This window comes from Nonomuraea sp. B10E15 (genome assembly GCF_039871615.1).
Classification (GTDB): Bacteria; Actinomycetota; Actinomycetes; order Streptosporangiales; family Streptosporangiaceae; genus Nonomuraea.
Map to the genome: position 1 here is coordinate 1 of NZ_JBDPMB010000041.1, position 43,403 is coordinate 43,403.

General features: G+C 69.9%; 42 protein-coding genes and 1 pseudogene. 22 read left to right on the plus strand and 21 right to left on the minus strand.

Annotation, left to right across the window (positions count from 1 at the left end; all coding sequences use genetic code 11):
• The first annotated feature begins 141 nt into the window (after window positions 1-141).
• The 7 genes and pseudogenes from ABGB14_RS48495 to ABGB14_RS48525 all read left to right on the plus strand — a co-directional run bounded on the left by ABGB14_RS48495 (window position 142) and on the right by ABGB14_RS48525 (window position 6,821).
• Entirely contained in the window at window positions 142-864 is a 723-nt protein-coding gene (locus tag ABGB14_RS48495) for a class I SAM-dependent methyltransferase (RefSeq protein ID WP_347650664.1), read from the plus strand.
• A 39-nt stretch (window positions 865-903) separates the two neighbouring features.
• A complete protein-coding gene (locus tag ABGB14_RS48500) occupies window positions 904-1,986 on the plus strand; it encodes a dihydrodipicolinate reductase (protein ID WP_347650665.1) in 1,083 nt (360 codons plus the stop codon).
• Complete coding sequence (locus tag ABGB14_RS48505) at window positions 1,983-2,477, plus strand: carboxymuconolactone decarboxylase family protein (protein ID WP_347650666.1); 495 nt, start codon at window positions 1,983-1,985, stop codon at window positions 2,475-2,477. Before ABGB14_RS48500 ends, ABGB14_RS48505 begins: the two co-directional genes overlap by 4 nt.
• A gap of 96 nt (window positions 2,478-2,573) precedes the next feature.
• Complete coding sequence (locus tag ABGB14_RS48510; RefSeq protein WP_347650667.1) at window positions 2,574-4,193, plus strand: GMC oxidoreductase; 1,620 nt, start codon at window positions 2,574-2,576, stop codon at window positions 4,191-4,193.
• Window positions 4,194-4,354: 161 nt separating this feature from the next.
• Window positions 4,355-5,026 (plus strand): hypothetical protein, encoded by a 672-nt coding sequence (locus tag ABGB14_RS48515; protein ID WP_347650668.1) that lies wholly within the window; start codon window positions 4,355-4,357, stop codon window positions 5,024-5,026.
• A gap of 346 nt (window positions 5,027-5,372) precedes the next feature.
• A pseudogene (locus tag ABGB14_RS48520) lies at window positions 5,373-6,551 on the plus strand (RNA-guided endonuclease TnpB family protein); the annotation flags it as partial.
• Between the two features lie 60 nt (window positions 6,552-6,611).
• Window positions 6,612-6,821, plus strand: coding sequence for a hypothetical protein (locus ABGB14_RS48525; RefSeq protein ID WP_347650705.1), 210 nt, complete (start codon window positions 6,612-6,614; stop codon window positions 6,819-6,821).
• A 421-nt stretch (window positions 6,822-7,242) separates the two neighbouring features.
• On the opposite strand, the gene ABGB14_RS48530 is transcribed toward ABGB14_RS48525, so the two are convergent.
• The 9 genes from ABGB14_RS48530 to ABGB14_RS48570 form a co-directional block, all read right to left on the minus strand.
• Complete coding sequence (locus tag ABGB14_RS48530; RefSeq protein ID WP_347650669.1) at window positions 7,243-7,896, minus strand: HNH endonuclease family protein; 654 nt, start codon at window positions 7,894-7,896, stop codon at window positions 7,243-7,245.
• A 133-nt stretch (window positions 7,897-8,029) separates the two neighbouring features.
• Window positions 8,030-8,458, minus strand: coding sequence for a hypothetical protein (locus ABGB14_RS48535; protein ID WP_347650670.1), 429 nt, complete (start codon window positions 8,456-8,458; stop codon window positions 8,030-8,032).
• A gap of 283 nt (window positions 8,459-8,741) precedes the next feature.
• Entirely contained in the window at window positions 8,742-9,989 is a 1,248-nt protein-coding gene (gene fmdA, locus ABGB14_RS48540; protein ID WP_347650671.1) for a formamidase, read from the minus strand.
• An 80-nt stretch (window positions 9,990-10,069) separates the two neighbouring features.
• Window positions 10,070-10,738: an AmiS/UreI family transporter gene (locus ABGB14_RS48545; RefSeq protein ID WP_347650672.1), complete on the minus strand. Its 669-nt coding sequence runs from the start codon at window positions 10,736-10,738 to the stop codon at window positions 10,070-10,072.
• A 590-nt stretch (window positions 10,739-11,328) separates the two neighbouring features.
• A complete protein-coding gene (gene bla, locus ABGB14_RS48550) occupies window positions 11,329-12,297 on the minus strand; it encodes a class A beta-lactamase (protein ID WP_347650673.1) in 969 nt (322 codons plus the stop codon).
• Window positions 12,298-12,411: 114 nt separating this feature from the next.
• Window positions 12,412-13,176, minus strand: a complete 765-nt coding sequence (locus ABGB14_RS48555) for an amino acid ABC transporter ATP-binding protein (protein ID WP_347650703.1) — start codon at window positions 13,174-13,176, stop codon at window positions 12,412-12,414.
• A 41-nt stretch (window positions 13,177-13,217) separates the two neighbouring features.
• Window positions 13,218-14,132, minus strand: coding sequence for an amino acid ABC transporter permease (locus ABGB14_RS48560; RefSeq protein ID WP_347650674.1), 915 nt, complete (start codon window positions 14,130-14,132; stop codon window positions 13,218-13,220).
• Window positions 14,129-15,079: an ABC transporter substrate-binding protein gene (locus ABGB14_RS48565; protein ID WP_347650675.1), complete on the minus strand. Its 951-nt coding sequence runs from the start codon at window positions 15,077-15,079 to the stop codon at window positions 14,129-14,131. The genes ABGB14_RS48560 and ABGB14_RS48565 overlap by 4 nt, the downstream gene beginning before the upstream one ends.
• 14 nt (window positions 15,080-15,093) lie before the next feature.
• Window positions 15,094-16,662, minus strand: coding sequence for an amidohydrolase (locus ABGB14_RS48570; protein ID WP_347650676.1), 1,569 nt, complete (start codon window positions 16,660-16,662; stop codon window positions 15,094-15,096).
• 110 nt (window positions 16,663-16,772) lie between these two features.
• Between ABGB14_RS48570 and ABGB14_RS48575 the strand changes: the two genes are divergently transcribed.
• Both ABGB14_RS48575 and ABGB14_RS48580 read left to right on the plus strand, forming a co-directional pair.
• A complete protein-coding gene (locus tag ABGB14_RS48575; RefSeq protein WP_347650677.1) occupies window positions 16,773-17,648 on the plus strand; it encodes a LysR family transcriptional regulator in 876 nt (291 codons plus the stop codon).
• 123 nt (window positions 17,649-17,771) lie between these two features.
• Window positions 17,772-18,320 (plus strand): hypothetical protein, encoded by a 549-nt coding sequence (locus ABGB14_RS48580; RefSeq protein WP_347650678.1) that lies wholly within the window; start codon window positions 17,772-17,774, stop codon window positions 18,318-18,320.
• Between the two features lie 57 nt (window positions 18,321-18,377).
• Here the strand turns inward: ABGB14_RS48580 and ABGB14_RS48585 are convergent, their stop codons facing one another.
• Window positions 18,378-19,037 (minus strand): class I SAM-dependent methyltransferase, encoded by a 660-nt coding sequence (locus ABGB14_RS48585; RefSeq protein ID WP_347650679.1) that lies wholly within the window; start codon window positions 19,035-19,037, stop codon window positions 18,378-18,380.
• 87 nt (window positions 19,038-19,124) lie between these two features.
• On the minus strand, window positions 19,125-20,693 hold the full coding sequence (locus ABGB14_RS48590) for an MDR family MFS transporter (RefSeq protein ID WP_347650680.1): 1,569 nt from the start codon (window positions 20,691-20,693) through the stop codon (window positions 19,125-19,127).
• A 216-nt stretch (window positions 20,694-20,909) separates the two neighbouring features.
• Between ABGB14_RS48590 and ABGB14_RS48595 the strand changes: the two genes are divergently transcribed.
• On the plus strand, window positions 20,910-21,896 hold the full coding sequence (locus ABGB14_RS48595) for an aminoglycoside phosphotransferase family protein (RefSeq protein WP_347650681.1): 987 nt from the start codon (window positions 20,910-20,912) through the stop codon (window positions 21,894-21,896).
• Between the two features lie 40 nt (window positions 21,897-21,936).
• Here the strand turns inward: ABGB14_RS48595 and ABGB14_RS48600 are convergent, their stop codons facing one another.
• Window positions 21,937-22,809, minus strand: a complete 873-nt coding sequence (locus ABGB14_RS48600) for an SDR family oxidoreductase (protein ID WP_347650682.1) — start codon at window positions 22,807-22,809, stop codon at window positions 21,937-21,939.
• Window positions 22,810-22,925: 116 nt separating this feature from the next.
• Here ABGB14_RS48600 and ABGB14_RS48605 point away from each other — a divergent pair, with 116 nt between their 5' ends.
• The 6 genes from ABGB14_RS48605 to ABGB14_RS48630 all read left to right on the plus strand — a co-directional run bounded on the left by ABGB14_RS48605 (window position 22,926) and on the right by ABGB14_RS48630 (window position 28,978).
• A complete protein-coding gene (locus ABGB14_RS48605; RefSeq protein ID WP_347650683.1) occupies window positions 22,926-23,423 on the plus strand; it encodes a MarR family transcriptional regulator in 498 nt (165 codons plus the stop codon).
• Window positions 23,424-23,559: 136 nt separating this feature from the next.
• Entirely contained in the window at window positions 23,560-24,699 is a 1,140-nt protein-coding gene (locus ABGB14_RS48610; RefSeq protein ID WP_347650684.1) for a Gfo/Idh/MocA family oxidoreductase, read from the plus strand.
• Window positions 24,662-25,099: a VOC family protein gene (locus ABGB14_RS48615; protein WP_347650685.1), complete on the plus strand. Its 438-nt coding sequence runs from the start codon at window positions 24,662-24,664 to the stop codon at window positions 25,097-25,099. Before ABGB14_RS48610 ends, ABGB14_RS48615 begins: the two co-directional genes overlap by 38 nt.
• A gap of 1 nt (window position 25,100) precedes the next feature.
• Entirely contained in the window at window positions 25,101-27,428 is a 2,328-nt protein-coding gene (locus tag ABGB14_RS48620; RefSeq protein WP_347650686.1) for a metallophosphoesterase, read from the plus strand.
• Between the two features lie 13 nt (window positions 27,429-27,441).
• Window positions 27,442-28,014: an SLATT domain-containing protein gene (locus tag ABGB14_RS48625; protein ID WP_347650687.1), complete on the plus strand. Its 573-nt coding sequence runs from the start codon at window positions 27,442-27,444 to the stop codon at window positions 28,012-28,014.
• A 118-nt stretch (window positions 28,015-28,132) separates the two neighbouring features.
• Entirely contained in the window at window positions 28,133-28,978 is an 846-nt protein-coding gene (locus tag ABGB14_RS48630; protein ID WP_347650688.1) for a PHP domain-containing protein, read from the plus strand.
• A 19-nt stretch (window positions 28,979-28,997) separates the two neighbouring features.
• Here ABGB14_RS48630 and ABGB14_RS48635 read toward each other — a convergent pair whose 3' ends face one another.
• The gene (locus ABGB14_RS48635; protein WP_347650689.1) at window positions 28,998-30,050 is read right to left on the minus strand and encodes an ABC transporter substrate-binding protein; all 1,053 of its coding nucleotides are present in this window, start codon (window positions 30,048-30,050) and stop codon (window positions 28,998-29,000) included.
• Window positions 30,047-30,577, minus strand: a complete 531-nt coding sequence (locus ABGB14_RS48640; protein WP_347650690.1) for a SigE family RNA polymerase sigma factor — start codon at window positions 30,575-30,577, stop codon at window positions 30,047-30,049. Before ABGB14_RS48640 ends, ABGB14_RS48635 begins: the two co-directional genes overlap by 4 nt.
• A 164-nt stretch (window positions 30,578-30,741) precedes the next feature.
• Here ABGB14_RS48640 and ABGB14_RS48645 point away from each other — a divergent pair, with 164 nt between their 5' ends.
• The 3 genes from ABGB14_RS48645 (at window position 30,742) to ABGB14_RS48655 (ending at window position 32,382) form a co-directional block, all read left to right on the plus strand.
• Window positions 30,742-31,170, plus strand: coding sequence for a pyridoxamine 5'-phosphate oxidase family protein (locus tag ABGB14_RS48645; RefSeq protein ID WP_347650691.1), 429 nt, complete (start codon window positions 30,742-30,744; stop codon window positions 31,168-31,170).
• A 16-nt stretch (window positions 31,171-31,186) separates the two neighbouring features.
• Entirely contained in the window at window positions 31,187-31,708 is a 522-nt protein-coding gene (locus ABGB14_RS48650; RefSeq protein WP_347650692.1) for a histidine phosphatase family protein, read from the plus strand.
• A gap of 242 nt (window positions 31,709-31,950) precedes the next feature.
• Window positions 31,951-32,382, plus strand: a complete 432-nt coding sequence (locus ABGB14_RS48655; protein WP_347650693.1) for a hypothetical protein — start codon at window positions 31,951-31,953, stop codon at window positions 32,380-32,382.
• 33 nt (window positions 32,383-32,415) lie between these two features.
• Here the strand turns inward: ABGB14_RS48655 and ABGB14_RS48660 are convergent, their stop codons facing one another.
• Complete coding sequence (locus tag ABGB14_RS48660) at window positions 32,416-33,630, minus strand: MFS transporter (RefSeq protein WP_347650694.1); 1,215 nt, start codon at window positions 33,628-33,630, stop codon at window positions 32,416-32,418.
• Window positions 33,627-34,715, minus strand: a complete 1,089-nt coding sequence (locus ABGB14_RS48665) for an alkene reductase (RefSeq protein WP_347650695.1) — start codon at window positions 34,713-34,715, stop codon at window positions 33,627-33,629. The genes ABGB14_RS48660 and ABGB14_RS48665 overlap by 4 nt, the downstream gene beginning before the upstream one ends.
• A 99-nt stretch (window positions 34,716-34,814) precedes the next feature.
• Here ABGB14_RS48665 and ABGB14_RS48670 point away from each other — a divergent pair, with 99 nt between their 5' ends.
• On the plus strand, window positions 34,815-37,517 hold the full coding sequence (locus ABGB14_RS48670) for a LuxR C-terminal-related transcriptional regulator (protein WP_347650704.1): 2,703 nt from the start codon (window positions 34,815-34,817) through the stop codon (window positions 37,515-37,517).
• 102 nt (window positions 37,518-37,619) lie between these two features.
• Here ABGB14_RS48670 and ABGB14_RS48675 read toward each other — a convergent pair whose 3' ends face one another.
• The 3 genes from ABGB14_RS48675 to ABGB14_RS48685 form a co-directional block, all read right to left on the minus strand.
• Window positions 37,620-38,540 (minus strand): hypothetical protein, encoded by a 921-nt coding sequence (locus tag ABGB14_RS48675; protein ID WP_347650696.1) that lies wholly within the window; start codon window positions 38,538-38,540, stop codon window positions 37,620-37,622.
• A 126-nt stretch (window positions 38,541-38,666) separates the two neighbouring features.
• A complete protein-coding gene (locus ABGB14_RS48680) occupies window positions 38,667-39,245 on the minus strand; it encodes a TetR/AcrR family transcriptional regulator (protein ID WP_347650697.1) in 579 nt (192 codons plus the stop codon).
• Between the two features lie 64 nt (window positions 39,246-39,309).
• The gene (locus tag ABGB14_RS48685) at window positions 39,310-40,272 is read right to left on the minus strand and encodes a zinc-binding dehydrogenase (RefSeq protein WP_347650698.1); all 963 of its coding nucleotides are present in this window, start codon (window positions 40,270-40,272) and stop codon (window positions 39,310-39,312) included.
• Window positions 40,273-40,345: 73 nt separating this feature from the next.
• On the opposite strand from ABGB14_RS48685, the gene ABGB14_RS48690 reads away from it, so the two are divergent.
• Window positions 40,346-41,041 carry a helix-turn-helix domain-containing protein gene (locus ABGB14_RS48690; RefSeq protein WP_347650699.1) on the plus strand — a complete coding sequence of 232 codons (696 nt, stop codon included), beginning with the start codon at window positions 40,346-40,348 and terminating at the stop codon, window positions 41,039-41,041.
• 216 nt (window positions 41,042-41,257) lie between these two features.
• Here the strand turns inward: ABGB14_RS48690 and ABGB14_RS48695 are convergent, their stop codons facing one another.
• Both ABGB14_RS48695 and ABGB14_RS48700 read right to left on the minus strand, forming a co-directional pair.
• On the minus strand, window positions 41,258-41,764 hold the full coding sequence (locus ABGB14_RS48695; RefSeq protein WP_347650700.1) for a hypothetical protein: 507 nt from the start codon (window positions 41,762-41,764) through the stop codon (window positions 41,258-41,260).
• A gap of 152 nt (window positions 41,765-41,916) precedes the next feature.
• A complete protein-coding gene (locus ABGB14_RS48700; RefSeq protein ID WP_347650701.1) occupies window positions 41,917-42,462 on the minus strand; it encodes a GNAT family N-acetyltransferase in 546 nt (181 codons plus the stop codon).
• 17 nt (window positions 42,463-42,479) lie between these two features.
• Here ABGB14_RS48700 and ABGB14_RS48705 point away from each other — a divergent pair, with 17 nt between their 5' ends.
• A complete protein-coding gene (locus tag ABGB14_RS48705; RefSeq protein ID WP_347650702.1) occupies window positions 42,480-42,647 on the plus strand; it encodes a hypothetical protein in 168 nt (55 codons plus the stop codon).
• Window positions 42,648-43,403 lie beyond the last annotated feature (756 nt).

A 43,403-nucleotide genomic window follows, 5' to 3' on the forward strand; every position in this document is an offset into this window, starting at 1 on the left:
CTCGCCGTCGGCCTGACCCGCCTCATCGGCTGGACCAACATCACCGCCGCCACCGACCACTACCGCAGCCACCCTGCCGACGGTCTTCAACTACTCGGTCTCACCACGTGAGAACGCTTCAGCCCTGTCTACATAAGAGACATGCCACGAAATGACACTCGCCGCCCTCGCCCCGCCTGGTGGTTCCCCGAGTACGCACCCGTCGGCGTCGATCTCGGCAGCCCGGCCGCCGTCGCCGCGTACGACAGGAACCAGGGCACCGACTCCGCCGCCGACGACGCCCTGCTCGACCGGCTGGGCGTCACGGAGGGCACCCGCCTGGTCGATCTGGCGTGCGGGACCGGCTCGCTCGTCGTGCAGGCGGCCCGGCGCGGGGCGGAGGCGCACGGCGTCGACGTCTCCGAGGAGATGCTGAAGTACGCCCAGGCGCGCGCCGAGCGGTGCGAGGTCGAGCCCCACTGGCACCAGGCGGGCTTCCTCGACTACGCGCACCCGCACGACGCCCCCGCCGACGTGGTCACCACCGGATCGGCGCTCCACCAGCTGCCGGACTTCTGGAAGCAGCAGGCCCTGCGCAACGCGGCCGCGATGCTCCGGCCCGGCGGCACCTTCTACCTGCGGGACGTCATCTTCAGCTTCCCGCCAGAGGCCGCCGACACGCATCTGGGCCGCTGGATCGAGAGTGCGGGGCGCGCCGAGGGCGAGGGGTTCACCAGGGCGGACTTCGAGGCACACGTACGCGAGGAGTTCTCCACGTACACCTGGATCATGGAGGGCCTGCTGGAGCGGGCCGGCTTCGCGATCGTCAGCCACGACTCCGTCAGCCCCACCCACGCGGAGTACCTCTGCCGCGTGGCGAAGTGAGCCCTATACACTTAACCAAGCGCTTGCTACGCTCCGCCCATGACGTCCACGATCGTCTGGGGCACCGGCAACATCGGCCGCGCCGCCATCCGGGCCGTCGAGGCCCACCCGACGCTCAAGCTCGCGGCCGTGCTCGTCCACGACCCCGCCAAAATCGGCCGCGACGCGGGCGACCTCGCCGGACTCGGCCACGATCTGGGCGTCACGGCGACCGGCGACGTCGACGCCGTGCTGGCGGCCCGCCCCAGGGCCGTGGTGTACGCGGCCTCCGGCGACCTCCGGCCCGACGACGCCCTGGCCGACATCGTCAAGGCCGTCCGGGCCGGCGCCGTGGTCGTCACCCCGTCCCTGTACGCCCTCTACGACCAGCGCAACGCCCCGCCGGAGCTGCGCGAGCCCGTGCTGGCCGCCATCGCCGGCGGAGGAGGCTCGCTGTTCGTCTCCGGCGTCGACCCCGGCTGGGGCAACGACGTGCTGCCACTGCTCCTCAGCGGGCTCGCCACCACCGTCGACACGATCCGCTGCCAGGAGATCTTCGACTACTCCACCTACGACCAGCCCGACGCCGTCCGCCACCTGGTCGGCATGGGCCATCCCCTGGACTACGAGCCGCCGATGATCGCGCCCACCGTGCCGTCCATGGTGTGGGGCGGACAGGTACGGCTCATGGCCAGGGCACTCGGCGTCGAGCTCGACGAGATCCGCGAGACCCTGGACCGCCGCCCCCTCGACAGCACGGTGACCACCAGGTCCATGGGCGACTTCGAGGCGGGCACCCAGGGAGCGGTCCGTTTCGAGGTGCAGGGCGTGGTCGACGGCGTGCCCCGCATCGTCGTCGAGCACGTCACCCGCATCCACCCCTCCTGCGCGCCGGACTGGCCGGTCGCGCCCGACGGCGTCGGGGCGCACCGCGTGATCATCGAGGGCCGGCCTCGCATCGAGGTCACGGTCGAGGCCGCCGACGAGGACGGCAACCGCTCCGCCGGCGGCAACGCCACCGCGGCAGGCCGGCTGGTGGGCGCCATCGACTGGCTCGTGGCCGCGGAGCCCGGGCTCTACGACGCGCTCGACGTGCCGCTGCGGCCCGCCCCCGCCGGCAAGCTGGGAAGGAGACGGCCTTGAAGATCGACATTCCGGAGGGCAAGGACGCCATCGAGTACGTGTGGGGCGAGATGGTGCCCGGCATCGGGATGGCCGCCACGAAGTTCTCGCTGGCGGTCTACGCCCACACGACCCTGGGACTGCGCGAGTTCGAGGCCGCGCGGTTGCGGATCGCGCAGCTCAACGGATGCGCCTTCTGCCTCGACTGGCGGACGGAACGGGACGGGGAGAAGGTCGAGGAGTCGTTCGCCGACGCGGTCAGCGAGTGGCGCACCACCGCCGCCTTCGACGAGCGCACCCGCCTGGCCGCCGAGTACGCCGAACGTTACGCCCTCGACCACCACGGCCTCGACGACGCGTTCTGGACGCGGATGACCGCGCACTACAGCCAGCTGGAGATCGTGGAGCTGACCATGTGCCTGGGCTCCTGGCTGGCGTTCGGCCGCCTCAACCACGTCCTCGGGCTCGACACCGTGTGCGCCCTGCCCAGCGGCCGCAACCCCGGCCGATAACCCGCACAGCCCGCCCTCGTTCCACGGGCACCGCTCCTTTCACGCGCACCGCACGACGCGCGCCCCCCACCCCCCGACCAGCGAGAAAGCGGCACCATGAACGAACATCCGCCTGCCCGTGCCAGCGTCTCCCGCCGCGGATTCATCGCCGGGACCGGCTCCGCCCTGGGGCTGGCCGCCCTGGGCGTCCACGCGCGGCCGGCCGCCGCCTCCGCCCCGATCGCCGACGGCGCCCACGTCGCCGTCCTGGTGATCGGCACCGGCTACGGCGGGTCGGTGGCCGCGCTCCGCCTCGCCCAGGCGGGCGTCGACGTGCACATGGTCGAGATGGGCATGGCCTGGGACACCCCGGGCACCGACGGCAAGATCTTCTGCAACACGCGGGAGCCCGACTACCGCTCGTACTGGCTGCGTACCAGGACCAAGGCGCCGCTCAGCAACTTCCTCGGCTTCCCCATCGACCGGGACATTCCCCGCTACACAGGCATTCTGGATGCCGAGGAGTTCGGCGGCATCACGGTCTACCAGGGCCGCGGCGTCGGCGGGGGCTCGCTCGTCAACGGCGGCATGGCGGTCGTGCCCAAACGTGCGAACTTCGCCGCCGTGCTCCCCTCGGTGAACCCCGACGAGATGTACGCCACCTACTATCCGCGGGCCAACGCCGGGCTCGGGGTCGCCACCATCGACCCCGGCTGGTTCGAGTCGGCCGACTGCTACCAGTATTCGCGCGTGGGCCGCAAGCACGCCCAGCGCTCGTCGTTCCCGTTCGTGTTCGTGCCCGACGTGTACGACTGGGAGTACATGGAGCAGGAGGCGGCCGGCACCGTGCCCAGGTCCGCGCTGGCCGGCGAGATCCTCTACGGCAACAACCACGGCAAGAAGTCGCTGCAGCGGACCTATCTCGCCCAGGCCACGGCCACCGGCAGGGTGTCGATCTCCCCGCTGCACCGGGTCACCTCGGTGGCCCCGGGGTCCGGCGGCGCGTACACCGCCGTCATCGAGCAGCTCGACACCGCCGGCGGCGTCACCGCGACCAAGACGGTGACCGCCGACAGGGTGTTCTTCGCCGCCGGCAGCGTCGGCACCAGCAAACTCCTGGTACGGCTGAAGGCCACCGGCGTCCTGCCAGGCCTGAACGGCGAGATCGGCAAGGGCTGGGGCGACAACGGCAACGTCATGTGCGGCCGGGCCAACCACCTCTGGGACCCGACCGGCAGCCTCCAGTCGGCCATCCCCTGCTGCGGCATCGACAACTGGTCGGCCGGGGGCGCGTTCGCGGAGGTCGCGCCGCTGCCCACCGGCATCGAGACGTGGGCGTCGTTCTACCTGTCGATCACCAACAACCCGCACCGCGCGCAGTTCACCTGGAACGCGGCGGCGGGCAGGGTGGAGCTCGACTGGCAGACCGCGTGGAAGCAGCCCTCCATCGACATGGCCAAAACGATCTTCGACAGGATCAACGCCAAGGAGGGGACCATCTACCGTACCGACCTGTTCGGCGTGTACAAGATCTGGGGCGACCACCTCACGTACCACCCGCTCGGGGGCGCGGTCCTGAACAGGGCCACGGACAACTACGGCCGCCTGCACGGGCATCCCGGCCTGTACGTCATCGACGGGGCCCTGATCCCTGGCAACACGACCGTCAACCCGTTCGTCACCATCACCGCGCTCGCCGAGCGCAACATCGAGCGGATCATCGCCGCCGACCTGTGACCGGAGGCCGTCACGTCCGCGGGCGGGCGGCCAACACGTATGCGCGGCCGCCCTCGGTGAACGGCTCGTTCCGGGCCCACGGTCGCACCCCGGACCCGCGCGGCGCCGAGACGGGGGAGACTTTGGACCGGCACGGTTCGAGGGACTCGGGAGGATGCCAGGTGGCCGAGCAAGAAGTGTGGGACCCCTTCGGCACGTTGCGTCGCGCGTTGTGGATCGGGGGTGGCCAGTGGGCCGGCAAGTCGACCGTGGCCCGGATCCTGGCCGCTCGATACGGCGTCACCGCCTACCACTACGACTACCATGACGCCCGCGGCCACAATGATCGCCGCATCGCCCGCCGCGTCGCACTCGGCGAGCCCGTCACCGCACCCGACCCCGACGCCCTGTGGGTCGACCCCACTCCGGAGGACATGGCGAAGGCGACCCTGGCCGGATTTCCCGACCGGTTCGCCTGGGCGCTCGACGACCTGCGCGGGCTCGTCTCCGGGCACCCCGTCATCGCCGAAGGCTGGGGGCTGCGCCCCGAACTGGTCGCGCCGCTCCTCGACTCCCCACGCCGCATGATCGTCATGGTGCCCGCGCCCGGCTTCCGCCGGCACCAGGTGCGTACGCTGCCCCGGGCCGGCGCGCTCGGCCAAGCCGTCAGCGACCCGGCCCGCGCGCAGGCCAACCGCCTCGCCCGGGACCAGCTGGTCGCGGACGACGCCGTCCGCGGCGCCCGCCGGCTCGGCATCCGCGTGCTCCAGGTCGACGGCTCGCGCGACGCCGACGGGGTCGCGGAAATCGTCGCCGAGCATTTCGGCCCGTACCTTCCCAAGATTAACCACTGACGTAACACAAGTGTTATGCCGTACCAGCTTCTGCCATTCTTCGTAATGGTCGGAAATCAGTCATAAAGAGGGAGTTATCGTGCAGCGCTGAAGGCGAAAACCCGCTCTCGCGAACGGCTCGGTAGATACTCTTTGACCCGCGCGGCATTGGGTGGGGCGTTGGCGAGGGAGCCTGCATGCTTGACCAGCGGAATCATCGGATACCTCCGAGGAGACCCCCGCCTTCAGGCGGGGGGGGAATCGGTTTCCAGCGGAGCAGGGCAGGGGAAGGCGATTCGCCGCCAGGCGGACCGCTGTATAGAACACACACACGATTATTAGCTGATCGTGCGGTAGGATGTGAGGCATGGCGCGGATCGTGAAGCGGGCCTACAAGTACCGCTTCTACCCGACCCCCGAGCAAGCCTCCGAGCTTGCCCGGACGTTCGGCTGCGTCCGCCTGGTCTACAACAAAGCTTTGGAAGAACGGACCCGCGCCTACACGCTGGAAGGCCGTCGCGTCTCCTACATGGAGTCCTCGGCCGCCCTCACGGCGTGGAAGCGCAGCGGCGACTATGACTTCCTGTCCGAGGTGTCGTCGGTCCCTCTTCAGCAGGCGCTTCGCCATCTCCAGGCCGCGTTCGCGAACTTCTTCGCCAAGCGCGCCACGTACCCGGCCTTCAAGTCCCGCAAGAAGTCGCGGGCGTCGGCCGAGTACACCCGGTCGGCGTTCCGGTGGCGCCAGGGCCGATTGACGCTGGCGAAGATGGACGCCCCGCTGGCGATCGTATGGTCGCGCCCCCTTCCTGAGGGTGCGGAGCCGTCCACGGTGACCGTCTCGAAGGACGCTGCGGGGCGCTGGTTCGTGTCCCTGCTGGTCGAGGAGGAGATCAGCCCGCTGCCGCCCGCTGCGGGAAACGTGGGGATCGACGCGGGGATCACGGCGCTGGCCACGCTGTCCACCGGCGAGAAGATCGTCAACCCTCGTCACGAGCGCCGCGACCGGCGCAAGCTGGCCAAGGCGCAGCGGGCGCTGGCCCGCAAGGAGAAGGGGTCGGCCAACCGAGCCAAGGCCCGCCTGAAGGTGGCCCGCGTCCACGCCCGCATCACCGACCGTAGAAGGGATCACCTGCACAAGGTCACGACACGGCTTGTTCGCGATAACCAAGTGATCGCCGTGGAAGACCTGACCGTCCGCAACATGGTCAAAAACCATCGTCTGGCCCGCGCCATCTCCGACGCCTCCTGGCGCCAGATGCGCTCCATGCTGGAGTACAAGGCCGCCTGGTACGGGCGCACGCTCGTGGCGGTGGACCGCTGGTTCCCCTCCTCCAGGCTGTGCTCGGCGTGCGGAGCCTTGCGGGACACGATGCCGTTGCACGCCCGCGCATGGCAGTGCGCCTGCGGCGCGGCCCATGACCGGGACATCAACGCGGCCAAGAACGTGCTCGCCGCCGGGCTGGCGGAGAGCTGAAACGCCTGTGGAGCTGGTGTAAGACCCCAACGAGAGTCCTCTCGGACGGGGCAACCGGCGATGAAGCAGGAACCCTCACGGGCGACCGTGGGAATCCCCCTTCTTCAGGAGGGGGAGGATGTCAACGGCAGGATGAACAGCCCGACGCAGATCTCCGTGGTCCAGACGCTGGCCAGGGCCCGCGGCGGCCGGGCCGACCGGGTCGGGCGGCTGGAGGTCGGGCAGTTCTACACCGCGAGCGACGGCATCCCCGAGACACTGGTCCGCACCCCGCAGTGCCTGAGCCACCATCCTGCCGACCCGCTCACCGAACAGGAGATCATGCGGCGCGCTTCCGCCTGAGAGCGCGGGTCAGGTTTCCCTGCGGCTCCCCCTGGCCACGCGAGATCGGCGGCCTTTACGTAGTGAATTCACCGTCAAGCATCCCTGAAATTGCCGGATATGTCCTGGAATATGGCGATATGGGTGCTAGCGTCCGAATTGAGGAATGCGATCAACGGGGGAGGAACAATGACGTTCGACTTCCAGCACGGAGGAGGCTGCGGCCGTCGGCGCCGTTGGTGGCGTCGCCGTCGTTGCCGTCGCAGGCGCTGGTGGGGCGGCTGGGGCGGCCCCTGGTGGGGCGACGACTGGGACTGGTGGTAATCCATCCTCACGAGAGCCGCGGATTGTGGCGATGTCGGTGTGCGGCCTACACCCGTTGGCAAACTGCACCCTCGCCACAATCCGCACCTCGTGTCACATCACCCGCACCTTTTCCGCATTAACACTTACGGAGCATGTTGAGCAGGGCCACCTTCTCGTTCCGCGTCACGAAAAGCCGGTAGTGGCGCTTCACGGTGATCCAGGAAACGGCATAACGGCACCAGTGGGCGCGGCGCTGCGGGCGCCAGCTCTGCGGGCCCTTGGCGCCCTTGGCGATGTTGGCGGAGTGGCTGACCGTGATGAGTTCGGGCCGCTTGAGGTCGTTGGCGAACGCGCGCCTGCGCGCGGGGCTCCACCTGCTCGCCCCCGAACGCCACGCGTACGCCAGCGGCACGACATGGTCGACGTCGACAAGCCGCTCGCTCTTCAGCTTCTTTCCGTCGTACGGGCTGTACCAGACGCCCTTGACCGGATGGCAGGCCGCGTTCTTGCGCACGCGCCGGCCGTCACGGGCCAGAACCGCCTCGCGCGTGCTGCACCTGCCCTTGTGCTTCTCCCATCGCGGCTGGAAGCGGCGGTGGCTGTAGCCGCGGATCGATAAGGGCCTGGACACCTTCAGCTGGGCCAGCATCTTGCGGGCGAGCGCGCCGGCCTCGGCCTGGGATCGTTTGCGAGCATCCGCCGCCGCGTGCGGGGCCGCGAAGACAGCGGTGAGCGGGATGGCCAGCAGGGCCAGCACGACGACGCTGACCGTCCGCGTCAAAAAGATCATGCCTACACCCCTACCAGCACGCCCCCCGGTGGCGGCAGCGATATGCATGAAACCCGGGGGTGAGGCAAGCCTCCCTCCCCGTCACGTTCAACCCGTCCGGGCCCGCTCGCGCGTCGGCGGACCACCGCCGCTGCTACGGAGCGCCGGCGATGGCGCAGGCGCGGCACGGAGGCTGGCCGCAGGTGCACTGCATGATGGCGTCGAGAACGTCGTGGTCGTGGTACAGGCACTGGTCCCTGCAGGTGTGCCGCGGCACGAAGCCCGCCTGGATCTCGTCGGGCCACGGCTCGTGCCCTTCGCGGCAGCGTACGAACCGCTCGGGGTCGGACGCGTGCAACCCCTGCATGCGTGCGCGCGCCTCGCCCTCCAGCGTCCGCGTCTCTTCCACCATGGTGGTGAGCTGGGCGGCGATGGCGGAGTACTGGTCGTCCCCGGTACGCACGTGCGCGGCCCGCAGCGCCATCGCCGCGTTGCTCAGGAATCGTGTGGCGTCCTGAAGGTCGGTGGTGTGGTGCAACTGGATGCCGGTAACGCCTCGGACCCACACGGCGTCGTCTTGCATGGATCAACCTTTCACAGCGCAGAGCGCTCACAACTGTTCAGGGGGATACGCCGAAGGATAACGCGCCTTTTACCGGGCTTTCCGTGGCGGAGCGACCGGGTTGACCTTCTTCGCCATGGTCCGGGGGAGGGAGAAAGGCCGTCCACGCCGGCCGATCCGGCCGCGTAACGCATGCGGTGGCGGACCGCCACCATGCGGAGAAAACTTTGTGCAGTGTTTGCCGCATCATTAAGGAATGGCCCCCGGGCGATATCCCGGAGGCCACCCCCGCACGTCATGGCGGTCAGCTCGTCACGGCGCACTGTCCGCGATCCTGGCTCGCGGGTCCTTTCGCGTTCGGGCGTACGTCGAAGTCGAAGATCGCGGTGGGCAGGTAGAGCGAGCAGCACGCGTTCGGGATGTCGACGATCCCGCTGACCCGCCCCTCGATCGGTGCCGCGCCGAGGAGCAGATAGGCCTGCTCGCCGCTGTAACCCCACCTCTTGAGATACTCCACGGCGTTCAGGCAGGCCCTGCGGTAGGCCACCGTCGCGTCGAGGTAGTAGTTGGTGTCGGTGTCGTGGTCCACCGAGATGCCGATGAACGACAGGAACTCCGAATATCTCGGCTCCACGTTTCCCGGCATGAAGAGCGGATTGGTGGTGACCCCGTACTTCTCCATGCCGCCCTTGATGAGGTCGACGTGGAAGTCGATGTAACCTCCCATCTCGATCGCGCCGCAGAAGGTGATCTCCCCGTCGCCCTGGCTGAAGTGCAGGTCACCTCCCGACAGCTTGGCGTCGCGCACGTGGACCGGGTAGAAGACCCGGGCTCCACGGGTGAAGTTCTTGATGTCGTGGTTGCCGCCGTTCTCCCTGGCGGGCACGGTACGCGCTCCTTCGGCGGCGATCCGCTGGGCCGCGTCGCCGGTCGCCGTGCCGGCGACCACGTTGTCGGTCAGCGGTGGCAGGCCGAGTGGCGGAACGCGCTGCGGGTCGGTGTCGATGAGCGTCTGCTCCCGGCGGTTCCAGCTGCTCAGCAGGTCGGCCGATGGCGCCGTACCGAAGAGTCCCGGGTGGGTGATGCCGGTGAAGCGAACCCCCGGCAGGTGGCGGGAGGTCGCGACCTGGCCGTGGAAATCCCAGATCGCCTTGTAGGCGTCGGGGAAGTAGTCGGTCAGGAATCCGCCGCCGTTCGCCTTGGCGAAGACGCCGGTGTACCCCCATCCCTGTCCTGGCGCCTCCCCTACCTGCTGGGGAACCGGGCCGAGGTCGAGGATGTCGACGACGAGCAGGTCTCCGGGTTCGGCGCCCTCCACCCCGATGGGCCCGCTCAGCATGTGCGCCAAGCTCAGGTCGACATCGCGTACGTCGTTCGCGGAGTCGTTGTTGCCGATCTGGGCGTCGGTCCATTCCCGGCATTCCATCCGGAACTCGTCTCCGGGACGTACCATCTCCGCCACCGGAATGTCTGGGTGCCAGCGGTTGTGTCCCGGGACCTCCTGGTCGCGCATCGGCTTCGACTGGTCGATCTTGTAGATTACCTTCGGCATGATGCATGCCTTTCTTCTCGCGGATGGCTCCTTCCTGGCTGGGCGTGGGCCTCACCTCTCTTCCGCCTCGGCGGGCTCCGTCAGGTCCATCGCGGGCGGTGCCGGCGCTCGCCGTCCGGTCTCGACGGCTCCTCCGCCTCCTCGGGCGCCGCGGCGGCTGGCTCCCCGTGCCGCGTCAGCGGCCACAGGACGGCGAACACCACCACGCCGAACACGGCGAGGATGATCGCGAAGAGCCTGGTGTCGCGCCAGTAGCCGGCCAGGGTCATGTAGGCGGGGATCGCCGCCGTGACCCAGCCCTGGATGGCCGTGACCCAGCCGGTGTACCTGGTGATCCGCGTACGTTTCAGCCCGAGCAGCACGAAGAACAGCGCCCACAGGAACGACCAGTAGAGCCAGATGACGCCGAAGGCGGGATCGCCGAGAATCCGGAAGTTGGCGAAGGAATAGCCGAGCGCCATGACGGCCACGAAGAGCGAGAAATAGCCGACTCCCGTGCTGTCGAAGCCGCCGAGCAGGTTGATGCCGACATAGAGATAGGTGAATCCGAACAGGTAGATGCCCGACGCGCCGAGCACCACGGGCACGTCGGTGGGATTGAGGATGACCAGCACGGTGGGCGTGATCACCTGCAGTGCTCCGACGAACAGGTTGAACACGCCGGCCGCTCTCGGTTCGACCTTTCCCAGGAGCATCAGACCGTTGAGGAAAAGTACCGCCCCCACGTAGAGCAGTCCGACGGCTCCCATCACCGACACCTCCTCGTGTCAGTACGGGTGGTCGCGCTCGCCGGACGCCACGCCGCCGGCGAACGCAACGTTTGCTGGCTGTTTCAAGGCCGAGGAAGGCGCGACAGTGCCGGGTGCTGTGGCGGTTGCCACCGTCGTACCGAAGGCACGCGCGTGACCACCTCGGGCGCTTCCCTGCTCTGCTCCTCTCGGGTCAGGGCGGCGGACGCCGCCGGGGAAAGCCGGGTGAGGTTCGGGACGGTGAAGAATCGGCGGGCCGGAGCGCGGCACACCGGACACTCGCGGACCGCCTCGGCGGTCCCTATCGGCAGGCGCACCTCGAATTGCCCGCAATCCAGACAGCGGTACGCGTACGTTGCCATGGACATCCCCGTAAAAGATCGGGATTGTTTTCACGGCACCACACCGCATGCGGCGTTATGCCGATATCTCCAGAAAACCTCTAGAAGATTAGCCGTGTCAAGGTCCACGCCCCGGCCCTGCACGGACAAAAAAGGCCTTGTTCGCGCACGGCACGCCATTTATCTCTATGCAGAAAAATGGCCGCCTATTAGGACGGCCATGACGATATCCAGACGCACGCCGTGCGGCTAGAGCTTGCCGAGCGCGCGGGCGAGGACGGTGGCGGTCTTCGCGATGGTCTTGTTGTCCGTGGCGAGACCCTTGGTGCGGTTGGTGTAGATCGACATGATGAGGGGAGCGGCGCCCTTCCTGGGCCAGATGACGGCGATGTCGTTCCCGCCGCCGAACCCGTCGGAGTTGGTGCCGGTCTTGTCCGCGACCGTCCAGGTCTTGGGCAGGCCGGCGCGGATGCGCTCGCCGCCGGTCTTGTTCGCGAGCAGCCAGGCGAGGAGCTGCTGGCGGTCCTTGGCGTGCAACGCCCGCCCCACCGTGAGCGCGCGCAGGTCGCGGCCGATGGCCGCGGGCGTCGTGGTGTCGCGCTTCTCCTCGGGGGTCCAGTCGTTGAGCTCGGGGTGCCAGCGGTCCATGCGCGAGGTCGAGTCCTTCAGCGAACGGAAGTACCTCGTCAGCCCCTTCGGCCCGCCGATCTGCTTGAGCAGCAGGTTGGACGCGGTGCCGTCACTCATGGTGACGGCCGCCTCGCACAGCCGGGAGACGGTCAGGCCGTCCTTGACGTGCTTCTCCGTGACCGGCGAGTTGGGCTTCATGTCGGCGGCCGTCCACCTGATGAGCCGGTTCATCAGGCCGGGGTCGGAGGTGCGGGCCTTCTGCAGCACGGCCGCGCAGAGGGGCGCCTTGAAGGTGGACAACATCGGGAAGCGCTCGCCCGCCCGGTACGTCACGGTCCTGCCCGTGGCCGTGTCGAGCGCGTACGCGCCGATCCTGCCCTTGAACGCCGCCTCCAGCTCGCGCAGCTCCTTCCTGGCCAGAGCCGCGCCGGGAACCGCCGCCGACGGCGCCGCCCCGGTCGCCGGCACGGTCGCCGGCACGGTCGCCGGCGCGGCCGAAGCCGGGCTTCCGCCGGCGACCACAAGGGAGGCCGCCAGGGCGCAGGCGGGCAGGGCGGCCACGATCCCGCGGGCGCGTACGAGTCGCATGTCGAATCCTCCGCTTGCCGGCTGTCAGCGAGAAGGAGCCAAGCAGATGCGATCACGCCATGTCTAATAGCGATACCGATCACCGGGCGATATCGGCTTCGATATGCGGCCAGGTCAGGCCGGGCCCTCTACCGCAGGTCCCTCCTTGGGGCCGAGCACGCTGGACAGGAACGCCCTGGTGCGCTCCTGGCCCGGAGCGGCCAGGAGCTCGCCGGGCCGGCCCCGCTCGACGGCCACGCCCCCGTCGAAGAAGGTCAGCCAGTCGCCGACCTCCCTGGCGAAGGCGATCTCGTGGGTCACCACGACCATCGTCATCCCGTCGGCGGCCAGCCCTTTCATGACCTCCAGAACCTCGTCCACCAGTTCCGGGTCCAGAGCGGACGTCGGCTCGTCGAACAACATCAGCGCCGGATTCATCGCCAGCGCCCTGGCGATGGCCACCCTCTGCTGCTGGCCGCCCGAGAGCTGGTGGGGTCGCTTGTGCGCGTGGTCGGCCAGTCCCACCCGCTCCAGGTGCTCCATCGCCAGCCCCCGTGCCCTGTCCGCCGGGCTGCCCAGCACGTGGACGGGCCCGCAGGCCACGTTCTCCAGCGCGCTCTGGTGGGCGAACAGGTTGAAGCGCTGGAACACCATGCCGATGTTCCGCCGGAAGGCGGCGAACTCCTTGGGCGTCCAGGGGTGGTACCTGCCGTCGCGCAGGGTGTGGCCCACCTCCTCCCCGAGCACCCGCAGGCTCCCGCCCAGCACCGGCTCGAGACCGTTGACGCAGCGCAGGAACGTGGACTTGCCCGAGCCCGACGGGCCGATGACACAGCTCACCTCGCCCGCGGACACGGTGAAGTCCACGCCGTTGAGCACCTGCACGTCGCCGTAGCTCATCCGGACGCCGGCGGCCTGCACGACCTGCGTCCCCGGCGCGGTCACGCCGTCGCCTTCGGCAGGACCCTGGCCGCCAGGCCGCCGCCGCGCACGAGACGTACGGCGTCGGAACCGAACCGGCGCTCCAGCCTCCCCTGCAGGAAGGTCGCCACGGCGGTCATCAGCATGTACCACAGGCTCGCCACGATCAGCAGCTCCATGATCAGGTTGTTGGCCTTGTAGATCTGGCTGGCGTTGGTCATCAGGTCGTGCCCCGCGACCACGTACACCAGCGACGTGGTCTTCAGCATGGAGATGAACTCGTTGCCCGTCGGCGGGATGATGATGCGCAGCGCCTGCGGGAGCACGATGACCCGCATCCGCTTGCCGGGGGTCATGCCCAGCGCGTACGCCGCCTCCGTCTGCCCCTTGTCGACGGCCTGGATGCCGGCGCGCACGGTCTCGGCGAAATAGGCCGCCAGGTTCAGCCCCAGGCCCAGCATGGCGGAGGTGAAGCCGGTCATCACCTCGTTGGTGTCCCACTTGAGGCCGATCATGGTGAACGGGATCTTGAGCACCAGCTCGGGGAACAGGTAGGCCAGGTTGTACCAGAAGATGAGCTGCACCAGGACGGGCGTGCCGCGGAAGAACCAGATGTACCCGCCGGCCAGCCCGCTCAGCACCGGGTTGTACGACAGCCGCATGATCGCGATCAGCACGCCAAGCACCAGCCCGAGAGCCGTGGCCACCACCGAGATCTCGATGGTGACCCAGACCCCGGCCAGGATGCGGTCGTCGAGCAGGTATTCGGCGACCTTGCTCCAGTCGAGGCGAGGGTTGACGACGACCAGGTAGGCCAGCCAGCCCGCGACCGCCAGCGCGGCGGCGGCGCCCACCCAGCGGCCCCAGTGCAGGGTGCGCGCGACGGGGACGGGGGTCCCCGTCTCGTCGAGGATCGGCTCGGTCCGCACGGTCACTTACCGCCGTTGACCGTGGCGGACTCGACGGCCAGCTTCTCCAGGTTCCACGCCTTGAGCACCTTGCCGTACTCGCCGCTCTGGATGAGGGAGTTGAGCGCGCCCTTGACGGAGTCGATCAGCTCCTTGTCGTCCGGCTTCATGCCGATGCCCCACAGGCTCTCCGTGCCTTCGAGCGCGATCCCCTCCACCCCGAGCTTGGGGTCGGCGGCCTTGTAGGTCGTCACCACGTAGTCGGTGATGCTGGCCTGCGCCCGACCGCCGCCGACCTGGAGCAGGGCCTCCTGGTCACCGGGGAACTTCAGGATGGTCAGGCCGCCCTTGCCGGCCTTCTCGCAGTCGGCGTCGTACTGTTCGGCCAGCGCGAGCGACGAGCCGTTGTCGACGACGGAGACCGTCTTGCCGCACAGGTCGTCAGGCCCCGAGATGCCCGCCGGGTTGCCCTTCTTCACCAGGAGTCCCGCGCCCGCCCGCACGTAGTCGACGAACGAGAGCTTGCCCTGGCGTTCGGCGTTGTCGGTCATCGAGGAGATGACGAAGTCGTAGCGGCCGGTGAGCACGCCGGGGATCTGCGAGTTGAACTCCTCGTCGGTGATGGTCACCTTGACGCCGAGCTTCCTCGCGATGGCCCGGGTCAGCGAGGGGTCGAGCCCGATCGCGGTCTTGCCGTCGGAGGCGTACAGCTCCATCGGCGGGTAGCCGAGGGAGGAGACGACCTTCAGCCCGTCGGTCTTCAGCCGGGCGGGCACCTTGGCGGCGAGCGCCTGGTCCGGGTTGATCGCGTTGATCACGTCGGCCGCCTTGTCCTCGGCGGGGGCCTGGTCGAGCACGACGGGCGCGGCCGACTGCTCGGCCTGCGGGCCCGAGTCGAGGGGCTCGGCGCCGCAGGCCGTGGCGGCGGCGAGCAGCGCACCGGCAGCGAGCAACGTACGGATCCGGGTGTTCACTGGGGGGTTCTCCTTCAGCTTCGCTGCCAGCGGACTTCGCCGCCGACGACGGTGGTCATGACCTTGGTGCGCAGCACCGCGTCCGGCGACTCCCGGTAGGGGTCGGTGTCCACCGCGATGAAGTCGGCGAGCTTGCCGGGCGCGAGGGTGCCCTTGCGCTCTTCCTCGCCCGCCGCGTAGGCCGCGCCCAGGGTGTGCGCGGTGATGGCCTCGGCCATGCTCAGCCGCTGCTCGGGCTGCCAGCCGCCAGGAGGCGTGCCATCGGGGCGGGTACGGGTGGCGGCGGCGTGGAGCGCGGCGAACGGGTTGGGGTGCTCCACGGGGGCGTCGGAGCCGAAGGCCAGGGCGACGCCCACGTTCAGCATCCCGCGCCAGGCGTAGGACGCCACCCCGTGACCGGCCAGCAGGGAGTCGACCAGGTCGATGTCGCTGGTGCAGTGCACGGGCTGCATGGAGGCGGCGATGCCCAGCCGGGCCATCCTCGCCAGGTCGCCGGGCCGCAGGTGCTGGGCGTGCTCGATGCGGTGCCGCAGGCCTGGCGTGCGGCCGATGGCCTCGTAGGCGTCGATGACGAGGCGGTTGGCCCGGTCGCCGATCGCGTGCGTGGCCACCGCGATGCCGGCGCCCGCAGCCCTGCCGAACAACTTGACGAGGTCGTCGTACGGCGTGACCGCGATGCCGGCGTTGCCCTGATCGCCGGCGAAGGGTTCGCTCATGTGACAGGTGTGCGAGCCGAGCGCGCCGTCGCTGAAGATCTTCACGGGCCCGGTGCGGATCCAGTCGTCGCCCTGCCCGGTGCGGCGCCCCTCCTCGATGGCGGCCTCCAGGTGGGTCGCCGGGATCGCCTTGTGCACGCGCAGCTTCAGCCGGCCCGTCTCGCGCAGCTCCAGGTAGGCCGCCAGGCAGTCCTCGCCGTCGATGTCGTGCACGCTGGTCAGGCCGAGCCCGAGCAGCTCCTCCTGGGCGGCGCGGAGCCGGTCGGTCAGGTCGGCGGAGACCATGAGGTGGCGCAGCGGGTACGACGCCGACTCGCGCAGGATGCCGGTCGGCTCCCCGTCGGCGTCCCTGACGATCTCGCCACCCACCGGGTCGGGGGTGCCGGCGTCGATGCCGACCAGGCGAAGGGCCGCGGAGTTGGCCCAGACCGTGTGGCCGTCGACGCTGGGCAGCGCGACCGGCAGTCCGGGGCAGACCGAGTCCAGGGCGTACCTGTCCGGCTGGGCGGGCGGGTCCCAGGTGTTGCTGTTCCAGCGGCCGCCGAACAACCAGGCGCCCGGTCGCAGGCGGGCGGCGTGCGCGGCCACCCTGGCCAGGGCCTCGTCCAGGGAGCGCACGTCGCGCAGGTCGACCGCGTCGAGGCTCAGGGCGTACTGGGCGGTGTGGATGTGGGCGTCGTAGAGGCCGGGCAGGACGGCGGCGCCCTCCAGGTCGATCAGCTCCGCGTCCGGCCCTGCGGCCCCGCGCACGTCCGCCTCGCTGCCGACGGCCAGCAACGTCTGGCCCTTCACGGCCATGGCCTGGGCCAACGGGTTCTCGCCGGCTCCGGTGTGGATGGCGGCGTTGCGGTACACGCGGATGCTCATGGGACTCTCAGCGGCTCGGAAATGTGATGGGCCTCACTGTAGGAGTAGCTAAATGCAGGTGGAAGTGCTACAAACACGACATTTAGCGCTTCTGAGGGTAAGGGTTGCTGATGCTGAAGCCGGAGCACCTGCGCACTCTCCGTGAGGTCGTGCAGCGGGGATCGTTCGCGGCCGCCGCCAACCGGCTCGGGTACACCCCCTCCGCCGTCTCCCAGCAGATGGCCGCCCTGGAGCGGGAGATGGGCGTGACGCTGTTCGAGCGCTTCGCCCACAGCGTGCTGCCCACCAGCGCAGCCGAGGTGCTGGCCAGGCACGCGGAGGTCGTGCTCATCGACATCGAGCGCATGATCTCCACCGTCCAGGAGGTGCACAGGAACAGCGAGCGGCAGATCCGCCTGGGAATCTTCCCGAGCTTCGCCGACGTGCTGACCGGCGTCCTGCGCGACATGGAGCCCGCCGACCGGGCCGCGATCCGGCTCTCCGTGGCCGAACCCTCACAACTCATCCCGCGCCTGGGCGCGGGCGGCGAACTGGACGCCGCCATCGTCTACCAGGTGGGCAACTCCGGCCTGTCGTGGCCGTCATCGCTGGGCCGGCGGTGGGTCGCCGAGGACCGCTACAAGGTCGTCCTGCCGCGCGGCTGGCCCGACCTGGCGCCGTACCGGGTGGAGCAGTTCGTCGACCTGCCGTGGATCGTGCACCATCCGGCGAGCAGCGACGCGTCCTTCTTCGACGGCGTGTTCGCGCGCTGGCGGCTGCACCCGAGGGTGGCCTGCCACTCCGACGACTTCAAGATCACACTGGCCATGGCCGAGTCGGGGCTGGGCGCGGCGCTCGTCCCCGACCTCGCGCTGCGCGATCATGGCCGGGACCTCGTGGTCGCCGACGTGCCATGGTTGAACACCAGCCGCAGCATCTTCACCCTCGTCCGCCCCGACCGCGAGAGCGCCCGCCTGCAGTCACTCCTGGACGCGCTGGCCGTCTGACCGCCCCCCGCCGGAGCGCCGCTCGCTCGCCGGCCGCCCGGGGTCCTCGATCGCAAGCCGTCCGCCGGACGGCGCTGCTGACAGACCGTAGCCGCGCGATCATGCGGATGTTATCTTGCGCGGATGAGATGGGTACGCCTCGCGCCCGCCGTGGTCGTCGGGATGCTGGTCACCTCCTGCGCGGACGGCCCGCCACCGGCCACCCCGGCGACCGCCTCCCCCGCCCCCGCGACCACCACCGCCGGCCCGTCCCCTTCCGGATCAGCGGGGACGCCGAAGGTGACACGGGACGTACAGAACGCTTTCCGGGCCGCGATGGACGCGCACCCGGGCGCGGACAAACTAGACAGGTGCACCCGGCGCACCCCCCTGAGCAGCAAGACCTGCGGCAAAGCGCTCGCGGCGGCGGTCAAGGTCGCCACCGGCACCGCGCGCCGGCTGCGCAAGCAGAACCCGGAATATGCCGACCTGCTCTACGGCGCGGTGCTCCTCACCGCCAGGGACATGCAGCAGATGCTCACGCGGATGCGCGACCCGATCCCCTGCTACGGGCTCAGCGACGCGCCGCAACCACCGCCGCCGCTGCGTGCCGAGGCACAGGAGATCTGCGCCGAGGCCGCCGACATCACCAAGTCGACGTGGCGGATCTTTCTCGCGCAGGTCGAACGCTGACGTGCCGCGTACCCGCCGGCGAACGTCCCGCGCGTCACCCCGCGAGATCCCCCGGAGTCAGGCCCGCCCTCCCGCTCCCCAGAACAGCGGCCCAGAGGTCGGGTGGACCGTGATGCGCCACCCGATCCGCTCGAGCTGCCGTTCGAGGTCCGCCGGACGGTGCGGGACCTTGACGATCCGGTAGGCGGTCCCGTCCATGAGCCGGCGCTGGATGGTCACGGACTGCTCGCCCTCGATCAGCTCGTCGGCGGTCCGGTAACTGTCGTCGACGAAGAACACCCGCCCGTCCGGCTTCAGGCAGTCGGCCACCAGCGACCAGAAGGACACGAAGCGCTCCGGCGGAACGTGCGACAGCCAGAACCCGAAGAAGACGACGTCGTAACGGCGCTCCGGACGCCAGCGGAACAGGTCGGCCGCCACGAACCGCACCCGATCGTCCCCGCCCACCCGCGTCGAGGCGATGGCGAGCATTTCCCGGGACGCGTCGACGGCGGTGACGTCTGTGGCGTGCCGGAGCAGCTGGGCGGTCCATGTGCCGGGGCCGCAGGCGAGTTCGAGCACGCTGCCCACCGGCCCGAACGCGTCAAGCGCCGCCGGCAGCTCGGAGGCTCCGGGGAAGGGGAGAGCGTGGCGTTCGTACTCCGGGGCCACCGCACCGTAGTAGACGGCCTGTTCGTCGAGCAGCTCTTGCAGGTTTCCACCATCAGTCGATCCCATGGATCAACCATCACAAAGCATCCCGCCGGCGGCAACAAGGGCCGCGCCGAAACCTCGTTGAGCCGTTGCCCGGACCGATGACCCGGCTCAGGCCTCCGATCGGCTGGGCTCCTCGATCTCGGCGGCGTTGTCGGCGCGGGCCGGGAGGAGCAGGGCGGTGACCACCACGACCACGGACAGCACCGCGCCGATGATGAAGGCCAGCCGCATGCCGCCGAGGTTGGCGAGCACCTCCGTGACACCCTCGGAGCGCAGGGCCCCGGCACGCGCGCTCATCACGGTGATCACCAGCGCGGTCCCCGTGGCGGCGGCGACCTGCTGCAGCGTGCTCAGGATCGAGCTGGCGTGGGAGTAGAGCGACGGCGGAACCGCTCCGAGGCCGAGGGTGAACACCGGGGTGAAGGTCACGGCCAGGCTCACCATCAACAGCGCGTGCAGGCCGAGGAGCTGCCAGACCGGCATGGTCATCGTGACCTGGGTGAAGCCGACGAGCGCGAACATGATCCCGATCGCGCCGGGGATGACCAGAACCCGGCCGCCGAACCGGTCGAACAGGCGGCCGACGGTCGGACCGAGCAGCCCCATCGCCAGACCGCCGGGCATGACGAGGAGCCCGGTCTCCAGGGCGCTGAGCTGGCGGACGTTCTGGAGGTAGAGCGGCAGCAGGATCATCGAGCCGAGCATCGCCATGAATGCCACCGACATCATGATCAGCGCGACCGTGTAGGTGCGGTGACGGAAGGTGCGCAGATCCAGCAGCGGCGCGCCACGCTTCTGCAACGCCAGCTGGCGGACGACGAACACGGCGATGGACACCAGGCCCGCGACCACGATCGCGGCGGCGACGCGCACGTCACCGCCCTCGAACCGGCTGAGCCCGTAGACCAGCCCGCCGAAGCCCGCGGCGGCGGTCACCACGCTCAGCCAGTCGACGGTGCTGAACCGGGGCTCTCCGACGTTCTTGAGCTGCTTCAGCCCGCTCCACGTCACCACGGCTGCGATGGGGAGCACCACGGCGAACAGCAGCCGCCACGACCCGAACTGGAGGATCACCCCGGAGACCGTCGGACCCATCGCGGGCGCCACCGACATGGCCAGGCTGACGTTGCCCATCACGCGGCCCCGATCCTCCTCGGGCACCACCTGCATCAACGTGGTCATCAGCAGCGGCATCATCACGGCCGTGCCGGACGCCTGGATGATGCGGGCGGCCAGCAGCACCTCGAACGACGGCGCGACTGCGGCCAGCGCCGTGCCGGCCAGGAACAGGCCCATCGCGACGGTATAGGCGCTGCGGGTGGACACCCGCTGCAGGAACCAGCCGGTGATCGGGATCACCGCGGCCATGGTCAGCATGAAAGCGGTCGAGAGCCACTGCGCGGTCTGCTCGGTGATGTGCAACGCGCTCATCAACTGCGGGATCGCGTTGATCATGATCGTCTCGTTGAGGATGACCACGAACGTGGCCAGCACCAGCAGCCGGATCACGGGCGGGGTGCGGCCCTTGACGCCGGTCGCGGAGGTGGCTGGTGAGTCGAGCAGGGAGCCGGGCACGATACCTCGATCGGGGTTGTCGGGAGTGACATCGTCGCGGCTGGCGTCCCAGCCTCGGGTCTCACAAGAAGTGGTGGTCATGTACAGACTGACCTGCGCCACCGACAAAACTCATCGACCGCGCCCAACATTCCGACAAGCGCCACAAAATGTCACCCGATTTTCCGCGGCACCGGACGACGACCTCCAGGCCGCAGGGCGCCCCACCCCATGACCTGCGCGAACACCCCTAACAGGGCTACGCCACCACCGCGGCGGGCACCCCGCGCGGGCATCGGCGCCGCACACGCTCGGCGGGCCTTCGTACAAGATGGCGGGGTGGACTTCCAGCCGATCGAACGGCCCGCGGGGGCGTTCCAGGAGCCGGTGACCGCCGGCCAGATCCAGGCGGTCTGCCGCCGGATCTTCGGCCCGGGCGCCGCCGTGTCATCCGCGGTCGAGATGGGCCTGGGGATGTACAACACCACCTATCGCGTCACCGTCGAAGGCCGGAGCCGTCCGGTGATCGTGCGCTTCGCGCCCGGGCCGGAGCGCCAGTTCGTCTCCGAGCGGGAGCTCATGCGCAACGAGTACGCCACCGTGCCGCACCTCGCCAGGATCGCCCCGTTGATGCCACGCGTCGTCGCGGCCGACTGGTCGCACGAGCTCGTCGGCAGGGACTACCTGGTGCAGACCCTGCTCGACGGCGTTCCTGCCGCCGAGGGGCTGCGCACGTATCCGCGCCGGGCGCGGACGGGCTTCTTCCGTCAGATCGGGGAGATCGCCAGGACGGTGCACGAGGTGCGAGGCACGAGATTCGGCCCCGTGGGGGGGCCGGCGTACGACACGTGGAGCCAGGCGGTGACCGGATCGTTGCGGGACATCGCGACCGACCTGGACGGGCTGGGGCTGGACGCCGCCGACCTGCGCAAGGCCGCGGCGGTGGCCGCCGAGCACCACGCCGTGCTGGACGAGATCACCGAGCCGCGCCTGCTCAGCGGCGATCTGTGGACCATCAACATCATGATCGCCGAAGGTGCTCCCGAGCCGGTCATCTCAGGAGTGTTCGACCTGGACCGCACGCTGTGGGGTGACCCGGCCGCCGACTGGCCGATCCGGATGGCCGCGTCCAGACAGGATGAGCGGGTGGCGTTCTGGGAGGCGTACGGGGAGCGGGACGAAAGCCCCTCGGCGGTGTGGCGGTCGCTGATCTATGAGATTCGCCACCTCGGGGCCGTCCGGCTGGAGCGCCACCGTCTCGGCGACCCCGGCGGGGTCGGGGACTCGTACGACGCCGTGGCGGCCGTGCTGGCGGAGCTCACGTGAAGCGGGCCGCCCCGCGCGCCACCGCGATCACCTGGGCGCGCTACGCGGTGAACGCCGCCGCGTGGTCGCGGGCGAAGTCGGCGAAGCGGCGGGGCGGGCGGCCGACGACGTCCTCGACGTCGGTCGTCGTGTAGTCGCCGAAGCCGGAGCCCAGCGCCTGCCCGTACTCGACGAGCATCCCGGCGAGCCAGTCGGGGATGCCGCCGGCGACCATGCCCGTGCGGGCGTCCTCCGCGCCGGCGGCGACGTACTGGATCGTCCTGCCGAGCACCTGCCCGAGCTGTTCGGCCGCCTCGGTGTAGGTCAGCGTCTCAGGCCCGGACGGTGTGTAGATCCTGCCGTGGTGGTGCTCCGGCTCCGCGCGCAGGATGTGGGCCGCGACGTCGGCGACGTCGCGCATGTCGATCATGCCGAGCCGGCCCTGCCCCATGTTGAGCGAGAAGATCCCGTCGTGGGCGATGCGGCCGGCCTGCCAGAGCAGGTTCTGCATGAAGGCGTGCGGGCGCAGGATCGTCCAGAACAGGCCGGACGCCTGCAGCTCATGGTCGGAGAGGGCGTGCAGGCGTCCGTTGCGCGTCGGGGCGTCGTAGGCGGCGCCGATCGCCGACAGGCGCACGACTCGCTCCACGCCTGCCTGGCGGGCGGCCCAGAGCGCGTTCATGCTGTGCTCGGGCGCTCGGGGGTCCATCGCGGTCAGCAGCCACAGGTCGTTCACCCCCTTGAAGGCGGGCGGAAGGGTGCTCGGGTCGCCCAGATCCCCGGCGACGACCTCGACGCCCCGTCGTTCCAGCGCGCCGGCCCTGGCCCGGTCCCTGACCAGCGCCCGGAGGGCGAGGGCGGAGCCGTCGAGGGCATCGAGCAGGGCGCTCGACACGCTGCCGGTCGCCCCGGTGATGAGGACTGTGCGGCTCATCGTCCGTCCTTTCGTGAGGGGTTCCCTGCCCGAGCGGGTCAGGGTCTCGGACAAAGATAGTCCCGAAATGTGACTATCACAAGATGTGACTAGCACAGAGTGGTACTATACGGGGCGTGACGCACGCTCCCGAAGGCGAACGCAGCCGGATGATCACGCAGGATCCCGACCTGGGGATCCTCGCCGCGCGGTTGCTGTTCTCGTTGCAACGGGAGGTCTTCGTGCGGCTCGCCGAGAGGGGGCACAGCGAGGTGAGCCCGCGCCACGGGGCGATCCTGGCCTACCTCGACGCGGGCGGCGTGCGCGCGACGGAGCTGGCGCGGCTCTCGGGCCGGCACAAGCAGATCGTCGGCCGGCTGGTCGACGAGCTCGAGGCGCTCGGCTACGTGGAGCGCAGGCCGGATCCGGCCGACCGCCGCGCGAAGCTCGTCGTGCCGACCGAACGCGGCCTCGACCAGCAACGCCACGCGGATGAGATCATCGCCGACATCGAGCGCCGGCACGCCGGCACGATCGGCGAGCCCGCCTACGCGCAGCTGCGGCGAGCGCTGAAGGCGATCACCGCCGCCGAGGACGCGGGCGAACGGGACGAGGCCGAACCGACGCCCGGCTGAGACCCGCAAACTCTGGCGAGGCGGCGTCTTCTCCTTCACTATTGCTGTCACGGGCCATTCCTGAACCGCGCACTATGTTCACTCCGATACCGGAGGTAAGCACATGGCGATATCGGGCCGACCGGCAATACCTCTGATGTTGGTGGGATTCGGCGCGATGGCCCGCACCCGTACATTGCTCCCGCTGTTGACCGACCCCGCCACACCGGCCCGTGCTGTTTCCGTGTGCTGCCTGGAACAGGGCGAGATCGAATTTCAGAAGATCGTCCTGCCGTGGTTCTCCGAGCGAGGGCTTCCGCCACCTCGATACACGCCGACGCCGGCGGACGCGCTCACCCTTTCGCCCGCTCCCGCCGCAGCCGTCATCAACACGCCCAACGCCATGCACGCGTCCCAGGTGGAGCAGTGCCTGGACGCCGGCGTGCACGTATTCGTGGACCGTCCGATAATGCTCCACTCCGACGATCTCCCGCGCCTCGTCGAACGCGCCGCCCAAGCGAATCTGCTGCTTTTCACCGGCGTGCAGCGGCGCCTGGAAACCCACTTCCAGCACGCTTACGAATCGGTCGCACGCCAGTGCGACTTCGGCGATCTCGACACGATCCGGTGCGTTCTCGCGGTCGGCGAGCGTCCCTCCTCATGGCGCGCCAGGCACGCCCTGGTGGGGGGCGGGGTGGTGATCGGCACCGGCTATCATCTGCTCGACTTCGCCGCCTGGGTGGCCGCGTCACGCGGTGAGCGGTTCGGCGCGCGGGCCGCGGGGCAGGTCAGGTTCTCCGCGGAGCACTGGATGTCACCCGACGTGGATCCGGAGATCGAAAGCAGCGCCCTCGGCTGGGTACGGTCCGAGGGCGGCGTCACCATTTCGTTCGACCTGAGTTTCTCCGCCCCCGTGGGATCGGTCTTCGAACTCGTCGACCTGCGCGACCGCTCGGGCTCTCGGATCAGCATTTGCCGGGACCAACGCATGAGATCGCGAAATCCCGGGCACATAACACATCAGCGCGCGGACGGCTCGGTCGTGACGAAACATTACAACGGTGCCAAAATTACTTTATCGGACGCCTTGCTTCCGGGAGACGCACAGGAATCCCGCCCTCTCTCCGATTTCGTCGGCAAATGCGCCTCCGGTGGTAGCCTCGCGGAAGAACATCCCTGTTCGGGCAAGGCGTCCGTCCCAACCTGGGAGCTGGTCGGGCGCATTTATGACCTGGCGAAATGGCAGCGAAGGAATGCACATGTCCCGACCAATGGAGTCAGAGCCGGCACGCCTTGATTGCCGGGCCCACAGCGTCGCCGTCCAGACCGCCGACTTCGATACGGCGTACACCTTCTACACCACGGTGCTCGGCCTGCGTACGGTGCGCGAGCCGTTCTTGTTCAAAACCCGCACCCTCGCCTGGCTCGACGGCGGCGGAGTGCTCATCGAGCTCTTCTCCATGAAGAAGGGGCACACGTCCTTCCCCTATACCGACGTCAACCTGGGCCTCACCCATATCGCGTTCGAGGTGCCAGACCTCGACGAGGCCATCGAGCTGTGCAAACAGCACAACGTGCCGATCACCCAGGGCCCGATGACACCACCCAGCGGCGACCCGCTGCAACCGCGGGTGCTGTTCGTGGAAGGGCCTGACGGGCAGGCCATCCAACTGCGCGAACCGCGGAGAGATGAATGACATGACGACCGTGCGCTGGCTTCACCTGTCCGACCTGCACCTGCGAGGCGACGCGCGGGATCCGTACGACAGGAACAAGGTGCTGCGGCCGCTGCTGGCGACCGTCAGGGAGCGGACAGAGCGGGACGGCCCGCCCGACCTGGTCTTCGTCACCGGGGACATCGCATCCACCGGCAGCCGCGCCGACTATGACGTCGCCGCCGGCTTCGCGGACGAACTCGTCGCGTGCACCGGAGTAGCTCCGGAACGGATGTGGCTGGTGCCGGGCAACCACGACGTGGAGCGGCGGGCAGGCCGCTGGTTACGGCGCACGCTCGACAGCGCCCAGGACGCCGACAACGAATTCTTCGGCCGGGAAAACCACAACCAGCGCGAACCGTACCTGAACAAACTGGCCGCGTACCGCGATTTCGTTAGAACGTTCCAGCCGGGCTGCCCGCTGGCGGAGGGCGACGTCGTGCGGCGGCCCGAGATCGTCGCTGTCGGCGGCGCCCGCGTGGGCGTCCTGCCGCTCAACTCCGCCTGGTTCTGCCAGGACGACGACGACCAGGGACGGCTGTGGCTCGGGACGCGCACCGTCCGCGAACGCGGCGAGCTCCTGCTGCAGCGCGACCCGCATGTCGTCTTCGTGCTGCTGCACCATCCGTTCAGCTGGATGCACGCCGACGAGACCGCCCATGCGTGGATCAGGCAGGTCTATCCCATCATTCTGTCCGGACACCTGCACACCGCCGACGTGACGGGCACGCAGGCGCTCAGCGGCACGAGTCTGGACATCTCCGCCGGAGCCGCCTACCAGGGCAGCGAGTGGCCCAACCGCGTCTTCTACGGCTCGCTCGACGCCGGCACCCGCAAGGTGATGCTGGAGCCGCTGACGTTCGCGGACGGGCCGGCGGCCCACCGGTGGGTGCTCGACACCAAGGTCTTCCCCCACCGCGCGAGTGACGGCTACGTGGGTGAGTTCACGCTTCCCGCCCGCCCCAGAGCCACCGGCAAGGTGGCCGCCGACCAGTCGCTCGAGTTTCCCTTCGCCGTGTGGAGCGCGGTCAACCGGCGCCGGTGGCTGAGCTCCGTCGTCGACTGGTTCCACCACGCCTATTCACACGATCCGGACGCGGCCATGTCAGCGCTGCTCGACCACGTCTTCCAGATCTACGCCGCCGCCTGGCGCTCACCCAACATCATGGCGAGCATCGTCAACCTCGGCACCGCGCTCGGCCCGCACCTGCCGGCCCGCCTGCCGCCGGAGCAGGCACACCACCGCACGGTGATCACGCTGCTGGAGTACGGGCTGCACCGTAACCTGTCCCACCTGTTCATGCTGCCGCAGATCGACCGGGACGCCCTGCTGGAGATCCCCAACTACGCCAATCTCCTGCTGGCCACCAGGCTCCTGACCGCAGGCATCTATCAGGACGCCAGCAAGCTGGCCGCCGAGATCGGCGACGGCTGCTGCATCGCCCTCTATGTGATGGGCCAGAGCTTCCGCAAACGGGAACTGAACCACGAGGCCGGCGACCGCTTCTCCCGGCTGAGCGAGCTGATCGGCGAGATCCGGCGGCACGAGCCCGGCTTCTTCCCGTGCAACGCCAGCGGCAACGAGCCACCCCGCTGCCTGTGCAACCTGGACCTGCTGCACGCCGAGACCGAGCGTGCGCGCGGCGTCGTGGCCCGGCGGCTGCAGCAGACCGAGTTGGCCGAGCGTCACTTCGCCGCCGCGACCGACGTCGCCAGCAGCGTGGTCGAGCAGCAACGCCAGCCCCGCCTGGGGGCGCCCGACCAGGGCAGCGTGCACACCTCCTACGACATGGCGCCCTTCCGCGTGCTGGCCGACGTGCACTACGGGCACGGCTACTACTGGTACCAGCGCGACATGCTGGACCGGGCAGCGGAGCTGTTCAACGCGGCGATCGACGCGCTCGACCGGGCCAGGGAGGACTGGGATCCGCCGATCACGCGGCTGGCCATCGTACGGCTGCTGCAGTCCGATCCGAAGGCGGCAGGCAAGCTGGCCCTGCGGGCGCGCAACATCTGCATCAGAACCGCGCCGGCCAGCAACCGGGAGGCCACGCTCAGCCTGTCGTTGTGCACGCTGGTGCTGAAGGTGCTGGAGGCGGTGCTCGGCCACCGCATCCTCGACCCGGCCATCGACCCGATCACGGATCTGGGGCGGGCGCTGCGGCTGTCACCGCCGCTGGGGTCAGGGCCCCTGAACTGCCACCGCACGGACGCCGAGAAGCTGCTGCCCGTCGCGCCACAGCGGGTGCAACCGCTGGTGGCGGAGTTCATCCGGCGCATCGGTGACGCAGAGACCGGCCTCGCGTCCTGACCGGGAGAAGCGCATGGCACGAGCGGCACGCAACCTCATCCCCTCAGCCCTGGCCGAGCTGCCGCAGGGCGATCCCGTCGAGACGGCCTCCGTGCTGTTCCGCCACGCCGAACGTAACTCGCTGACCGCCATCGACTGGTACCTGTGGAAAAAGACGATCAAGTCCCGCTGGTCGCGCGGGCTGCGCGCGACGGCCATCGTCCTCGCGGTCTGCGGCGGTGTCGTGCCGCTCGTGCACGCCGCCGACAACCGCCTGATCGCCCCGGAGTGGGGGTACGTGCTCCTCGCGCTGTCCGCGGGGTGCGTGCTCCTCGACCGCTACTTCGGCTTCACCACGTCGTGGATGCGGTACATGCGAGCCCAGGCCCGGCTGCACCGGGCGCTCCTGCTCGCCCAAGCCGACTGGACGGCCGCGATGTGCCGCTCGGCTGACGGCGAAACCCTCATGACGGTGATCCGTGAGCTCATCCAGGCCACCGGCGAGGTGCTCGAGAACGAAACCGACGAGTGGGCCAGCGAGCTCAACGAGCAGGCGGAGCGACTCCAACAGGGGCACGCCGCCGACCGGCCCGCCCAGGGCGCCTAGACCGGCCTTCATACCGTGACCGTCGTCACCACCACACCGTCACGTGGACGTCCGGTCCCGGGTCCGCGGCGCGGTAGATTCCCGCATGCCGGCCGTTGCAGCAGGAGGTGGGGGACTCATGACGGTGCCCGCGGACAGCCACGTGCACAGCGAATGGTCGTGGGACGCCCCGTCAGGGTCGATGGAGCGCTCCTGCGCGCGGGCGGTGGAGCTCGGGCTGCCGGCGATCGCCTTCACCGAGCACGTCGACCACACGGTCTGGACGGTCGCTCTCGACGCCCTCGCCCCGGACGACCACCTCGCGACCGTGGCCACGCCGCAGGGGCTGCTGGCTCCTCCGGCGTTCGACGCACCCGGATACCTGGAGGCGATCGAGCGGTGCCGGGAACGTTTCCCGGCCCTTCGCATCCTGAGCGGTCTGGAACTGGGCGAACCCCACTGGCACGCCGCCGCCGCCACGAAGGTGCTCGGAGCCGGACGGTTCGACCGGGTGCTCGGCTCCCTGCACTGCCTCCCGGACGGCGACGGCTTCGCCGAACCACCAGGCCAGTACGCGCACCGGCCCGCCGCCGACGTCGTCCGGCACTATCTGGCCGGGATCGTCGACCTCGTCACGCGGAGCGACGCGTTCTCCGTGCTGGCCCACATCGACTACCCGCTGCGTTACTGGCCGTCGCGGGAGGCCGGGCCCTTCGAGCTGCCGAAGTTCGAAGAGGAGTTCCGGCACGCGCTGCGGATGACCGCCCGGTCGGGCAGGGCACTCGAGATCAACACCCGCATACCGCTGCACCCGGCCATCGTCAGGTGGTGGCACGAAGAGGGCGGGGACGCGGTCACGTTCGGCAGCGACTCCCACGACCCCGCAGCCGTCGCCCGCGGGTTCCGGGACGCGGCGGACATGGCGCGGGCTCACGGGTTCCGCCCCGGGCGGGACCCGTACGACTTCTGGGCGCGCGTGGACTGACCGCCATGGAGAGGGTCGCCTACCTGATGACGTCTCGCACGTCGAGCCCCTTCTCCAGCACCGAGTACTTCCGCGCCAGATCGGCCAGCCGCTGCAGCCCTTTCACGTCGAGCTCGGCGGAATATGACCCGAGTGCGAGGCCGTCGAGGTCGCGTGCGCTGAACTTCGTGGAGGAGGCAAGCGCCTGCACGGCCTGCGCGGGGTCGGCCGCGATCAGGCGGTGCGCCCTGGCGAGCGCACGCTGGAAGGCCGCGAGGGTACGCGGATTGTCCTGGATCCAGTCGTCGCCGGCCATCCAACCGGCGGTGGGCAGCCCTTCGAACTCCCCGGTCAGCGCCGGTCGCAGCACCCGCACGGCCTTCTCCCGCACGCTCGTGGTGAGGTAAGGCTCGGCCAGGAGGGTCGCCGCGATGCCGGCGTCCAGACCCTTGACGCCATTGTGGTAAGGGCTCTCGACCAGGATGACGTCCTCGGTCGTCAGCCCGCTCCGCTTCAGCAAGGCCGCGACGGAAAGCGACGAGAGTCCCCGAAGGTACGGGACCGCGACCTTCCTGCCCTTGAGGTCGGCCACGCTCCGGATCCGGGATCCGGCCTTGACCACGAGTGCCATGCTCCCGGGACGGGCACGGTACAGGCCGCCGACGATGCGGACCTTCTTGTCGTGCTGCCGGGCCAGGAACGACCCGACATAGTCGGTCTGGGCGAGATCGAACTCGCCGGTCTCCGTCGCGGACACGGCGGCGATGGCATGGGAAGGGACAGGCCGCACCCGCAACCCTTCCGCGGCGAAATACCCCTTGTTCATGGCCACGTGGAGGGGCGCCGCCTCAACGGTGTCCGCCACGCCGACGTCGATGACGGCCCGCTCGGGCGGCGCCGCCGGGCGGGCGGCCTCCGGCCTGAGTTTGATCGCGACCGTGCCTCCCAGCACGACGACCACGACCACGGCGGCCGCCGCCATGGCGATGACGTTGCGCCGCCTGCGGTGGTATGCCTCGATCGCCCGACCCGCCAGATCCCGCTGGGGCATGTCGTCCGCGATGCGGCTGAGCTGGTCGCCTAGCCACGTCATCGGCGGACCTCCTTGATGTGAGCCTCGTCCAGGGTGGGGAGTTGCGGCGCCAGCTCGGGCGCCAGGGCGCGCAGGCGGGCCAAGGCGTGGTGGGTCTGGCTCTTCACGGTGCCGACCGAGCAGCCCAGCAGGCCGGCCACGTCACGCTCTGTGCGGTCCTCGTAGAAGCGCAGGACGAGCACCACGCGCTGCTTGGGTGTCAGCCGCATGAGCGCCTGGCGCAGGACGACCCGCAGCACGGTGGAGTCCTCCGGGTCGTGGGCTCGCTCGGGTGGGTTCGCGATGGACACCTCCCCCGTCGCACGACGACGCCGCCACGAGATGTGCTGGTTCACCATGGTCCTGCGGGCATACGCCTCCGGCCTGTCCACGTGGCGTAATCTCGGCCACCTGCCGTACATCCGGACCAGCACGCTCTGTAAAAGATCCTCGGCGAGGTGGGCATCGCCGGTCAGCAGATATGCCAGGCGCATCAACCGGTGCTGATGCGCATCGGCGAATGCCTGGAAACTGGCATTGCGATCCAACGTCTCTCCTCATGTCAGTAACCTCCAGACGCTGTGGGCGTGCCAGAAGGTTGGCAGTCGGAGACGATTCAGCCGCGGGTGTGCCAGGAGGCGTGGCGACGCCCGCCGCGAGGTTCGACCTGATGGAGCGCGGGCAGAGGGGTGAACCCGGGGAAAGGGCCGCCATGAGCACCGCCGCCAGCCGGCTGACCGCCGAAGATCTCGAGTTTCTCGGACGCCCCCTGCACGGGTTCCTTTCCGTGGCCGGAGGAACGCAGCCGCCTCAACCCCGGCCCGTGTGGTTCGAGGCCACCGCGGAGGGGACGATCCAGCTCTTCACCGAGCCGGACTCCCTGAAGGTACGCCGCCTGCGCCGCGACCCCCGCGCCTCGATCGTCGTCGCGGCCCCGGTGGGCGAGCGCGAGCGCTGGGTGTCCGTCGCCGGCCACGCCACGGTGGAGGCCGACGGGGCGCACGACCTGTGCGCCCGCCTCGCCGCCCGCTACTGGGACCTCGACGACCAGACCCGGGCCGACGATCTCGCCATGATGCTGGCCGGCGACCTCATCCGCATCGTCATCCGTCCGGAGACCGTGCACCGCTACCCGAACTAACCGTAAATTTCGCCATATGTTGCTCCTGGTGCGCCATGCCATGCCCGCGTACGGCCCGGCCCTCCCCCCGCACGAATGGACGCTCAGCGCCGAAGGACGGCAGGCGGCCCGCCGGCTGGTCGCCCGCCTGCCCGAAGACGCCTGCCTCGTCTCCAGCGACGAGCCGAAGGCGTGGCAGACGCTGGGCGGCGACGACGCCGTCACGCGTGATCGGCGCTTCAACGAGGTCACCCGCGTGGAGCCGTGGCAAGGCGACTATCGCGAGTTGCGCCGCGCGTACGTCGAAGGCTCGGATCACGTGGACTGGGAGCCGCGGGCCGAGGTCGCCGGGCGCTTCGACGCCGGGCTCGCCGAGCACCTCGCACGTGCCGGCGGGCGCCCGCTCGTGGTGGCGACGCACGGCATGGCGATGACCGTCTGGATGACGGCGCGGCTCGGCCTGGAGGGACCCGGCGGCTTCTGGGCGGACCTCCGCTTCCCTGACGCGCTTCTCGTCCGCCTCGACTCGGGCGCCGTCGAGCGAGCCTTCGCCCTCTGAACGACACCGCCGGCGCCACACCCGCGGGGAGCCGGCGAACCAGCCCCAAGCGGGCGCGGCCGAATCCGTGGGATACCCGGCCTTGAGTGCCCCGGCAGCCTTACGACATTGTTGATCTCGCCCTTCAGCGCCATCGGCGTGCCGGTTGCCGACGGCAGTCGCAGCACGGTCGGCCGAAGGCACCGGCACTTCGCCGCAAGTGTCACGGGCGACACATCGTTGACCATGTAAGGAGTTCACGGATGCCCAGAACTGCGACGACGCTGCTGCTCGCAGGGCTCTGCACCATCGCCGGCATGGCCGTCGCCACCCCGTCGCAAGCCGCGGCCGGCATCACCCCGGAGCGGGTGTGCGGGCCGGGCTACGTCCGAGTGAGCGACGGCACGCGCACCATCAAGTCCGGCAGCACCGTATACGGCCGCCTCTACCTGATGTACAGCAAATCGACCGGCAAGAACTGTCTTGCCCTCATCAATAGCACCAACAGGAACAAGTTCGTCAAGGCCACCCTTTACGTCAAGGGAGCGGGCGGCAAGTCCGTGTCCGGCTGGTCCGACTCCGACGCCGCGGTCATCCGACCGGCTGCGGGCAAGTGTGTGATGTATTCGGGCGAGATTCGCGTCGGCAGCAAGGTGGCGCGCGGCGGGCGCAGCTACTGGGGCAACTGCGGCTGACCCGCGACCGCGCGTGCCCTCCCGTTCGGGGAGTCAGCCGACCAGCAGCGTGGCGATGGCCGGGCCGAAGGCGGCGCCGAGCAGGTAGAGCAGGTTGAACAGGCCCATGGCCGCGGACTGCTCCCTGTCGGGCACGGCCAGAGCGGCACGGGTCGCGAACGCCCCCTGCCCGGAGGCCGCCGCGAGTGACGCCAGCGCCTGGGCGGCGAGGAGCAGAGCCCAGGCGCCGCTCACGGCGGCCAGCACCACGCCCGTCGCGCTCAGCACGGCGAACAGCACGACAGGAACCAGCAGCCCGCGGCGGGCGGTGAGCATGATCACCAGGTAGGACGCGAGGCCGCCGAACAGCAGCGGCCAGGTGATGGCCAACCCCACCTGCCCGCTGCTCCAGCCCGCGTTCTCGACGAGCAGCGGCGGCAGCGCGTACATCATCCCGAAGTTGACGACCGCCAGCAGGAACGCCAGCCCGGCCGCGACCAGGAACGTCGGAGCGCGCACGACCTCGACCGGCACGAACCCGTCCGGCCGGGCGCGCAGGCGCAGCGCGAGCAGCACCCCGGCGGCCACCGCCGCGCCGCCCGCGGGCAACCACGTGTGCGGCACGAACACCAGCGCCGTGACCAGCGCAGTCAGCAGCACGGCCCCGGCCAGGTCGAACGTCGTGCCGGACAGCGGCGTGAGCGGCCGCCGGCGCAACACGAACGGCACGGCGAGCACGCTGAGCGCGGGCAGCGCCAGCGTAGCCCTCCAGCCCAGCGTGCCCGCGACCACGTCACCGGCGAGCGGGGAGGCCGCCCCCACCGTCGCCAGAGACGCCGTGACCAGCCCCATCGTGCGCGGTGAGCCGGCGATGCTCATCGCGATGGTGGTGAGGCCGGCGGTCCCCAGGCCCTGCAGCGCGCTACCGGCCACGAGGAACGGCAGCGCCGGGGCGACCACCACCAGCGCCGCGCCCAGCAGCACGAGCGCGGCGCCCGCGAGCAGCGCCGTACGAGCGCCCCGGCGGCGCTGCAGGCCGGCCATCAGCGGGGTCCCCACCGCGATCGCCCAGCCGAACGCGGTGACGATCCAGGTCACCGCGCCGATCGTGACACCCAGGTCGTACGCCGTGTCGGCCAGGATCAGGCTGGGCCCGGCGATGCCGAAGGACAACGGGCCGGCCATCGTCGCCAGCCACGCCCCGGGAATCCCGCGGGCCGGCCGTGAGGCGGTGGGGCGGAGGCCGCCGGTCGCCGGGTGCGCGCTCATGGCGCGACCGCCGGGGTGAGCGTCGGGTAGTCCGTGTAGCCGCGGTGGTCGCCGCCGTAGAAGGTGGCGGGGTCGGCCTCGTTGTACGGTCCGCCGGCGGCGACACGTACGTGCAGGTCGGGGTTGGCCAGCCAGAGCCTGCCGAACGAGATCGCGTCGGCGAGCCCGGAGCGCAGCGCCTCCGTGCCGTCCTCGACGGTCGCGGCTCCGTCCCCGTCTCCGGGATGGGGGTTGAGCACGAGCGTCCCCGGCCACTCGGCGCGCAGCAGCTTGGTGATGTCGCGCGTGTCGTTCTCCGAGACGTGCAGGTAGGCCAGGCCGTAGGGAGCCAGCGCGCGGGCCAGCTCGGTGTAGAGCACGTCGGAGTCGCTCTCGTCCATGCCGTTGTAGGTGATGCCGGGCGAGACGCGGATCCCGGTGCGGGCCGGGCCGATGGCGTCGCTCACCGCGCGTACGACCTCCTCGGCGAACCTGATGCGCCCCTCCGCCGCCCCGCCGTAGGCGTCGGTACGCCAGTTGGTGTTGTCCGACAGGAACTGGTGGATGAGGTATCCGCTCGCCCCATGCAGCTCGACACCGTCGAACCCGGCGGTCATCGCGTACCTGGCCGAGGCCACGAACTCCTCGATGGCGCGGGCGATGTCCTCCATGGTCATCTCTCGCGGGGTGGGCAGGTCGAGCGGCCCGTCGGGAGTGTGGAGCCGCTCACCGGAGGGGATCGGCGACGGCGCCAGCGGCAGCTCGCCTCCCGGGTACAGGTAGGGGTGCCCGATCCGCCCCGCGTGCATGAGCTGCACGAAGATCCGCCCACCACGCCGGTGCACCTCGTCGGTGACCCGCCGCCAGGCCTCGGCCTGCTCCGGCGTGTGCAGGCCCGGCGTGTCGATGTACCCCTGTCCGAGCACGCAGGGCTGCGTGCCCTCGGTGATGATCAGCCCGGCGCCGGCGCGCTGGCCGTAGTATTCCGCGGTCAGCTCGTCCACCAGTCCGTCGCGGAAGGCGCGGCTGCGGGTCATCGGGGCCATGAGAAGGCGGTTGGACAGGTCCAGCCGGCCTACGGTCACAGGTTGCAGCAGTTCGTTCATGCCTCGACGGTAGGAACGAGCGCTTACGGGCCGAATCGGTAAGGTTACCGTGATTACGTACGGGTGGTCGGCGTACGTACGTAAGGATCGGGGGCGTTGGTGCTGTACGGCAGGGCAGTCGAGCAGGCCTCCATCCAGGCCCTCGTCGATGCCGCGCGCGCCGGACGCAGCGGTGGCCACGTGCTGCGCGGAGAGCCCGGGATCGGCAAATCCGCGCTCCTCGACTGGGCCGCCGGCTACGCGCGGCGAGCGGGCCTGCGGACGTTGCGGGTCACCGGCATCGAGGCCGAGGCCGACCTGGCCTTCGGCGGCCTGGTGCAGTTCCTGTGGCCCATGCAGGACCGGATCGGCGCGCTGCCCGGCCCTCAGGCCGACGCGCTGCGCGCGGTTCTCGCGCTGGACGACGGACGGCAGGGGGCACCGGACCGGTTCCTGTCCGGGCTGGCCGTGCTGACCCTCCTCGCGGAAGTGGCCGAGGAGAGCCCGCTGCTCTGCCTGGTGGACGACGCGCAGTGGCTCGACCAGGCGAGCGCAGACGCGCTGCGCTTCGCCGCCCGCCGCCTCGGCGCCGACGGGGTGGCGATCCTGTTCGCCGCGCGGGAGGAGGGCTTCACCGCGACAGGGCTGCCCGAGACGCGACTCTCGCGCCTGTCGCCGGCGGACGCGGCATTGTTGCTGGCGGACCGGGGGCTCACACCGGCCGTACGGGAGCAGGTGATCGACGAGTCGGCGGGCAACCCGCTGGCGTTGATGGAGTTCTCCGTGGCGCAGCGGCCCTACCATTCGGCGGCCGGGCCGATGCCCGTCTCTGACCGGGTGCTGGCGGCGTACCGGTCACGGATCTCCGTGCTCCCGGACAAGACCCGCCTGATGATGCTGACGGCCGCCGCCGAGGCGCGCGGGCACCTGCCCACCCTGCTGGGCGCGGCCGAGATGTTGGGCGTCGGTCTGGACGACCTGGCGGGGGCCGAGCAGGCCGGGCTGGTCGACGTCACCGCCGCGGTCGCGACGTTCCGGCATCCGCTGATCAGCACCGCCGCATACCAGGGGGCGCCGCTGGCGCAGCGGATCCTCGTGCACGAGGCGTTGGCGCGCGCGACCACCGACGACGACTGCCGGGCCCGGCATCTCGCCGCCGCCACGACGTGCCCGGACGAGAAGGTCGCCGAAGAGATCACTCGCGCGGCGGAGCGCGCCCGCGGCCGCACCGCGTACGCCGCCGCGGCCGGCCTGTACGAGCAGGCCGCGCAGCTCACCCCGGAGCCGCGGACGCGGGCGGCGCGGCTGGGCGAGGCGGCCTGGCTGGCGCTGTCAGCGGGACACGCCCACCAGGCCGCGGACCTGGTCGGGCAGGCCGAGTGGCTGGTCGCCGGCCCGACGTCACCGGCGGTCCTGGCACCGGTACGGGCGGCGGTGGAGTTCGAGCTGGGCGAACGGCGGCTGGCGGCCCGGGTGCTGGTCGAACGTTCGTCGGACGCCGGCCCGGAGCAGGCCGCGCTGATGTTGCGGGCCGGCGCCGGTTACGGGTGGTTCTGCGGCGACCGGCAGGCCATCCTCGACGCGGCCGAGCGGCTGTGCGCGCTGGGGCGCCACGACCCGATGGTGTCCGGGATGGCGGCTCTCGTGCGAGAGGACTACGCGCAAGGGTTGCCGCTGCTCGCGGAGTTCGTGGCCGGCGCCCGCCAGGCGGCGCCGGACGCGTGGCGAGCGGCGCAGGACCTCCATTCGGGCGCGCACCGGTGGCGGCCCGATGACGAGGTCCTGACGATGGCCTGGGGCGCGTTCTGCGCGATGATCATCGGCGCGGACGCGGCCGCCGCGGAGCTGGCACAGGCCGAGGTGGCCCGCTGCCGCCGGCACGGCCTCGTCGGCGCGCTGCCGCAGGTGCTCCAGGACCTCGCCGGCGTGCAGGTGCAGGAGGGCCGGCACCGCGAGGCCGAGGCGTCCGTCGCCGAAGCCGTCCAGCTGGTCCGTGACATCGGGCTGGAGCACCGCGTGCCGAGGCTCAACTCCGTGCTGGCGCGGGTCGCCGCCATCGAAGGCGACGAGGAGCGCTGCCTCCAGCTGGCCGGGGACGAGCCCAACACCGGCGGCATGGCGGGCACCACCGCACTGAGCCTGCTCGACCTCGGGCTGGGCCGCCATGCCGCGGCGCTCGACCGGCTGGAGGCGGCCGCCCGCGGCCCGCTACGGCACGCCTCCGGCCTGGTCAGTGCCGGTGCCGACCAGGTGGAGGCGGCCGTCCGGCTCGGCGAGCCCGAAAGGGCGGCCGAGCCCCTGCGCCGCCTCGAAGCATGGGCGCTCGCCGGAGGACAGCGGTGGGCACAGGCGGTGAGCGCCCGCTGCCGGGCCCTGGTCACCGACGACGAGGCCCACTACCTGCGCGCGCTCGAGGCACACGAGGAAGCGGGCCGGCCGTTCGAACAGGCACGCACCCGGCTGCTCTACGGCGAGTGGCTGAGACGGGCCAAGCGGCGCAGCGACGCCCGGGCTCCGCTGCGCTCGGCGCTGACCGTCTTCGAGCGGCTGCACGCCACGCCGTGGGCCGAACGGGCACGGGCCGAACTGCACGCGACCGGGGAGACCCTGACACGGGCAGAGCCCACGGCCGCCGACCCCGTGGAGCGGCTCACCTCGCAAGAGCTCCAGGTCGTCCGTCTGGCAGCCGACGGCGCCACCAGCAGGGAGATCGCCGCACAGCTCTTCCTCAGCCCGCGCACGGTCGAGCACCATCTCTACCGCGCCTTCCGCAAGCTCGGCATCCGCTCCCGCCGCGAGCTGAGCCGCATCGACCTCTCCTGACGGCCGAGCTGACCCCGGCCGAACTCTCCGGCAAGCTCGGCATCCTGCCCCCCACCCGCGAGCAGGCCGCGGGCCACGGTTCACGTGGCTCGGGCTCGGCCGTCAGGCGTTCGCCCGGCGGAGGCGTTCGGCTGCTTGTGTCCAGAGCGCTCTGCCCGACACCGCGGTGTAGCCGTGGAGTGCTTCCCATCGGACGTCGTGGGCCGCCGGCCAGAGGCCGGCCGCCCACGCGACCTGCTGCTCTTCGGCGGTGAACAGGCGGGCCCGCATGTCCTGATACGCGGCCAGGAACGCCTCGGTGCTCTCGATCGGCGGCAGGGTGGCCGGTCCCGTCTTGGCGAACACGGCACTCGCGGCTCCCACCAGGGCGGCTTCCGGTTGCCAGGCCAGGCTGTCCCAGTCGTGCACCGTCCACACCTCCTGGCCGTGCCACCGGAGGTTGTGCGCCTCGAAGTCGGCGTGGCCCAGCACGCAGGGCAGGTCAGCGGCCAGCATGCGCCGCCGGGCCCTGTCGGCGACCTCCATGGCGTAGGCGGGTACGAGATCCTGGTCCTTCTCGTCGAGCGACTCGATCGACGGCCACAGCCCCGGGTCCGCATGGTCCCACCGCACCCAGCGCGGATTCGGCAGCGGCGGCGTGACGGCGAGGCCCGACAGTGCGGTCATCAGCCGGGCGAAGACCTCCGCGCAGCGCACGGCGACGTCCGGGGCGTCCCCGCGCAGCACCTCTCCCCCGGGGCGGAACTCCTCCGCGTGCACGGCCAGGGAACCGACGCCGACGACCGGCGTGAGCGGGCGGGCGCAAGGGAACCCGTTCTCGGCCAGCCGGGCCTGCGCTGTCACGCATGACACCGCCCGGCCGTCGTCGCCACGGGCCTTGACCACGACGTCGTCACCGCCGGCCAGCCGGAGACCGAACACCGTCGACATGGACCGTTGGCGGAACAGCACGTCGGCGGGCCGATCTCCGAGATGGGCCAGACACCATGCCGGCAGCCAGTCCGGTAGTTCGCCGAGCGCCACAGTGAAACTGTGCCACAGGAGACTCGCGTGCCGAGATCACGAGCCTCGCAACCCGGCGACCCTCGCCGGGGGGTGGACCCGGCGCCGGCCCTCGGCCTTCCGGTGGCCCTTCATGGCGCGGGCCGGTCAGTCCGGGGTGTCGGCGAGCTGGTTGACCAGGAAGTCGAGGCGCTCCTCCTGACCGTCCGAGGGGATACGGCCGCTGTCCGCCAGGACGGCCATGCCGTGCAACGCGCTCCAGATGACTTCGGCGAACAGCTCGCGTCGCGCGTTGTCCGGGCGGAAGCAGCTGACGAGTTCGTCGAAGGCGGCGCGCAGTGGGGGCGGCGTCTCGGCGTGCGCGAACTTCATGTCGGTCGGCATGACGAACATGGCCTGGTAGAGGGCGGGTCGCTCGGTGGCGAACTCCAGGTAGGCGCGGCAGACGGCGTGCAGGGCCTGCCGCGGCTCGGGGCCGGCCGACCGGGCACGGCGCAGGTGGGCGGCGAGCTCGCCGAAGCCGTCGATCGCGACGGCGCGCACGATGGCGTCCTTGCCGCTGAAGTGGCTGTAGAGCACGGGCTGGCTGTACTCGACACGCTCAGCGAGCCTTCTCGTGGTCACCGCCTCCCAGCCTTCGGCCTCGGCGAGTTCGCGGGCTGCCGTGATGATCAGCTGATGGCGTCGGGCGCGCTCGCGTTCTCGACGCTCTCTGAGGACGGACATGGACATGACTCTAGCAACGCTAGACATCCTGCCAACAGAATCTCAATCGTCGCCATCGGCACGGTCACGGGGTGAGGACGATCCGCCCGAAGACGGTTCCGTCGTCCATCTGACGATGCGCCTCGGCAGCCTGATCGAGCTTCAGCACCTCGTGTACGACAGGGTGCAGGCGCCTCTCCGCGGCGGCGTCGAATTGCTCGGAACGAACGGCGTTGCGCACGGCGACAGGAACGGTATCCAGGCTGAACGTCGCGAACGAGCGTGACTGCTGGAAGGACCGCATGAGGTGCGTCCCGAAGTCCGCCGGCGGCATGCCCGCGACGACGCCCACGAGGACCATGCGGCCGTTCGGCGCGAGCCGGTCGATGAACGCCGGCAGGTCGTTCCCGCCGACGATGTCGATGATCACGTCGTATGCGCCTGGTCCGTCGTCGCCACCGTGCCCCGCACGGTCGAGCACAAGCGTCGCGCCCAGTTCCCGGAGCCGTTCCCCGCGTTCTGGAGAGGAGGTGGTGACCGCGACGCCGCTCGCACCACCGCGGGCGGCGAGTTCCACCGTCGCGATGCCGATGCTGCCCCCCGCACCGCGTACGAGCACCGACTCACCGGCGGTGAAACGTGCGTGCGCAAGCGCGAAGTGCGCGACGGGGCCCGCGCTGCCGAGCGTTACGGCGTCGACCGGCGAGAGCCCGTCGGGGAGGGCGGTGACAGCGTCGATGTGAGCCGTGGCCAGTTCGGCGTAGCCTCCGCTCGTCCCCGTGAACGCCCACACGCGCCGCCCGAGCCATGACGGATCGATGCCGTCCCCGACCGCGGTGACCACCCCGGCCACCTCGCTGCCCGGAATCAGTCCTTCGGCGAACCCATAGCCGCCGAGGGTTCCGCGCCGGATCACGGCATCGACCCCGCCGACCCCGATCGCCTCAGACCGGACCAGGACCTGGCCGACGGCTGGAACCGGATCAGCGACCTCACGTACCGCCATCCCGGACGGGTCACCGAACCGCTCAATCACTACCGCACGCATCAACGTCTCCCTGTGTTCAGCTACGATCCGGACCGTAGTGGACGCATGCGTCCACTTAGCGGAAGTGAGAACGATGACGGAAGAAGTGACTCACAACCTTCGCGCGGATGCGCAGGAGAACCGCGACAGGATCCTGGACACCGCCCGCACCCTGTTCTCCGAGCGCGGCCTGGAGGTCCCGATGCGAGAGATAGCGCGCTGCGCCGAAGTGGGTCCCGCAACCCTCTACCGACGGTTCCCGACCAAGCAGGCCCTCATCGACGACGCGCTCACGGACGAACTGCGTGCATGCCGCCAGATCGTCGAGGACGGTTGCGCCGACCCAGACCCCTGGCGCGGCTTCTCGTCCGTCGTCGAAGGCCTGAGCGTGCTCAACGTGCAGAACAGGGGGTTCGTCGACGCCTTCATGTCGGCCAACCCTCAGGCATCCGTGTTCGCGGAACACCGCACAGCACTTCTCCGCCGGCTCCGAGCCCTCGCCTCCCGGGCCAAGCGAGCCGGGCGACTGCGGCACGACTTCGCCACCGACGATCTCGTGCTCATCCTGCTGGCCGGCCGCGGGCTGTCATCGACCCGCCCCGCCACCCGGACGGTCGCCGCCCGCCGCTTCGCCGCCCTCGCACTGGATGCCTTCCGGGAGAACGCGGCAAACGGCGCCCTGCCCCGAAAGCCCGCCCTCGTCGACGAGATAGCCCACGCCCTCCGACGAAGCCACCCGCTCAGGCCGCGGACGGACACCGGTGGTTCGTGCGGCACGCGTACGGGCTGACAACCACAGAGACCATCCAGAAGCAGCGCCGAAACGGCACCCTCCTCCCGCCCTCACTGATGAGAGCACGCCGGCGAGGCACACCAGAAAGATCAGGTGTCATGTTCACCGCGCGATCCTAACTCTGGCGCCCGGTCACGCCTTTGAGCTGGTACACGACCAGCCGGCACCGATCACTGAGCAGCCGTAGAAGGGTCGGTCATGACAGGCGCTGCCCTACCAGCCGCCCATCCAGCAGTAGAGCTGCTGATCATGCTCCTTCGCCCGTCGCGCAAGTCCCACGAACTCCTCAATCAGGGGCAACAAGTCATGCGGACCCGTATCACTGTAGATCTCGAAGTCTTCGATCTCCGACCAGCGAGCCGCCAGCACCTGTAGACGGTCGTTCTCGACGTCGGCCAAAGCGTCACGAACACGCACCGCGAACTCCGCGATGCCGGGTCCTTCAAGGTAAGGCGACCCTTCCGGGAGAGCGTCCGCCTCCTCCAGGCTCTGCGGTGCTCCTTCGGGCGGCGGATACAGATAGGTGAGGCCGAGGAGATCGACCGAGTACGGCTCGCCGAGAACGAGGGCAACCAATTGGCAGAACTCGTTCTCCGGGTCAATCTTTCCCGCATCTACGGCGTCGAACGCGGGCACGACCCCGGGCTTGTCGATAACCCGCGGCCGCTCCGGATCCGCTAACGCGGCACCCCGATCCGCGGCCCGATAGTACTCGGTCATGGCACCCACTCATGAGATCCCGTGTTCACACGCCTTGGCGAACTACTCGACCGGCCGCCAGAGTACGAGACGCGTCGGTGGCGTCCTGCCGATCGGCGTCGCACAGTCTTCCTTTCCTCATCGGGACGGTAGCCGCGTCCGTGCAGGCCCCCCTACTCCGGGCCGAGTACGCGCGTCATCCAGATCGTGTTGCCGCGTTCGGCGTCCTCGGTGATGCGGTCGCTTCGGTGGAACCCGAGCTTCTCGAGGACGCGGAACGAGGGTACGTTCCACTCCCACACGGTCGCCCAGAGCCGGCGACGTCCTGTCCGAGCCGCCGCTTCCATGACCGCACGGGCGGCTTCTGTCGCGTATCCATGACCGTGAGCTCGTTGTGCCAGCTCGTACGCGATCTCAGGTTCGTCGAGAGATCCCTGACCGACGGTCAATCCGCAGTAGCCAATGAACTCACCGGTGTCTCGCAGCTCGATCGGCAGCAACCCGAGCCCCGGATCCGCCGCCAGCGGATTGTTGCGGAGCCAGCCGCGGATGTCCTCGACCGTCGGGCGTCCCTCGGCATCGATCCGCCGCACCGGCGGCACTCGCGCATCCCGCTCAAGCCATAACCCGCGGTACTCCTCGGCATCCGACGGCACCCACCGCCGCAACCGCAGCCGCTCGGTCACCAGCTCCGCCGGTAGATCCTCATAGGTCCCCATCCGACCAATTTAGCCCGGTGCTGGCCAAGGTCAGAAAGCGACTGCAAGAGACGGACGTAGAGCTGATCAACTGCGTTCGCCTTGCCGATCCGTCTATCGGACTCACGTTGGCTCTTGTCGTGTTCACGATCCGTTCGTCGCAATCATGCCAGCACGAGGACGCCAACCAGATACGGGCCGATTGACCCGGCGGTGCGAGGATGTTAGCAAGATCTCACATTGTCCGGACAAACAGAAAGCCCCTGACGGCATAACGCCAATTCAGGGGCTTCCTGCTGCAGAGCCGACGAGGGGAATCGAACCCCTGACCTTCTGTTTACAAGTCAATGGCGGGTACCAGGTTGGAGGACGTTATGCCCTGGTCAGAAGGTAGATGCCGTTCGGCGAGATGTGATCACATAAGACGGTGTTGCTGTACGGCGCTGCTGTACAGCAACCCCCTCCAGACCATCACCACTAGCGACTTCGCCCTGTCTGGAACCTGCGCTCTTGGTTGATCGGAACGGCCTCAAGAAGTGTCGCCCCCTTGTGCTGGGTGAAGATAATGGCGAATTCGCCCCCGCACATCTCGCACCAGCCCGTGAGGGCAATCCGATGCCGTCGTCCCTCACCCACGCCCGGACCTACAGGGGCCGACGGTGTCCCCTGTTGTTCTACGGCGCCTGCGACGGCATCGACGTGGATGTCCGTGGACTCCTGACCTTCGCGCCGCGCCGCCACGTAGGCGTGCTCAACATGTGTGCCGTCTCCATCACCGCAAAGCGGGCAGGCCATGACTCCATTGACATATGAGACTTCGCCTCGGGGCGGAACCCAGGGCCGTTGCGTTCTCGACTGGTGAGACTGCTGTACCCCTGAGCCGGGTGGGCGAGTAGGGGTGCCCCGGTGCGGAGATGACGAACGCGACCCCTCATGATCGTCGGTGTCTAGCCAGTCGATCA

Excerpts from the sequence above, each read along its gene's own strand:
- ABGB14_RS48695 (WP_347650700.1), bottom strand. The coding sequence starts at position 41,764 with ATGACCGAGTACTATCGGGCCGCGGATCGGGGTGCCGCGTTAGCGGAT.
- ABGB14_RS48630 (WP_347650688.1), top strand. The coding sequence starts at position 28,133 with ATGACGGTGCCCGCGGACAGCCACGTGCACAGCGAATGGTCGTGGGAC.
- ABGB14_RS48585 (WP_347650679.1), bottom strand. The coding sequence starts at position 19,037 with ATGGGATCGACTGATGGTGGAAACCTGCAAGAGCTGCTCGACGAACAG.
- ABGB14_RS48690 (WP_347650699.1), top strand. The coding sequence starts at position 40,346 with ATGACGGAAGAAGTGACTCACAACCTTCGCGCGGATGCGCAGGAGAAC.
- ABGB14_RS48575 (WP_347650677.1), top strand. The coding sequence starts at position 16,773 with ATGCTGAAGCCGGAGCACCTGCGCACTCTCCGTGAGGTCGTGCAGCGG.
- ABGB14_RS48600 (WP_347650682.1), bottom strand. The coding sequence starts at position 22,809 with ATGAGCCGCACAGTCCTCATCACCGGGGCGACCGGCAGCGTGTCGAGC.
- ABGB14_RS48655 (WP_347650693.1), top strand. The coding sequence starts at position 31,951 with ATGCCCAGAACTGCGACGACGCTGCTGCTCGCAGGGCTCTGCACCATC.
- bla (WP_347650673.1), bottom strand. The coding sequence starts at position 12,297 with ATGCGACTCGTACGCGCCCGCGGGATCGTGGCCGCCCTGCCCGCCTGC.
- ABGB14_RS48645 (WP_347650691.1), top strand. The coding sequence starts at position 30,742 with ATGAGCACCGCCGCCAGCCGGCTGACCGCCGAAGATCTCGAGTTTCTC.
- ABGB14_RS48610 (WP_347650684.1), top strand. The coding sequence starts at position 23,560 with ATGTTGGTGGGATTCGGCGCGATGGCCCGCACCCGTACATTGCTCCCG.
- ABGB14_RS48570 (WP_347650676.1), bottom strand. The coding sequence starts at position 16,662 with ATGAGCATCCGCGTGTACCGCAACGCCGCCATCCACACCGGAGCCGGC.
- ABGB14_RS48510 (WP_347650667.1), top strand. The coding sequence starts at position 2,574 with ATGAACGAACATCCGCCTGCCCGTGCCAGCGTCTCCCGCCGCGGATTC.
- ABGB14_RS48620 (WP_347650686.1), top strand. The coding sequence starts at position 25,101 with ATGACGACCGTGCGCTGGCTTCACCTGTCCGACCTGCACCTGCGAGGC.
- ABGB14_RS48650 (WP_347650692.1), top strand. The coding sequence starts at position 31,187 with ATGTTGCTCCTGGTGCGCCATGCCATGCCCGCGTACGGCCCGGCCCTC.
- ABGB14_RS48700 (WP_347650701.1), bottom strand. The coding sequence starts at position 42,462 with ATGGGGACCTATGAGGATCTACCGGCGGAGCTGGTGACCGAGCGGCTG.
- ABGB14_RS48555 (WP_347650703.1), bottom strand. The coding sequence starts at position 13,176 with ATGAGCTACGGCGACGTGCAGGTGCTCAACGGCGTGGACTTCACCGTG.
- ABGB14_RS48495 (WP_347650664.1), top strand. The coding sequence starts at position 142 with ATGCCACGAAATGACACTCGCCGCCCTCGCCCCGCCTGGTGGTTCCCC.
- fmdA (WP_347650671.1), bottom strand. The coding sequence starts at position 9,989 with ATGCCGAAGGTAATCTACAAGATCGACCAGTCGAAGCCGATGCGCGAC.
- ABGB14_RS48635 (WP_347650689.1), bottom strand. The coding sequence starts at position 30,050 with ATGACGTGGCTAGGCGACCAGCTCAGCCGCATCGCGGACGACATGCCC.
- ABGB14_RS48615 (WP_347650685.1), top strand. The coding sequence starts at position 24,662 with ATGTCCCGACCAATGGAGTCAGAGCCGGCACGCCTTGATTGCCGGGCC.
- ABGB14_RS48665 (WP_347650695.1), bottom strand. The coding sequence starts at position 34,715 with ATGAACGAACTGCTGCAACCTGTGACCGTAGGCCGGCTGGACCTGTCC.
- ABGB14_RS48500 (WP_347650665.1), top strand. The coding sequence starts at position 904 with ATGACGTCCACGATCGTCTGGGGCACCGGCAACATCGGCCGCGCCGCC.
- ABGB14_RS48535 (WP_347650670.1), bottom strand. The coding sequence starts at position 8,458 with ATGCAAGACGACGCCGTGTGGGTCCGAGGCGTTACCGGCATCCAGTTG.
- ABGB14_RS48530 (WP_347650669.1), bottom strand. The coding sequence starts at position 7,896 with ATGATCTTTTTGACGCGGACGGTCAGCGTCGTCGTGCTGGCCCTGCTG.
- ABGB14_RS48525 (WP_347650705.1), top strand. The coding sequence starts at position 6,612 with ATGAACAGCCCGACGCAGATCTCCGTGGTCCAGACGCTGGCCAGGGCC.
- ABGB14_RS48685 (WP_347650698.1), bottom strand. The coding sequence starts at position 40,272 with ATGCGTGCGGTAGTGATTGAGCGGTTCGGTGACCCGTCCGGGATGGCG.
- ABGB14_RS48660 (WP_347650694.1), bottom strand. The coding sequence starts at position 33,630 with ATGAGCGCGCACCCGGCGACCGGCGGCCTCCGCCCCACCGCCTCACGG.
- ABGB14_RS48680 (WP_347650697.1), bottom strand. The coding sequence starts at position 39,245 with ATGTCCGTCCTCAGAGAGCGTCGAGAACGCGAGCGCGCCCGACGCCAT.
- ABGB14_RS48580 (WP_347650678.1), top strand. The coding sequence starts at position 17,772 with ATGAGATGGGTACGCCTCGCGCCCGCCGTGGTCGTCGGGATGCTGGTC.
- ABGB14_RS48625 (WP_347650687.1), top strand. The coding sequence starts at position 27,442 with ATGGCACGAGCGGCACGCAACCTCATCCCCTCAGCCCTGGCCGAGCTG.
- ABGB14_RS48545 (WP_347650672.1), bottom strand. The coding sequence starts at position 10,738 with ATGGGAGCCGTCGGACTGCTCTACGTGGGGGCGGTACTTTTCCTCAAC.